The sequence below is a fragment of the Microbacterium sp. NPDC089987 genome (assembly GCF_044748505.1).
Lineage (GTDB): Bacteria > Actinomycetota > Actinomycetes > Actinomycetales > Microbacteriaceae > Microbacterium.
In genome coordinates, this window is sequence record NZ_JBIVGE010000002.1 from 57,672 (window position 1) to 113,025 (window position 55,354).

Below are 55,354 nucleotides of genomic sequence, written 5' to 3' on the forward strand. Positions count from 1 at the left end.
GCGATGATCGCGATGACCGCGTAAGCACCCTCGATGCGCGCATGGGTGCGCTCGACGGCGTCGAAGATGCGATCGGCGTCGAGGTCGACCGACGACGTCGTCGCCTGCAGCTCCCCCGCCAGCACGTTCAGCAGCAGCTCGGTGTCGCTCGACGAGTTCAGGTGACGGCGGTAGCGATCCGCCATCTCCGCCGTGAGCTCGCGCGTGTTCGTGAGGTTGCCGTTGTGGATCAGCACGATGCCGTACGGCGCGTTCACGTAGAAGGGCTGCATCTCCTCTTCGCTCGACGCGGTGCCCTTGGTGGCGTAGCGCACGTGGCCGAGGCCGATGCTGCCCAGCAGAGAACGCATGTCGCGGGTGCGGAACGCCTCGCGTACCATGCCCTCGGCCTTCGTCATGTGCATGACGCCGTTCGGCTCTGCGGTCGCGATGCCCGTAGCATCCTGCCCGCGATGCTGCAGCAGCAGCAGGGCGTCGTAGATGTCCTGGTTGACCGGTCCGTTGCCGACCATTCCGACGATGCCGCACATGGGTGTTACTTCGCTCCGTCCGCGTATGCGCCCACCAGGCGCACTGCTCCGCCGTCGACGCCCTTGGCGCCCTCTTCGAAATGGCCCTCTGGGCGCGAGCCCGTGTGCACGGTCGCGACCTGCCAGGCGGCGATGCCCTGCGCGCCGATGGCGGCGACCGCGGCATCCTTCTGCTCCGCGGCGACCACCGCGAGGAATCCGATGCCGAGGTTCCAGGTGCCCTCGGTGTCGACGATCGGCGTGCCGGCGATGTCGGCCAGCACCCGGAACACCGGGCTCGGGGTCCACGTCGAGCGGTCGACCTCTGCCCAGCTGCCCTGCGGCAGAACACGCGCGAGGTTGGCGGCGATGCCGCCGCCGGTCACATGGCTCAGCGAGTGCACCGCGCCGGGGAGGGTCTCGATGAGCTTGAGCAGCGGCGTCGTGTACAGCCGCGTCGGCTCGAGCAGGGCCTCGCCCCACGTGCTGCCGAGGTCAGCGGCGTTGTCTCCGTATCCGATGCCCGCGTTCGCCACGATGTGCCGCACGAGCGAGTAGCCGTTCGAGTGCAGTCCGCTCGATCCGAGCGCGATCACGGCGTCGCCGTCCTGCACCAGGTGCGCGCCGAGCAGGGCATCCGCCTCGACGACTCCGGTCGCCGCGCCTGCGACGTCGTAGTCGCGCGGGCCGAGGAGCCCCGGGTGCTCAGCGGTCTCGCCGCCGACCAGGGCGGTGCCGGTCGCCGAGCACGCCTCTGCGATGCCGCGCACGATGGCCGCGATGCGCTCGGGGACGACCTTGCCGCAGGCGATGTAGTCGGTCATGAACAGCGGCTTGGCGCCGACCACGACGATGTCGTCGACGACCATGCCGACGAGGTCCTGCCCGATCGTGTCGTGCTTGTCGATGGCCTGCGCGATGGCGACCTTCGTGCCCACGCCATCGGTGCTGCTGGCCAGCAGCGGACGCCGGTAGCCGAGCAGCGCGCTGGCGTCGAACATGCCCGCGAAGCCGCCGACACCCCCGAGCACCTCGGGCCCGTGCGTCGCGCGCACGGAGGCCTTCATGAGTTCGACGGCGAGATCACCGGCGGCGGTGTCGACACCGGCCTGAGCATAGGGATTGGTGGGGGAGTCTGCCACCTGTACAGCGTACCGGCCCGCAGGGACACCCGTCCCCTCGTGACCGGCCATCACGGCATCCGGCGCCACTGTCTGCTACTATGAGTAGTTGCGCGAAGTTCCGCCGTATCTCACCGGCGCAGCGCACACATCCAGACCGGGCACGAGTGGCCGATCCGCACCGATGCGGATCCTGGCGCCCCGGCCGACTCACAGGCGGCAGCATGCCGCCCGCCAGACAGACCAGAGATCATGAGCAGTACCGATACTTCCGCGCGCTCCAGCGCGCCCATCCCCGACCACGACCCCGCACCCGACGCCGCGCCCGCAGAGCTGGCCTGGCGTCAGGCCGATGCCGACGTCTTCGTCGCGACGAGCCGCGGCGAGTTCGCCGGCTTCGTGACCGTCGACGACACCGCCCACGTGGTGCACGACAGGCACAGCCGCCGGATCGGCAGCTACCCCAGCCTCGCCGCAGCCAGGCAGGCGCTGGTGGATGCCACCCGTCCGCCTTCGCGCAGCCGTGAGCGTCTGCATCGCCGCATCCTCTCCCGACGCCGCTGACGCACCGCCTCCGGCCAGCCGCCTTCGGCGCCAGCCGCGACGGCGAGGGCAGCAGCGGCGCCTGCCGCAAGGGCTGCGCACAGGATCTCGAAGGACCCTACGATGGGGCCATGGTCGACAAGCCGCAGTGGCTGATCCGCGAAGACGCCGGCACTTCGGTGCTCGTCGCGCTTGCGCTGCGACAGCTGCTCGGCATTCGGGCGCCGGAGGATCTGCCGGCGCTGCGCGGACTCGAGGTGCGTCCTCCCGACGCCGCCGAAGTGGACGATGCTCTCGAGAAGCAGTGGCGCGAGTACTGGGACATGACCGTCGAGCCCCGTGCGCACCGCTCCGAGGTGCCGCTCGACCTCGTGGAGGGCTTCGACACCCTCATCGCCCTGCCCACGACCGGCGCAGAGGATCTGCGCGCCGCGATCATCCCGCATGCGCAGACGGTGCTGCACTACGCGCAGCGTGCGCACAACAGATACGTCGACTCGGTCAGCTCCTCCGGCGGCGCCTACCGCGCCTACGCCAGTGCGATCGCCGAGTTCGAGCGCGATATCGGTCGCCGTGCGCATTCGTTCGAGCTGAACGTGCAGGTGCTGCCGTTCACGCAGCGCGGCATCTGGTGGATCGGCTCGCTGAGCGTCGCCGTCACCGATGGACTGCGTCGTGACGTCGTGGCGTTCGACGCCGCGATGCGACCGGTGATCGCCGAGCTCGCCTAGGCCTGCTCGTCGTCCTCTGCTCGGCTCAGGCCTGCTCGTCGTCCTCGACGACTCGCTCGTGTGCGACGGTCACGACGCGCGCGTGCTTGCGACCAGCACGGTCGAGGCCGACCGCGACGATGCCGCCGAGCGCGACGCCGATCGGCACGGTCCACAGCAGCGCGAAGCCGAACACCTGTCCGGGCGGGTAGACCACGCCGAGCACGTCAGACGGCTCGTACGACCCGAGCAGCGTCAGGATGCCGGCGACGATGATCCCCAGCACGGCGCCCGTCACCATGAACACGCCGTAGCGCGGCACGGGGCGGATCGTCGCTTCGACCGTGGAGTGGCTGGCTGTTCCGGACATGCTCCTATTGTCCCACGCGCAGGCTGTGCGGTGGCGGGATCAGCGGAAGCTCGCCGCCCACGCTCCGAAGCCGTCGGCATTGACCCCGTTGATCGTGACGGCGCTCACCGGAGCATCCTGGGTGTCGATCGTCTCCGGGCCGGCGTCGCAGCGCACCTTGTGCACGCTCGCCTCGGCGGAGGATGAGCTCTCGACCGACACTCGGGCATCCATCGTCTCGGCGCCGAAGCAGGTGAATTCGATCGTGGAGATCCTCTCGGACTCGTCCATCTCGATGCGCACGCCCTCCTGCCGGCCCTCCTTCGTGGCGGCGTCGGCGGTCTCGCTCGTCGAGGCGAGGCCGGACATGAACGCCCCGGAACCGGCGCTCGCCCGGTCCTGCTCGTCGAGCCACTGCTGGACGGCCGCAGAACCCGGCGGCTCGGCGGCCGTGCAGCCGGTGAGTGCAAGCGCGGCGAGCGCGGCGAGCGAAGCCGCGAGGATGTGCTTCATGGCTCAGACCCTATCCGCCGGTCGTCAGGGGCGCAGCGGCAGCAGGTCGGAGAGATCTGCGCGGGTGCCGGATGCCGTCACGCGGCAGGCGGCCACGGCATCCGTCCAGTGCTCCGCCCCGGTCGCCAGCGCGATCCACGTCGCGGCATCCATCTCGACCACGTTCGGCGGGGTTCCTCTGGTGTGACGCGGTCCCTGCACGACCTGCACCGCGCCGAACGGCGGCACCCGCACCTCGACGCTGTTGCCCGGCGCCTTCTCGTCGAGCAGCTGCAGCAGATAACGCACCGCCAGCGCCGTGACCGTTCGGGCAGCCCCACCCGCGGCGACTGCGGAGAGCGCGTCGCGTCCAGCGGCCGTGTCGATCCTCCGGGCGGGCATGCCCCCAGGCTACTTCCTCTTCCGCCGAGAGCACGGGACCTCGCCGAGCGCACTGCTTCTTCGCGTGAACGAGGCGCTCACTCGTCGAGGTCCCGTGCTGTCGACGTGAGGTGCACGCGACGGCCGGCAGACGACGCACGTAGGCTCGACAGCGATGACTGGTTCTGCTGAGGAGATGCGCGGCGCACGCGCCGAGCTGCTCGCGGCCGCCGAGCGCGCGCGCGAGTGGACGCCACGCTTCCCGATGTCAGGCGACGACGCGTGGCCGGCATCCGTGCTCATCCTGTTCGGCCGGCTCGACAGCATCCCGGCCGGCACCGATGACGAGACGGTGTCCGCCGATCTCGACGTGCTGCTGCAGCGTCGCGCAGCGACGCTGTCTTCGCATCCGGGGCAGGTGTCATTCCCGGGCGGCGGATATGAGAAGCAGGATGCCGATGCTGTCGCCACGGCACTGCGCGAGGCGCAGGAGGAGACCGGCCTCGATCCGCAGGGCGTCGAGGTGCTCGCGGCGCTCCCCGAGATCCCGCTCGCGGTGAGCAGCTTCCTCGTCACGCCGGTGCTCGCCTGGTGGCGAGAGCCGTCACGCGTCGCTGCCGTCGATCACGCCGAGACGGTCGAGGTCTTCCGCGTGCCGGTCGCGCAGCTCGTCGATCCGGCCAATCGCTTCACCTCGGTACTGCGCCGCGACGGCTACACGTACAAGGGCCCGGCGTTCGACGTAGATGGCACGATCGTGTGGGGTTTCACCGCCGGCATCCTCGATGCGCTGTTCGAAGCGACCGGCTGGGCACAGCCCTGGGATCGCGCCGTCGAGCGGCCGGTCATCGTCTGATCGGTTCCGTTTCCCGCCGGTAGGCTGGCGGCATGAAGATCCTCGTCCTCGGCTCGGGCGCGCGCGAGCACGCGATCATCCTCTCCCTGCGGTCCGAAGAGGCCGACCACGAGATCTTCGCCGCCCCCGGCAACGCCGGAATCGCCCAGGACGCCACCCTCGTCGACCTCGATCAGCTCGACGGTGCCGCGGTCGCCACCTTCGCGAACGAGCGGGGCATCGACCTCGTCGTCGTGGGCCCCGAGGCGCCTCTCGTCGCCGGGGTCGCGGATGTGCTGCGTGAGCGCGGCATCCCGGTGTTCGGCCCTGGTCGCGCTGCGGCGCAGCTGGAGGGTTCGAAGGCGTTCGCCAAGCGGATCATGGATGCCGCGGGCGTGCCCACCGGGCGCGCCGTGCGCGCATCGAAGACCGCTGAGGTCGAAGCCGCCTTCGACGAGCTCGGCGCCCCGCACGTGGTCAAGGCTGACGGTCTGGCCGCGGGCAAGGGCGTCATCGTGACCGCCGACCGCGCAGAGGCGCTCGCCCACGCCGAGCACTACCTGCCCGCAGGGCCCGTGCTGATCGAGGAGTTCCTCACCGGGCCCGAGGTGTCGCTCTTCTTCCTGAGTGACGGCGACACCGTGCGCGCGCTCAGCCCCGCGCAGGACTTCAAGCGCGCGCTCGACGGCGACGGCGGACCCAACACCGGCGGCATGGGCGCGTACTCGCCGCTGCCCTGGCTGGCCGATGACTTCGGCAGCGTCGAGGCGTTCGTCGCCGAGGTGACCGAGACCGTCGCCATGCCCGTGGTGCGTCAGCTCGACGCCGAGGGCACACCGTTCATCGGCCTGCTGTACGCGGGTCTCATCCTCACGCCCGCGGGCGTGCGCGTGATCGAGTTCAATGCGCGCTTCGGCGACCCCGAGACGCAGGTCGTACTGCCCCGTCTGCGCACCCCCCTGTCGCGGCTGCTTCTCTCGGCGGCATCCGGAACCCTCGAGGACGAGCCGCAGCCCGAGTTCTCGTCCGACGTCGCGATCACCGTCGTGCTGGCCAGCGAGGGCTACCCCGAGGCGCCGCAGACGGGCCGCATGATCGAGGGGCTGGCCGATGCGGCATCCGTCGACGGCGTCTCGATCGTGCACGCCGCGACCGGCGCCTCCGACGCCCCCGGCGGGTCGCTCATCGCGACCGGCGGGCGGGTGCTGAACGTCGTCGCGACCGGTTCCGACTTCGCGGATGCCCGCGCCAGGGCCTACGAGGCGATCGGCCGCATCTCGCTCGACGGCGCGCACTACCGTCACGACATCGCGGCGCGCGTCGCGGAGTAGCCGACGCGCCCTCGCGCAGTTCACCGGCGCTCCGGCATCCGCTCTCTCCGCCGTGGTGACTGTCAGCCGTTCAGAGCGAAGCTCTGCGGCAGGATCGCCGGCGACAGCGCGTGCTCGACCGCGAGCATGCTCGCTCCGATCACGGCCGCACGACCGGCCGTGGCTGCGGGGGCGATCGTGAGGTGCTCGGTCGCCAGCGGCGTCGAGCGTGTGTAGACGACCTCGCGCACCCCGGCGATGAGGTGCTCCCCAACGCGGGCCATGGCTCCGCCGATGGAGATCACCGACGGATTCAGCAGGCTCACCGACGCGGTGAGCACCTCGCCGATATCGCGTCCCGCCTGGCGCACGGCCTGGATCGCCTCGAGGTTGCCGGCCTTGACGAGCTCGACGACATCGGCTCCCGAGCGGGCGGGTACCCCGAGCGCCGTCAGCGCTCGCGCGATCGCCGGGCCGGAGGCGAGCGCCTCGAGGCAGCCGCGGTTGCCGCACTGGCAGGGCACGTCTGATCCGCGAGCCACGCGCACGTGGCCGATGTCGCCGGCGATGCCCTGGGCGCCGCGCAGCAACCGGCCGTCGGAGACGATGCCGGCTCCGATTCCGGTGGCGACCTTCACGAAGATGAGGTGGTCGGCCTTGGGCCAGGCCACTGATCGCTCGCCGAGCGCCGAGATGTTCACGTCGTTGTCGACGAGCACGGGCACCTGCAGATGCTGCTGCACCCACCCCGGCACATCGAACCGATCCCACCCGGGCATGATGGGCGGGTTGGTGGGGCGCCCGGCCGGATACTCGACCGGGCCCGGCACGCCCATGCCCACTGCGGCGATGCGATCCTTCCGGAGGCCCGATTCGCTCATCAGCGCGAGCGCCGTCTCGGACACCCAGGTGAGCACCGCCTCGGGCCCCTGCGCCACCTCGATCTGACCGGTGCGCTCAGAGAGGATGCCCCCGGCGAGGTCGGAGACCGCCACCGTGGTGTGCGAAGCGCCGATGTCGACGGCCAGCACGACCTTGGCCGCGGGGTTGAGTGCGAACTGCGACGGCGGACGTCCGCCGGTGGAGGTTGCGTCGGCGACGGCAGTGATCAGACCGGCCTGCATGAGCTCATCGACGCGGGCAGCGACGGTCGTACGCGCCAGCCCGGTGGCCTTCGCCAGCTGAGCGCGCGTCCGAGGCATCCCGTCGCGCAGCAGCTGGAACAGCTCGCCGACGCCGACTGAACTCACATTCGAACCCATTCATCTCCCTGTGCATCTCCGTCGGCGCTTCGCGTCACGACGGCTGTCGATGGCCGACCCTAGAAGGCGAAGTCTACGCGGCGAGCGCGCCGCAACCCGAGCCACTGGACGTCAGGTGGAGCGGCCGACACGCTTGACGGCGAACCGCTGCTGCAGCAGCACGGCGATGACGATGATCACGCCCTTGGTCACGGACTGCATCGACGAGCTGAGGTTGTTCTGCACGAACACGTTGGTGAGGGTGGCGAAGATCAGCACGCCCAGAACGGTGCCCACGATGGTGCCTCGGCCCCCGATCAGCAGGGTGCCGCCGACGACCACGGCGGCGATCACGTCCAGCTCGAGCAGAGTGCCGTGAGTCGAGGTGCCCGCGGTGGTGCGCCCCATGATCATCACCGCGCCGATGCCGACGGTGAGACCAGCCAGCGCGTACAGCCACACCGTGTGGCGCTTGACCTTGATCCCGGCCAGCCGCGCGGCTTCGGCGTTGCCGCCGATCGCGACCGTGCGCCGCCCGAAAGTCGTGCGGTTCAGCAGCAGCCAGCCGAGCACGGCCACCACCGCGAAGATCCAGATCAGCATGTCGATGCCGAGGATGTCGGCGTTGAGCGCTTTCACGAAGTTGCGGTCGGAGATGACGAGGGTGCGGTTGTTGGCGAGGATCTCCGCCAGTCCGCGTGCGCCGACCAGCATGGCGAGCGTGGCCATGAAGGCGATGACCTTGCCATACGCGATCACGACGCCGTTGATGATGCCCGCCGCCAGCGCCACCACGACGGCGACGAGCACCGTGACGATCCAGTGGCTGCCCTTGGCAGCCGTCTGCACGGCGGCCAGCGAGGCGACGACCGACGACAGCGCCATGACCGCGCCCACCGAGAGGTCGATGCCGCCGGCGATGATGACGAAGGTGGCCCCGACGCTCACGACGCCGACGATCGACGCCTGCCGCAGGATCACCAGGGCGTTGTCGAAGTTGGCGAAGTTCGGCGAGGTGAGAGCGCCGACGACGACGAGCAGGATGAGGGCGAGCACCAGACCGAGGTTGCGTCCCGCCGAACTCGCCATCAGGCGGCTAAGCGGCGACGTGCGCGGGTCGGTGTTCGGTCGGGCCGTCTCCGCGGCCGAAGGCTGGGCGCTCACGCGGCTGCCCCTTTCATGACGAGGTCGAGCACGCCGTGCTCATCGATCTGGGATGCGGGAAGGGCGTCCAGCACATGGCCGTCGCCGACGACGAGCACGGTGTCGGCCAGGCCGAGCACCTCCTCGATCTCGCTGGACACGACGACGATCGCGTCGCCTGCGGCGGCGAGTCGGCGGATGAGGGCGTAGATCTCGGCCCGTGCGCCGACATCCACACCGCGGGTGGGCTCGTCGAGCAGCAGGACACGGCTGCCGTGCACGAGCCAACGGGCGAGCAGGATCTTCTGCTGGTTCCCACCGGACAGCGTCGCGGCAGGACGCTCGGGATCGGCGGGCCGGAGGTCGAGCGCGGCGATCTGCTCGTCCGCGATGCTGATCTCGCGCCTTTCGTCCAGCCAGCCCGCTTTCGCGAGGCGCGCGAACGACGAGAGGGTGATGTTCTTGAAGATCGGCTCCCCGAGCACGAGTCCCTGCGACTTGCGCTCTTCCGGGCTCAGCCCGAGTCCCGCCGAGACGGCGGCTGCGACCGAGCCGCGCGGGATCCGCGTGCCGTCGACGGTCACCGTGCCCGCCGTCGCGCGGCGCGCTCCGTACACCGTCTCCAGGATCTCGCTCCGCCCGGACCCCACGAGGCCGGCGAGACCCACGATCTCGCCAGCGCGCACCGAGAACGAGACGTCGTCGAACACTCCCTCGAGCCCGAGACCGTCGACCGACAGCAGCACGGGAGCGTCGTCGGCGACAGGTATCGCGGGCGGGAACACGTTCTCCACGGTGCGACCCGTCATATGGCGGATCAGCTCGACGGTGCTCGTGTCCTTGGCCGGGAGGTCGTTGGCCACCGTGGCACCGTCTTTGAGAACCGTGATGCGGTCGCCGATCGCGCGGATCTCCTCGAGGCGGTGGGTGATGTAGACCACGGCGATGCCCTGCGAGGTGAGCTCGGCGATGACGGCGAAGAGGTTGCGCACCTCTTCGCTGTCGAGCACAGCCGAGGGCTCGTCCATGACGATCAGCTTCGTGTCATGCGAGAGCGCTCGTGCCATGCTGACGATCTGCTTCTCGGCGGCGCTGAGCGACCCGACCTCGGCGTGCGGAGACATGCGGCCATGGCCCAGCCGCTGGAGCAGGCGCTGGGTCTCGCGTGTCAGCTCGCGTCGACGAGTGATTCCGAAGCGATCGAACTCGTGCCCGAGGAAGACGTTCTCGGCGACGGTGAGGCCGTCGACCACGTCGAGCTCCTGATACATCGTCGCGATGCCCAGGGAGATCGCCGTCTGAGGGTCGGAGACGTCGACCGTCTCGCCCATCCACTCGATCCGCCCCGCGTCGGGTTGGTGCACGCCCGCGAGCGTCTTGATCAGGGTGGACTTGCCCGCACCGTTCTGGCCGAGCAGGCAATGCACCTCCCCTGCGCGCACGTCAAGATCGACGCCCTTCAAAGCATGGACGCCGACGAAGCTCTTCTGCACACCGTGCATCCTGAGTAATGCCGGTGAATGGTCATCTTCGATCACATCAGGAACATAACATGTCCACCCAGGGCACACCAGCACGACGACCGGCACGGACCGATCCACGCCACCCGACGCCGTCGGGAGCTCGGATCCCGCGTCTTTCCGGTGATCCCGGAGCGCGATCAGACTTTTGACGTTTGTTATTCAAAAGTCACACACTGAGAGTGCACTTCTGTTACGTTGAGGTCTGGCAGTGCACGAGCCAACCCTGAGAACGTCATCCGGGCCGCCCGCGCACCGCACCACTGCATCGCATTTCAAGGAGGAAAGACATGCACAGCATGCGCACACGTCGGCTGCGGCCGTTCATGACGGGAGCGGCCGCTCTGCTCGCTGTCGGCCTGCTCGCGGGCTGCACCAGCGACGGCTCGGAAAGCGAGAGCACCGACCGTCAGGGCACCACGAGCGACGAGAACGCCGCCAAGGGCGACAACGTCGTGATCGGCTGGTCGGGTCCCGAGGCGGATCACGGCTGGTTGGGCGCCATCAACTCGGGTGCCATCGCCGCGGCCGAGGGCTTCGAAGATGTCGAACTGCGCCAGGCGGAGGGCACCAACGACGCCAGCCAGCAAATCGCCGCGGTCGAGCAGTTCATCAACGAGAAGGTCGACGCGATCGTGCTGCTGCCGACCGACGGCGCAGCCCTGACCGAGGTCGCGATGAAGGCGATGGAGGCGGGCATCCCCGTCATCAACGTCGACCGCGAGTTCTCGAGCACGTTCGCCTCACGCGCCACGATCCTGGGCGACAACTACGGCATGGGCGTCAGCGCCGGCACCTACATCTGCGAGCAGCTCGACGGGCAGTCGGACGCCGTGGTCGCCGAGATCGCCGGGATCGACTCGCTGCCGCTGACGCAGGATCGCTCGCAGGGCTTCAAGGACGCCCTCGAGGACTGCGGACTCGACGTGACGGCTCGCGTGGCGGCTGACTTCACCGTCGCCGGCGGCGAGAGCGCGGCGTCGCAGCTGCTCTCGGCGAACCCGAAGATCGACGCGATCTGGAACCACGACGACGACCAGGGCGTCGGCGTGATGGCGGCGATCGACGCCGCCGGCCGTGATGACTTCTTCCTCGTCGGCGGTGCCGGCAGCGTCAACATGATGGAGCGCATCAAGGAGGACGACAGCGTCATGAAGGCCACGGTGATCTACCCGTCAACGCAGGCGGCGGACGGCATCGCCCTCGCGCGGCTCGTCGCCCAGAACAAGACCATGAGCGATCTGATCACGCCCAGCGTGCCGTACCGCATCGTGCTGGACGCTCCGGTGGTGACCAAGGACAACGTCGACGCGTTCATCGAACTCGCCTTCGAGTCCTGACCATCTCGGTGGGGCGTCGCAGGTCGCCGCCCCACCACCTCACCCCGGAGGAGTGCACATGTCTGCACCGCTGCGCGTGGCCATGATCGGTCACGGCTTCATGGGCGCCGCCCACTCTGTCGGCTGGCGCCAGGCGCCCGCCGCGTTCCCGCTCCCGGCCCAGCCGGTGATGTCCACGCTCGTCGGACGCAACGCCGACGCCGCAGGCGAGGCCGCCGCTCGCTGGGGGTGGGAGGAGACATCGACCGACTGGCGCGATGTGATCACTCGCGACGACATCGACATCGTCGACATCGTCACGCCAGGCGACTCGCACGCAGAGATCGCCATCGCGGCCCTGGCCGCAGGCAAGCATGTGCTGTGCGAGAAGCCGCTGGCGAACACCGTCGCCGAGGCGGAGCAGATGGCGGAGGCCGCTGCGCGAGCCGCGGCCTCGGGCATCCGGTCGATGGTGGGGTTCACCTACCGACGCGTTCCCGCCACCACGCTCATGCGCGACATGATCGCGCAGGAACGCATCGGCGCCGTGCGCCAGGTGCGAGCGAGCTACCGTCAGGACTGGCTCGCCGACGCCGACGCGCCGATGACCTGGCGCCTCGACAAGGACCGCGCGGGGTCAGGCGCGCTCGGCGACATCGGCGCGCACGCGATCGACCTGTGCCAGTTCGTCACCGGACAGTCGCTGCGCAGCGTGTCGGGCATCATCGAGACACTGGTCTTAGAGCGCCCGCTGATGGGGGAGTCGGTCGGTCTCAGCGGCACGGCGGCGAACGGCCGCGGCCGCGTGACCGTCGACGATGTGGCGCTGTTCACTGCACGGCTGGAATCGGGCGCGCTCGCATCGTTCGAGGCGACGCGTTTTGCAACGGGGCGCAAGAACGCCCTCGAGATCGAGGTCTCCGGCGAGCGCGGTGCCCTGCACTGGAATCTCGAGGACATGAACGCCCTCGGTTTCTTCGACGCGACGAGGGATGCCGGAGAGCAGGGCTTCACGCGCATCCTGGTGACCGAGCCCCAGCATCCGTACCTGTCCGGCTGGTGGCCCGCCGGGCACATGCTGGGATATGAGCACGGCTTCTCGCACCAGGTGAAGGACCTCGTCGAGGCGATCAGCGCCGGCGCCCAGCCGGAGCCGAGCTTCGACGACGGTCTGCGGGTGCAGCGCGTGCTCGACGCCGTCGAGCGCAGCGCAGCCGGCGGATCGAGCTGGACCGAGGTCTGAGCCGGACCATGCCGGCAGACGGATCAGAGCAGCCGGCGGAAGCCGGAAGAAGGAGGACGACGATGTCACGACGAGTAACGCTGTTCACCGGCCAGTGGGCCGATCTGCCCTTCGAGGAGGTGTGCCGGCTCGCGGGCGAGTGGGGCTACGACGGTCTCGAGATCGCCTGCTGGGGCGATCACCTCGACCCCTGGCGCTGGGACGACGAGGACTACATCGCCGCCCGCAAGGCGATCCTCGAGCGCCACGGCCTCCAGGTCTGGACGATCTCCAACCACTTGAAGGGGCAGGCGGTCTGCGACGACCCGATCGACGAGCGGCACCGCAACATCCTCTCCGATCGCGTGTGGGGCGATGGCGACCCCGAGGGCGTGCGTCAGCGCGCCGCCGAGGAGATGAAGAACACGGCGCGTCTGGCCGCCAGGCTCGGGGTGAAGACCGTGACCGGCTTCACGGGCTCGTCGATCTGGAAGTACGTCGCCATGTTCCCGCCTGCGACCGACGAGATGATCGAGGCGGGCTACTGCGACTTCGCCGACCGCTGGAACCCCATCCTGGATGTGTTCGACGAGGTGGGCGTGCGCTTCGCACACGAAGTGCACCCGTCTGAGATCGCGTATGACTACTGGACGACGCAGCGCACGCTCGAGGCGATCGGTCACCGCGAGGCCTTCGGGCTCAACTGGGATCCGTCGCACATGGTGTGGCAGGATCTCGATCCCGTGGCGTTCCTGTGGGACTTCAAGGACCGGATCTACCACGTGCACTGCAAGGACACGAAGAAGCGACTCGGCAACGGTCGCAACGGCCGCCTTGGCTCTCACCTGCCATGGGCCGACCCGCGCCGCGGGTGGGACTTCATCTCCACCGGCCACGGGGACGTCCCCTGGGAGGATGCCTTCCGGATGCTCAACGCCATCGGCTACGCCGGTCCGGTGTCAGTCGAGTGGGAGGACGCCGGCATGGACCGCCTGGTCGGGGCGCCGGAGGCACTGTCGTTCGTGCGGAAGCTGGCGTCGTACGAGCCCTCGGCAGCGGCGTTCGACGCGGCGTTCTCGACGCGCTGACGGCACGGCGCCGGGACGCGTGAGGGGAGGGTCCGGACGCCGGGCCCTCCCCTCCGCGTCCGATGGGGGCATGCCTGGCCGCGCCCTCACGGCGCGGCCGGGATCCGGCGCGCCCGGCACGCCGAGGGCGTCTGGCACGCCCGGGATTCGGCATCCCGCCCCAGATCCGGATGCCAGGGCGGCAGACGTCCGGTTGTCGGGCCGCCTGCCGGATCTCGGAGCGGCGGCCGCGGTCACATTGGGGTCAGAGGGTGATCCAGTACTGCCGCATCCGCTCCATATCGGCGGCCGACCCGTCGACCACAGCCTCGAGCTCGCCACCAGCACCTTCGATCGTGCGGTACGAGCCGATGTTCGTGTCGTCGCAGGTGAGCATGACGCGGTCGTATCCCTGGGCGCGGGCGCGATCGAGCACGAGGTCGAGAGCTCTGCGGGCGATGCCCTGCCGACGCCGAGACGGACGCACCGAGTAGCCGACGTGCCCGCCGTAGCTGCGCAGCCAGTCGTTCAGCTCGCGGCGGAAGGCGATGAAGCCGACGACCTCTCCGTCGTCGGTGATCCAGAAGTAGTCGCACGCGACGTGCCCGTCAGGCAGCGTCGCCTTCGGGTCGGCGTACCGCTCCGCCTTCGCGATGAACGCCTCGCACGCGGCGCGATCGGCGGCCTGCCCGCGGTCGAGACCCGCGCCGTCGATATGCACGTCCCCGAACTCGCTCACGGTCTGCGACCAGGAGTCGAACATCGACAGGGCGGGGGATGCGAGTGCGATGACCATCCCTCCATCACACCACGCCTCCGGGGTGGATCCACCCGGCATCCGGATAAGCTCAGCCGCGGCGCACGAAGTACCAGTTCGCGGCGAACCAGCTGATGACCAGGGCGAAGTACAGCGCGATCGCCATCCAGCGCGACAGCGGGTCGGTGTCGACGACGGCATGCACGACGAGCTGCACTGCGCTCAGCACCAGCGCGATGACGCCGACGGCGGCGAGACCCTTCGTTCCCGCCGTGCGGTCGCGCTCATCGGCGTACTCCAGCGCGTTCACGCGCTCGAGGTCGCCCGAGCTGCCGCGGCGGGCGAAGACGGCACCCACCGCTCCCCCGATCGCGCCCACCAGGAGCGCAACGGCCGCGATGGTCTGGCCGAGCACGAAGCAGAGCAGCGCACCCACGGCGCACACTGCCACGAGCGCGGTGTTCATACGCGACATGGGCCACGAGCGGGGCGCGGGTTCGGCGGCGCCATGGTCATGCGTCCACATCGAAGACCTCCTCAACGGTCGAGCCGAAGTGCCGTGCCAGGTGCACAGCCAGCGCGAGCGAGGGATCGTAGCGGCCGGTCTCGATCGCATTGATCGTCTGCCGGGAGACGCCGACCGCAGTCGCGAGCGCCTGCTGCGACAGACCGCGCTCGGTTCTCAGCTCTCTGACCCTGCTCTGCACGCCTTCAAACGTAGGCCAGGCCTGCTGACATGTAAAGCGAACTTGACAGCATCGAGGGTGTCAAGCATGCTTGTCATGTCAAACACGCTTTACACCCTTCGGAGGCAATCATGCAGGACGCACTCGTCGACTTCACCCAGTCCCTTCCCCTCTGGCTGCAGTGGGCCGGGGTGATGATCGCTGCGGCGATCCCCTTCATCGAGTCGTACTTCGGCACGCTCATCGGCGCGATCGCCGGAGTTCCGCTGCCGATCGCCGTGCTCGCCGCCGTCGTCGGCAACGTGATCTCGATGCTGATCTTCGTGTTCCTCGCCGACGCGGCACGTCGGAAGGTGCTGGCCCGTCGCGGAGCGGATGCAGACGCGGCCTCCCCCTCGCCGCGTCGCCAGAAGGTGAAGCGCATGTTCGACCGCTTCGGCGTTCCCGGCGTGAGCCTGCTCGGTCAGACCGTGCTGCCCAGCCAGATCACCTCGGGGATGATGGTGTCGTTCGGCGCCAACCGCAACGCCGTGATCCTCTGGCAGGTCATCTCGATCATCATCTGGGCCATCATCTTCGCCCTCATCGGTCAGGCCGGCATCGCCCTGTTCCGCTGAGCCGGCGGCCGGGCGGCATCCCCAGCTCGGAGCGACCGGAGTCCGGCATCCCGCCCCGGATCCGGATGCTGGATCCTCGTACTTCCGGAACTCGGACGAATCTCCGGATCCCGGAGGCGCGGCGCGGAGATCAGTCGGCCTGCTGCGGGCGGTGCCTGCGGATGAACAGCGCCGCGATGAGGGCGATCACCATGATCCCGGCGGGCAGCAGCATCGACTGCGCCATGCCGGCCGAGAAGCCCTCGGCCACGGCATCCGGCATCGCTCCCCCACCGCCGAGACCGGCCGGCGCCTCATCGAGACCCGGCAGGTTGGCCTCGAGGCGGGCCTGCATGAACGCGGCGATCGCCGACGAGCCGACCACCGAGCCGATGGTGCGCGTGGTGTTGTAGATGCCCGCGCCGGCGCCGGCCTGGCGCGGAGGCAGGTTGCGGGTGGCCTCGGTGGCGAGCGGGCCCCACATGCCGGCGTTGCCGATGCCCAGCAGAGCGGAGGGCAGCAGGAACATCCAGGTCGGGGTGTCGATGTTCATCAGCGAGGCGTTCCACAGCACACCGCCGGCGACGCACACCAGGCCGGGGATGAGGATGAATCGCGGGTCGATCCGATCCAGCAGCGAACCGGCGAAGGGGGCGAGCACTCCGGAGATGACCGCCATCGGGATCATCAGCAGCGCAGCCTCGGTGGGGGTGAGTCCGCGCGCCAGCTGCAGGAAGAACATGAACGGCAGCGACATGCTGGTCACGGTGAAGCCGACGGCGGCGATGCCGAGGTTGGAGGCCGAGAAGTTGCGGTCGCGGAACAGCTCGAGCGGCACGAGCGCCTCGCTGCGGGTCTTCCACTGCTGCAGCACGAACAGCACCAGCAGCACGATGCCGGTGCCGATCAGACCCCACACCGAGATGGGCCCGGTGATGGTGCCCCAGTCGTACTTCTCGCCCTCCTGCAGGCCGAACACGATGAGGAACAGCGAGGCTGCGCTGAGCACGACTCCGACATAGTCGAAGCGGTGCGGATGCGTGGGCAGCTTCGGCACGAGGATCGCCGCGGCGATGAAGCCGATGACGCCGACCGGCACGTTGATGAAGAAGATCCACTCCCAGCCGAGGCCGTCGACGAGCAGGCCGCCGAGCAGCGGGCCGACGAGCGTCGCGACGCCCGCGGTCGCGCCCCACAGGCCCATCGCCGCACCGCGGCGCTGAGGCGGGAACGTGCGGGTGATCACGGCCATCGTCTGCGGCGTCATGAAGGCGGCACCGAGGCCCTGCACGGCGCGGGCGGCGATGAGGCCCTCGAGGCTGGAGGACAGTCCGCACCACAGCGAGGACGCCGTGAAGATCACGAGTCCGATCAGGTAGATGTTCTTCGGTCCGAATCGGTCACCCAGACGCCCGGTGATCAGCAGCGGCACGGCGTACGCGAGCAGGTAGGCGCTGGTCACCCACACCACGTTGTCGAGATTGTTCGTGTCGGGGTCGAGCGCCGCCTTGATCGCCGGATTCGCCACCGACACGATCGTCGTGTCGACGAGGATCATGAAGAAGCCGATCACCAGCGCCCAGAGGGCGGGCCAGGGGCTGCGGGTCTCGGTGGGAGCCGTTTCAGTCGAAGTCACCCGGCAACGTTACTCCTCCGCGCCGACATCGACGCACGCCCGACATCGACGCACGCCCGACATCGGGATCGGCGTGATGGGAAGATGGGTGCGTGAGCGAACCACAGAGCATCCCCGGCTGGCGGCACCTCTACTCCGGCAAGGTCCGAGACCTGTACGCCTCGGAGGATCCGGCCGATACGCGCATCCTCGTCGTGGCATCCGACCGGGTGAGCGCATTCGACTTCGTGCTGTCGCCGGGCATCCCGCAGAAGGGCGAGCTGCTCACCCAGTTGAGCGACTGGTGGTTCGAGCAGCTGTCCGACGTGCCGAATCACCTCGCCGAGGGCGAGATCCCGGATGCCGTGGCCGGCCGCGCCATGCTCGCGATGGCGCTCGAGATCCTGCCGATCGAGTGCGTGGTGCGTGGCTACATCACCGGCACCGGGTGGGCGGAGTACGCCGCGCACGGCACCGTGTGCGGCATCCCGCTGCCCGCAGGCCTGCAGAACGGCGACCGCCTGCCCGAGCCGCTCTTCACCCCGGCGTACAAGGCGCCGCTGGGCGAGCACGACGAGAACATCACCTTCGAGCGCGTCGTCGAGCTGGTCGGCGCGGACCGCGCCGCGCAGCTGCGCGACGCTTCGCTGTCGCTCTACCGCCGGGCCGCCGAGATCGCGGAGGCGAAGGGCCTGATCCTCGCCGACACCAAGTTCGAGTTCGGCGTGGATGCCGACGGCACCCTGCGTCTGGCCGACGAAGTGCTCACCAGCGACTCCTCGCGATACTGGGACGCCGCCGCCTGGGCGTCCGGCACCGCGCCCGAGGAGCGCATGGCGAGCTTCGACAAGCAGATCGTGCGCGACTGGCTCGCGTCCCACTGGGACCGGCAGGGCGAGCCGCCCGCGCTTCCGGCCGAGATCGTCGAGCAGACCGCCGACCGCTACCGCGCGCTCATCGGGCGCCTTCAGGGCTGAACCCGCCCAGGCTCGCCCCTGATCCGTAGCACGCCGGATGCCGGGCATCCGGGGCGGTAGTGTTTCCTCGGCCCTGATCCCGACTCCCGAGGAGCCCCCATGCCGCTGTGGAAGATCCATGGCAACGGTCGCACTGTCGCGCCCGGCGCCGTCGTCCGCCCCGATGAGCGCCTGAACTGGCCGGCGACGATCGCGATCGGCGTGCAGCACGTCGTCGCCATGTTCGGGGCGACGTTCCTCGTGCCGATCATCACCGGCTTCCCCGTCCCGACCACGCTGCTGTTCAGCGGCATCGGGACGATCCTCTTCCTGCTGGTCACGCGCAACAAGCTGCCCAGCTACCTGGGCTCCTCGTTCGCGTTCATCGCCCCTGTCACGGCAGCCACGGCATCGGCGGGCATGGGCTCGGCGCTGGCGGGCATCGTCGCGGTCGGCGTGCTGCTCGCCATCATCGGCGCCGTCGTGCACACGGTGGGGGTGCACTGGGTCGACCGGTTCCTGCCGCCGGTGCTGGCCGGCACGATCGTCGCGCTCATCGGGTTCAACCTCGCGGGCGCTGCGCGCGGCAACTACGAGCTGGCGCCGATCACGGCGACGTTCACGCTCGCGGTCACCATCCTGTTCGCGGTGGTGTTCCGCGGATTCCTCGGCCGCATCTCCATCTTCCTCGGTGTGATCGCGGGGTACATCTTCGCCGGCATCCGGGGCGAGCTCGACTTCAGCAAGGTCGAGGCGGCCGACTGGATCGGCTTCCCGACCTTCCACCTGCCCGACTTCGCGACCCCCGGCACCTGGTCGGCGATGGCCATGTTCCTCCCCGTCGTGCTCGTGCTGATCGCCGAGAACGTCGGACACGTGCGCGGTGTCGCCACGATGGTCGAAGACCCGGCGGTCAACAAGCAGACCGGTAAGGCGCTCATCGCCGACGGCATCTCGACCTCGCTCGCCGGGTTCTTCGGCGGCTCGGGAACCACGACGTACGGCGAGAACATCGGCGTCATGGCATCCACCCGCGTCTACTCGACCGCCGCGTACTGGGTCGCCGGCATCACCGCGATCCTGCTGAGCATGTCGCCCAAGTTCGGCGCGGTCATCAACTCGGTGCCCGCCGGTGTGCTCGGCGGCATCACCACCGCCCTGTACGGCCTGATCGGCGTCATCGGCATCAAGATCTGGGTCGACAACCGCGTCGACTTCTCGCGGCCGGTCAACCAGTACACCGCCGCGGTCGGCCTGATCGTCGCGGTCGGCGGCTTCATGATCAAGGATCCGGAGTCGGGCTTCGAGCTCGGCGGCATCGTGCTCGCGACGGTGGGTGCGATCCTCATCTACCACCTCGGCAACCTCATCGCGCGGCTGCGCGGCTCGGGTGCCGACGACCCGAAGCCGCTCGCCGGCGTGGGCGCGCCCGGGGGCGACCCGGCCTGAAGCCGTCGCGTGCGCGCACATCGCAGACGCTGTCAAGGCCCGGTCGAGGCATCCGGTGGGGCGGTAGCGTCGGCGCATGCTCGATGTCACACCTCTCGCTGATCTCGCCCGAAGCCGCAACCTGCGCGTAGCGGTCGCCGAGTCGCTGACCTCCGGTGGGCTGGCCAGCACGGTCGGCGCCGGCGCGGAAGCGAGCACCTGGTTCGGCGGCGGCATTGTCGCCTATCTGTCCGAGGTCAAGGAGGCGGTCCTCGGCTTCCCGGCCGATCAGGACCCGACTTCAGCCGAATGCGCCGAGCAGCTGGCCCGAGGCGCCCTCGAGCTGTTCGATGCGGATCTGTGCGTCTCGACGACGGGAGTCGGCGGACCGGATGCCGAAGACGGCCATCCCGCCGGCACGGTGTTCCTGGGGTGGGCGACGCGCGACGAGGTCGGGCATCGCGAGCTGACTCTCGACGGCGAGCCCGAGGACGTGCTCAGTTCGACGATCGAGGCGGCCGTCGAGCTGCTGACCCTTCACGCCGGGCGGGTGGAAGGTGCGGGAAGTCGCTGACCAAACGGCACGGGCACGGCGAGTCGCAGGTCGACCCGCCCTGCGCGACACGAATCGTCAGTGATTCACGACACCACGCGAAACAGGATGCGGGCACCCGGTCGCAGCTGACCAGCCGCATCCCTCGCGGCGTCGGTCAGTGACCCGATGATCGGGTATCCGCCTGTCGTCGGGTGATCGGGACCGAACAGCACGGGCTGACCATCGGCCGGCACCTGAATGGCACCGTCGACCGCACCCTCGCTGGGCAGCTCGTCGCGGATCGCACGCTCGAGCGATCGCTCGCCGTGCAGCCGGATGCCGACCCTGTCGGACCGTGGCGTCACCGTCCATTCCTGCTCGCTGAGCAGCCGCACCGCCGCCGGCGTGAACCAGTCGTCCCGGGGGCCGAGCGTGATGTCGAGCTCGACGACATCCCCCGGCAGGTCGCGCGGCAGAGCGTCGGGTTCGACCGCGCGCGGCGCATGAGTCCCGACCGGCAGCACGTCGCCGGCGCGCAGCGCCGCGGGGCCGATGCCCGAGAGCGTGTCGGTGGATCGGCTGCCCAGCTGTTCCGGCATCCGGATGCCTCCGCGCACCCCGATCGTGAACCGCAGTCCCCGCGTCGGCGGGCCGATCTCGAGTTCGTCGCCGTCGGCGACGGCGAAGGGAGCGCTGTGCGGGACGCAGCGCATCCGACCGTCCACGCCGATCACCCCGAGCTCGCACTCCGCGCCGGTGGCGACCGCGACGGTGCTGCCATGGAAGCGGACGGCCGCGGGGCCCACGCCCTCGAGCACCGCGGCCTCGAGGGCGTTGCCGACGGCGCGGTTCGCGTCGCGCAGGGCGATGCGGTCGGCTGCTCCGGATGCCGGCACGCCGAGCTCGGCGAGACCTGAGCGGCCGAGATCCTGCACGAGCAGCTGCAGACCCGGGTTCACCACCTCGAGCGCGGGCGTCGGAACCTGCAGACCATCGGCCCCGCCATCGGCGCGTCGCCGTCCGACATGCCGGTGCGCGGCCGAAGCATCCGAGAATCCCGACACCGCACTCGGCACAAGCGACTGCTCGGCCACGACGAAACGCACGCGGGCGCCCGGCTTCAGCAGGGCCGGAGGGTCGCGGTGCACGTCCCACATCACGGCATCCGTCGTGCCGATGAGCTGCCACCCTCCCGGGCTCGCTCGCGGATACACGCCGCTGAACTGACCCGCCAGAGCCACCGCCCCCGCGGGCACGCGGGTGCGCGGCGACCCACGGCGCGGAACGTCGAACAGCGGATCGTCGCCGATGAGGTACCCGAAGCCGGGCGCGAAGCCCGAGAAGGCGACCGTCCAGCGTGCGGCGCCGTGCCGGCGGACCACCTCATCCACCGAGACGTCGAGCAGGTCAGCGACCTCGGCGAGGTCTTCGCCGTCGTATCGGACCGGCACAATCACTTCGGGCCCCGACTCGAGCGCACCTTCGTCCGCTGAGGTTGCGACCAGCACCTCGGCCAGCTCAGCCGCGGACGTCACCAGCGGATCGAAGCGCACGAGCACCGTGCGTGCGCCCGGCACCAGCTCCATCACCCCGGGCACATGGGCCCAGGCGCCGTGCATGCGCATCGCCTCATCGAGGTCGGCGCACTCGACGAGCACCGCCCGATCAGAAGCAGTCAGCACCCGCATGCTCACCCGCTCAGATCGCGAGCGGCGTCACGAACGGGACGATCTCGATGCCGGCATCCTGCAGCATCCGCTTCGTCTCGGCTGCCATCGCCACCGCTCCTGGGCTGTCGCCGTGCACGCAGATCGACTGCGCGTCGATGCGCACGTCGGTGCCGTCGACCGCTCGTATGACACCCGACTCGGCGAAGCGCACCATCCGCCTCGCCACAGCCGAGGCGTCGTGCAGCACCGCTCCCGGCTGCGAGCGCGGCACGAGGCTGCCGTCGGGCAGGTAGCCCCGATCGGCGAAGGCCTCGGAGGCCACCGGCACTCCGGCCCGAGCCGCGATGTCGAGCACCACCCCACCCGCGAGCCCCAGCACGACCAGGTTCGCGTCGACGGAGCGCACGCCCGCGACCACGGCTCGAGCCTGCCGTTCATCGCGCGCGATCGTGTTGTACAGCGCGCCGTGCGGCTTGACGTAGGCGACCCGGCCGCCGACGGCCCCAGCCAGCGCGATGAGCGCACCCAGCTGATACTCGACCTCGGCCTGCAGCGTGCGCGAATCCGGCTCGAGCGGGCTGCGGCCGAAGTTCTCGCGGTCGCGGTACGACGGGTGCGCGCCGATCACGACTCCGTTCGCCACGGCGGCGGCGAGAGTGTCGCGGATGCCCTCGGCGCTGCCCGCATGAAAGCCGCACGACACGTTCGCGCTGGTCACGATCTCGAGCATCGCCGCGTCATCGCTCACCGTGTGCTCGGCGGAGTTCTCGCCGAGGTCGGAGTTGAGATCGATGGATGCCATGCCTCGGATGCTACCGAGGATCGACCTGTGTCAGACCGCGGGCGCCGACCCGCGCACGACCAGTTCGGTCGGCAGGATGGTCAGCGCGTCGGGCCGCCTTCCTGCGAGCAGATCCACCACCATGCCCGCCAGCATCTCCCCCTGCGCGAACATCGGTTGGCGCACGCTGGTGAGGTCCGACGTCTGGGCGACCCGCGAGTCGTCGAAGGCGACGATCGCCACGTCCTCGGGCACCCGCAGGCCGGCGGAGCGCAGCACGCCGATCGCGCCGCGGGCCATCAGGTCGCTCGCGACGAAGATCGCGTCGGGTCGCTCATCGCGCTGCAGCAGCACACGTGCTGCCTCGGCCCCGCCGTGCTCGCTGAAGTCGCCGTCGATCTCTCCGGCGGACCGCAGCCCGGCATCCGCCAGCGCCGCCAGGAATCCGTCACGGCGATCCACGCTCACCGACATCGACATCGTGCCCGTGATCGTCGCGATCCGCCGGCATCCGAGCGCGATGAGATGCTCAGCCGCCGCCCGGGCCGCGGCCACGTTGTCGACGTCGACGATGATGTCGCTGTCGCGCACCGTCGCCGGCCGTCCGCCGAAGACGACGGGCACGGCCTCGGCGATGCGCTCCACGAACGAGTCGCTCGCGTGGTGAGACACGATGATCGCCGCGTCCACCCCGCCGTTGCGCACGAAGCGCGTCATCTTGCCGTCGGGGTCGTCACTCGCGATGAGCAGGTTGAGGATGTACTCCGACTCGGCCAGACGCGAGCTGATCCCCGCGACGACGGATGCCAGGAACGGGTCTCCGAAGAACCGGGTGGTGTCCTCGGGCACGACCAGTCCGATCGCATGGGTCTGGCGGCTGGCGAGCGAGCGAGCGGCGCGATTCGGCGCGTAGCCGAGCTGCGCGATCGCGTCCTGCACCGCGGCGAGCGCCTCGGGGCTGACCGAAGTCGACCCGTTGACCACGCGGGACACCGTCGAGCGGGACACGCCGGCCAGTGCGGCGACCTCTTCGATCGTGGCTCGGGGCATGCTGTCCGTGCTTTCGGTGATGCGTTTCGACTCGGTCGCTTCGCTCCCGCTCAACGACCGGACCGCTCAGCGACCGGTATGGGCGGCGATGATCCGAGCGTACTCCGCGCCGCTCTGCTTGATCGTGCGCTGCTGCGTCTCGTAGTCGACGCGCACGATGCCGAAGCGCTTCTCGTACCCCCAGGCCCACTCGTAGTTGTCCATCAGCGACCAGTAGAAGTAGCCGCGCACGTCGACGCCCTGCTCGATGGCATCCAGCGTGGCCGCGACGTGCGCACGGAGGAACTCGGTGCGCTCGACGTCGTTCACCTCGCCGTCGGCGCCCACCTCATCGTCGTAGGCGGCGCCGTTCTCGGTCACGTACAGCGGCACATCGCCGGCGTAGTCCTCGGCGACGCGCACGAGCAGGCGGGTGAGTCCTTCGGGCTGCACCTCCCAGTCCATCCCGGTGCGCGGCAGGCCGCGCTCGACCCAGTGGATGCCCTCGCTCGAGGGGAACGGCGAGCGCGTCTCGCGCTGCTGACCCTCGGTCTGGTGCGGGTCGCCTGCGCCGGGCTGCGGATGCCCGGACAGCAGCTCACCGTGGTAGTAGTTGACGCCCAGCGCGTCGAGCGGCGTCGAGATGACGTCGAGGTCTCCGGGCTGCACGGCAGCCTGCCACTCCGCGACCGCGGCCGGGTCGACCTCGCGGAAGTCGCGGACGACGTCGGCGGGGTACTCGCCGTGGAAGATCGGGCCGAGGAACCATCCGTTGAACTGCCCGTCGATGCGGCGCGCGGCGTCGACGTCGACCGGATCGTCGGCGTCAGCCGGGTCGGCGACCGTGAGGTTCAGGGTGATGCCGAGGTCGAGCGAGGCGTCGCGCTCGCGCAGCGCCTGCACGGCGCGACCGTGCGAGAGCAGCAGGTGGTGCGAGGCGAGCAGGCCGTCGCGGATGCTCGTGCGCCCGGGCGCGTGCACGCCGGCGGTGTACGAGAGGAACGACGAGCACCACGGCTCGTTCATGGTGGTCCAGTGCTGCACCCGGTCGCCGAGGGCGTCGTGCATGCTGAGCGCGTAGTCGGTGAAGCGATCGGCGATGTCGCGGTTCGTCCATCCGCCCCGCTCTTCGAGCGCCTGCGGCATGTCCCAGTGATGCAGAGTGAGCCACGGCACGATGTCGGCCTCCAGCAGCTCGTCGACCAGACGACTGTAGAAGTCGACCCCCGCGGCGTTGACCGGCCCGCCATCGGGACGCACCCGCGACCAGGAGGTCGAGAACCGGTACGTCTGCAGCCCCAGCCGCTTCATCAGCGCGACGTCGTCGGCGTAGCGGTGGTAGTGATCGCACGCGACGTCGCCGTTCTCGGCACCGACGACAGCTCCGGGCACGCGCGCGAAGGCATCCCAGATCGATGCGGTGCGGCCGTCTTCGAAGGCCGCGCCCTCGATCTGGTAGGCCGCGGTGGCAGCGCCGAAGAGGAAGCCGTCAGGAAAGGTTCGGGACATGGAACCATGATGCCATGAGATTCTGGGAGCGCTCCCACGGGGTGCCACCCGACCGGTTCGGTAATCTTGGCAGGTGAGTCCCGAACTGGCGAGAGCCGAGTCCCTGATCGCTTCGATCCCCGACTACCCGCAGCCAGGCATCCTGTTCCGCGACATCATGCCTCTGCTGGCGGATGCCCGGGCGCTACGCGCCACGACCGAGGCGCTGCTCGAGCCCTTCACCGGCTCCTTCGACGTCGTCGCGGGCATCGAGGCGCGCGGGTTCATCCTCGCCGGAGCTGCGGCGATCGCCGCCGGGGTCGGGTTCGCCCCGATCCGCAAGGCGGGCAAGCTGCCGCGCCCCGCGGCGTCCGTCGACTACGCGCTCGAGTACGGCACGGCCACCGTCGAGATGCACGACGACCTGCCGCCGGGCACGCGCATCCTGCTCATCGACGACGTGCTCGCCACCGGCGGCACGCTCGCCGCCGGACGCGAGATCGTGAAGAGCCTCGGCTACACCGTCGCCGGCATCAGCGTGCTGTTCGAGATCGACGGCCTGGGCGGACGCGACGTGATCGGCGACCTGCACACCGTCTTCCGCTCCGCCTGACCTCCGGCGCGCTTCTCACTGGTTGCGCTCGGACTGGTGCTCCCGACGTCCGCCCACCTCTTCGGGCAGCACGTCGATCGGCACGATCACGATGTCCTGCACCTTCCAGTCCAGGTCGAGGCACGCGTCGCGAGCCGAGATGAGCTCGTCGAGCTTCGGGGTGCGGCCTCTGCGCGGCACGACGAACGACTCCACGTGCAGCACGTGCCCCTGGTCGCGGACGCGTGATCCGACTTCCGCCGCCCACGGCAGCGCACGCAGCAGCTCGTCGATCTTGCCGGTCAGCGGGTGCACCTTGCCGTCGTCGAACGTCGTCGCGGCGGTGTCCATCAGGTCGGTGATCGCCGCCCGCATGTTGCGGATGCCGTCCCAGAGGATGCTGCCGGCGATGAGCAGCGCCGCGGCGGCGTCCGTCCACCACCACCCGATGCCGATGCCGAGCACGCCGACGATCGAGCCGACGGCCGTCTGCCAGTCGGCCTTGTTCATGTCGGCGTCGGCGTAGAGCACCTTGTCGTGCAGCTCTTTGGCCAGCCGCATCTTCACCCGCCCGAAGTAGATCGGAAGCGGGATGGTGAGCGCCATCACGATCACCATCAGCCAGCCCAGCCAGATCGGCTGTCCGAACAGCACGACCGTGCCGATGGGCGGATGCTCGCCGCCGATCAGCCCAGTGACCGAGTCGATGATGAGGAACGCACCCATGGCCAGCAGCGCCACCGACGCCACCAGGTGCGCGACGCCGACCGCACGGTGGTAGCCGTACGGATAGCGGCCGCTGGGCTTGCGGTTGACGATGCGCACCGCGACGAGGAAGGCGATCGGCGGCGCGAGCGAGAGCAGGTCCTCGAGCCAGGCGGCCTTCATCGCCTGCGAGTTGCCCATCACCAGGTACACCATGGTGATCGCGACCGCGAGGAAGATCAGCGTGTACCACTCGAAGCGGATCGCCTTGCGCAGCGCCTTCTCCTGCTGCTCGGGAAGCTCGGCCCGGCCGAATCGCGTCGTCATGAGCCGGCCTCCTCGTGCAGGAACGTCTCGAGCTCGGTGAGCAGAGCGTTCTCGCCCATGCGCACGATCATCACGTGCTTCTGCGTCCCGTGCTTCGTGCTGCGCTCGGTGTACGGCCGCGTCACCGCGCCTCGGTCCGTCCAGGGGGTGTCGTCGAGGAACCCGCCGACGACGAGGTCGAGCTCGCCGCGCTCCAGGGCCGCGAGCAGGTCGGCTTCGCTGCCGGTGGTCCACTCCACCCGGGCGTCCATCTGCGCGGCGAACTCCTCGATCAGCTCCGGCTCGGAGCCGGTCGGCTCCCCCGCGTCGTGAACGTCGACCCACGGCGGCTGCTCGGTCGCTCCGGCGCGCAGCGTGCCGCCCTCGATCCGGTCGATGCTGCCGTGCGGATCCGCGGGCATCTGGATCCCGCAGCCGGTCAGCGCGACCAGCAGCAGGAGGGCTCCCGCACCTGCCATCCGACGTCTTCTCATGGCGCTGACTTTAGCGAGGCGCCTGAGCGGCGACCACCTTCGATCGCACCCTTGACAACCACCCGCGTGATGACCATGACCCCGGCCGAGAGGCCGCCCGACATCGCCTAGAATCAGGGGTATGCCCACCATCGTCGTCGACGTCATGCCCAAGGCCGAACTGCTCGACCCGCAGGGGAAGGCCGTCTCCGGCGCCTTCGCCCGCCTGGGTGTCGAGAGCTTCAGCCAGGTCCGCATCGGAAAGCGCTTCGAGCTCACGGTCGACGGCGAGGTCACCGACGACGTGCTGGCCGAGGCGCGGCGCCTGGCTGAGGACGTGCTGTCGAACTCCGTCATCGAGGATGTCGTGGGAGTCGAGGTCGCGCAGTGAGCGTGCGCATCGGCGTCATCACCTTCCCAGGCTCGCTCGACGACCGCGACGCGCAGCGCGCGGTGCGCATCGCCGGCGCTGAGCCCGTCGCGCTGTGGCACGGCTCGCACGACCTCGAGGGCGTCGACGCCCTCGTGCTGCCCGGCGGCTTCAGCTACGGCGACTACCTGCGCTCAGGTGCGATCGCGGCCCTGTCGCCGATCATGGCCGAGGTCAAGGCCGCGGCGGAGAAGGGGATGCCCGTCCTCGGCATCTGCAACGGATTCCAGATGCTCGTCGAGGCGCACCTGCTGCCGGGCGGCCTCATCCGCAACGACCACCAGCACTTCGTGCGCCGGGACCAGCGCCTGACCGTCGAGAACAACGACACCGCCTGGACCAGCGCGTTCGCGAAGGGGCAGGAGATCGTCATCCCGCTCAAGAACGGCGAGGGCGGCTACATCGCCGCCGACGACACCCTCGACCGCCTCGAGGGCGAGGGGCTCGTCGCCTTCCGCTACGCCGGGGTCAACCCGAACGGATCGCTGCGCGACATCGCCGGCATCACCAACGAGCGCGGCAACGTGGTCGGTCTCATGCCGCACCCGGAGCACGCCACCGAGGCAGGCTTCGGCCCCGACACCGGCGCCGCGATGCGCTCGGGTGTCGACGGTCTGGGCTTCTTCGAGAGCGCCATCGCCGCCGTCGCGCGCGTCGCGGCCTAGCATCCGCCGCGCGGGCGTCGCCGCGCCCGAAACGGGGCGACGGATCAGAGCCCGGCGGGCGGCCAGACGCCGACGATCAGCGCCATCACGAGCACCGTCACCAGCTCGTGCCCGATGTTGAGGGTCGTGAGACGCGTCGAGCGCCCCTCGAATGCATCGTGCGTGATGAGGCGCGCCGCGGTGAAGCCGGCCCACAGCGTCACTGAGGTGACGACGGATGCCCAGAAGTACGAGCCCGCGTAGAAGTGCCACGCGATCGTCGCGGCGCCGGCGAGCACCCACGTCGTGATGAGGCTCATCAGCACCGTGGTGACCATCGGCCACAGCGGCCTGCGGGACGGATGCTCGAGATCGATGCCCGCGAGGCGCGCCCAGCGCCCACCCATCACACCCCTGGAGTACCACACCGCGCCGACCACCATGCTCGCCGCGGTCGCGACCAGGACCGCCCAGTAGTTGATCTCGGGAACCGTCATGACGCCTCCTTCATCGGATGCGCTCAGACTACCCCCGGGTGTCGCAGCGTTCGAGGTCGTCAGCCGCGCATGGCGACGCCGTGGCGCCAGTAGCCCATGAAGGCGACCTGCGCGCGGTCGACGCCGAGATCCTTGACCAGGTGTCGGCGCAGCGTCGTCACCACGCCGCTCTCGCCGGCGATCCAGAAGTACCGGTCGGCGGGCGCGTGCGTCGCAGCGATCTCCTCGCCGAGGCTGGAGTACACCGGGGTCTCCCAGAGCAGATCCTCGCCCTCGACATCGCGCACGTCGACGTGCGTGTGCGCGTCACCGAGATGGGCGAGCACTGCCGGGATGAGAGACGCTCCGTGTGCGACGCCGTCGGCGCGCGGCAGCCAGGTCACCTCCACGCCGGCGGGTGCCGCGATCTCGAGCACATCGGCCCGCTCCGGCACCTCGATGAATGCGGTGCCGCGCAGGTCACGCGGGGCGTCCTCGAGGATGCGGGCGATCGCAGGCGCGGCGGTCTCATCACCGGCCAGCAGCACCGAGCCCGCCTCGCCGGGCGCGAACTCCGCGCCACCGTGCTCGCGGGCGGATACGCCGCGACGCGGGCCGATGAGGAACATCTGCTGCCCCACCCGTGCGTCGGCGGCCCAGCGGGATGCCGGACCGGTGAGTCCCGGGCGCAGGTGCAGCACGAAGTCGATGACGATCTCGGTGCCCGCATCCGTCACGGTCAGCTCGCGCACCGAGTAGGTGCGCATCGAGCCGCGCTCGTGCTCGGGAACGGCCAGGTACGATCCCCACCAGTCGTCGCCGTCACGGTCGATCGGCGGCACGGCATCCGGTCGGGGCGGGAAGATCAGCTTGACGCGCGAGTCGAACGTGTCGCCCGGAGTGCAGAGCTCGTCGAGCTCGTCTCCGCCGAAGGTGATCCGCACGAAGCTGGGCGACACCCGCTCGACGGCGCGAACCTCGGCGAGCGCCAGCAGGTAGGTGGGCCGGGTCTTCGTCGTGGTGTCAGCGGACATGGTGTCTCCCGATGGGCGTGACCATCGGCTTGCCCGAGACGGGGTCGACGGTGATCTGATTGGCGAGGCCGAAGACCTCCTGAACGAGTTCTGCGGTGACGATCTCACCCGGGGCGCCGACGGCGTGCACCCGGCCGTCCTTCATGGCGACCAGCTCGTCGCTGTACCGGGCGGCGAGGTTGAGGTCGTGCAGCACCATCACGATGGTGGTGCCGCGCGAGGCGCTCAGGTCGGTGAGCAGGTCGAGCACCTCGACCTGGTGGGCGACGTCGAGGAACGTGGTGGGCTCGTCGAGCAGCAGGATGTCGGTCTGCTGCGCGAGCGCCATCGCGATCCACACCCGCTGGCGCTGGCCGCCTGACAGCTCATCCACGCTGCGATCGGCGAGATCGCTGATGCCGGTGGCGTCGAGCGCATCGGCGACCACCGCGTAGTCCTGCGCGCTCCAGCGCGCGAGCATCCGCTGGTGCGGGTGCCGGCCCCGGCCAACGAGGTCGGCGACGGCGATCCCCTCGGGCGCGACGGGCGACTGCGGCAGCAGGCCGAGAAGGCGCGCGACCTCCTTCGACGGGCGAGCGTGCACGGAGGCGCCGTCGAGCACGATCTGACCGCCGGCCGGGGTGAGCAGGCGCGCCAGCGCACGGAGGAGCGTGGATTTGCCGCATCCGTTCGCTCCGACGATCGAGGTGATCCGGCCGGGCGCGATCGACAGATCGAGCCCTTCGATCACCGTGCGGTCGCCGTACGCGAGCGTGACGGACTCGGCCGCGAGAGTGTGCGCCACGGTCACAGGGAGCCTCCCGAGCGGTTGGTTCGGACGAGCAGGTAGATGAGGAAGGGCGCGCCGAGCACGCCGGTCACGACCCCGACCGGATAGCGGGCGCCGAGGGCGAACTGCCCGAGCAGGTCGCTGCCGAGCACGAGTGCCGCGCCGACGAAGGCGCTGGGCAGCAGCAGATCGGCTCCGGGTCCGGTGATGCGCGCGGCGATCGGCCCGGCCATGAACGCGACGAAGGCGATCGGCCCGGCGGCGGCGGTGGCGAAGGCGAGCAGGGCGACCGCTCCGAGGATGAACAGCATGCGCGTCGCGTTCACCCTCACCCCGAGGCCGGCGGCGGAGTCGTCGCCCAGCTGCATCGCACCGAGCGCGCGCCCCTGCGACAGCATCAGCGGCATCACGACCGCCGCGGCGATGGCCATCGGGACCACGCGCTCCCATGAGGCGTTGTTGAGGCTGCCGCTGAGCCACTGCATCGCGGTCTGGATGTCCCAGCTCGCCGCCCGTGAGAGAAGGTACGAGATCACGCTCTGCAGCACCGCCGCGACCCCGATGCCGATGAGGATCAGCCGGGTGCCGGCGAAGCCGCCCCGCAGCGAGAGCGCATAGATCAGCCCGGCCGTGGCGATCGCACCGCCGAGCGCGAGCAGCGACACCGCCGGTCCGTCGAGCGAGAGCACGATGATGCCGACCACCGCGGCAGCACCGGCACCGTGCGAGATGCCGATGATGTCGGGCGAGGCGAGCGGATTGCGCAGCAGGGTCTGGAAGGTCACGCCGGCCATCCCGAAGCCCAGCCCGGTGAGTACGGCGAGCACCGCCCGCGGCAGACGCAGCTCGCCGACGGTGAACGAGGCCCCGGGCACGCTCTCGCCGAGCATGACCCGCACGATCTGCTCGGGGCTGTAGAACCGGTCGCCGACCATGAGCGCGACGGCGAAGAGCAGGCACACCAGCGCACCCAGCGTGATCGTGGCGAGCAGGTGGCGGCGGTGACGGGATCGACGCCCGGCGATGATGCGCTGCACCCGGTGCGCACCGGTGTCGGCCGGCCGTTCGAGCGTGTGCGCGGCCGGGATGCTGCTCTCTGCCGTCGCTGCGTGCGCGTCTGCGGTGTGCTCGCGTGTGCTCACAGCTCACGCACCTTCTGCCTGCGCACGATCCAGATGAAGAACGGGGCCCCGATGATCGCCGTGATGATGCCCACCTGGATCTCCTCCCCCGACGGGGCGATCACGCGGCCGACGACATCGCTCGCGGTCAGCAGCACCGCGCCGGCCATGGCCGAGAACGGCATCAGCCAGCGATGATCGGTGCCGACGAGCATCCGGCACACGTGCGGCACGACCAGGCCGACGAAGCCGATCGGACCGGCGATGGCGGTGGCGGCGCCGGCCAGGATCACCGCGCCGAGCGCTGCGAGCATGCGCGTGCGCGCGACGTTCTCGCCCAGGCCCCTCGCCATGTCGTCGCCGAGCGCGAGCGAGTTCATCCCGCGCGCGCACAGCAGGCAGAGGAGGGCGCCGAGCGCGAGCACGGGCGCGGTGACCGCGATGCGCGGCCACTCCGCACCGCCGACGCCGCCCACCTGCCACGACTGGAACGTCTGCAGCAGGTCGACGCGCGGCAGCATGATGGCGCTGATCAGCGAGGCGAAGGCCGCGGACGTGGCCGCGCCTGCGAGCGCGAGCTTGAGCGGAGTGGCGCCGCCGCGGCCCAGCGAGCCGACCGCGTACACGAAGACCGCCGCCGCTGCTGCTCCGGAGATGGCGAAGGCCATCTGCCCGAACGGGTCGCTCAGGCCGAACGAGGCGATGCCGACGACCACGGCGAGCGAGGCGCCGTTGGAGACGCCGAGGATGCCCGGCTCGGCGATCGGGTTGCGGGTGACCGCCTGCATGGCCGCACCCGCCATGGCCAGCGCCGCGCCGACGAGCAGGGCGAGCACGGTGCGCGGCATCCGCTTGATGATCGCGGCCTGCTCGATGGTCTCGTTCTGCCCCGCCAGCGCGGCCAGCAGGTCGTCGATCGTCACCGCGCGCACGCCGAACGAGATCGACAGGATGCTGAGCACGACCAGAGCCGCGACGCCGGCCAGCAGCCACGACGCGCGCGCCAGCACCGGCCGGCGCAGATGCGCGACGGCCGGCGCGGGCGTTGCGGTGGAGGTCACGAGCGGGAGTCCCCGGAAGCGGCAGGAGTCTTACTGGGCCAGCGGCGCGGCGAGGATGCCGAAGTAGTCGTTCAGACCCCACGGGATCGACAGCGGCGACGGGTTCGCGGATGCAGCGATCGGCGTCGCATCGGGCAGGATCGCGATGCGGCCCTCGGCGATCGCGGGGATCTTCGACAGCAGCGGGTCGGCCTGCAGGGTCGCCACAGTGGAGTCGTCGCCGTAGGTGACGAACAGGTCGACGTCATCGAACTTCTGCGCGTCCTCGGCCGAGAGCTCGAGGTAGAACTGGTCGCTGTCGGCGCTGTCCTCGACGATGCTCGGCAGCGGCAGGCCGAGCTCGTGCAGGTATCCGGGGCGTGTGTCGGCGGCGGTGTAGTAGCCGATCTTCGACAGGTCGCTCATGTCGAAGTATCCGAACAGCACCTTCGCGTCCTTCAGCGCCGGATGCTGCGCGAGCGCAGCGTCCGCGTCGGCCTCGAGCTGCTCGATGAGGGCCTCGCCCTCCTTCTCGAGACCGAGCGCCTCGGAGTTCATCTCGATCATGTCCTCGACCGATGTGCCCCACGCGACGTCGGGGTAGGCGACGACGGGAGCGATCTTCGACAGGGTGTCGTACTCCTCCTGCGTGAGGCCGGAGTACGCGGCGAGGATCACGTCGGGGGCGGTGTCGGCGACGGCCTCGTAGTCGATGCCGTCGGTCTCGTCGAACAGCACGGGCGTCTCGCCGCCGAGCTCGTCGAGCTTCTCCTCGACCCAGGGCAGGATGCCGTCGTTGTCGTCGTCTCCCCAGGTGGCCTTGCTCATGCCGACCGGGACGATGCCGAGCGCGAGCGGCACCTCGTGGTTCGCCCACGCGACGGTCGCGACCCGCTCGGGCTTGGCGTCGATGACGGTCTCGCCGAAGGCATGCTCGATGGTGACGGGGAACGCCCCGCCCGACGATCCGGGAGAGGTGGCATTCGAGTCATCGCGGCTGTCGTCCGCGGTGGAGGCGCAGCCGGCGAGGCCGATGGCGAGGGCTGCGGCGGCGGCGAGAGCGAGAAGGCGGGAAGATCGCACAGGCGTTCCTTCGGGTGAGCGGCTGCGCCACCGAGATCCGATGCGCAGTTTGGTAAGGCTTGCCTAAGGTAGCACGCGGATACCGGAGGACGCACGCGGGTAGGGTCATAGCGTGACCCTGTTCGTGACCGTGCCGACCGAACGCCTCGCCGAGAACATCGGCCCCCTGCCCGACGGGGTCGACCTGCGGGTATGGGACTTCCGATCCCCCGCGCCCGCCGACCGCATCGACATCGTCGTGCCGCCGTACATGGGCACCGCCGGGTCGCTCGCCGCCCTCGAGGGCGTCGAGGTCGGGCTCGTGCAGGGCCAGTCGATCGGCTATGACGGAGTCGCCGACACGCTGCCGCCGGGCCTGCGCTTCGCGAACGCCGCGAGCGTGCATGAGGCGTCGACCGCCGAGCTCGCGGTCGGAATGATGATCGCCGCGCAGCGGCAGCTGCCCCGGTTCGTGCAGGCGCAGGAGCGCGGCGAGTGGGCGCCGGTGTTCGCCGAGAGCCTCGCTGATCGGCGGGTGCTGCTCGTGGGCTTCGGCGGCGTGGGCACGGCGGTCGCCCGGCGCCTGGCACCGTTCGAGGTCGAGATGACGGCCGTCGCGCGCAGCGCGCGCACCGAGCAGCTCGAGGGGGTCGGCGAGATCGCCGTGCACAGCATGGACGAGCTCGACGCGCTGCTGCCCGATGCGGAGATCGTCGTGCTGAGCCTGCCGTCGAGCGACGCCACGCACCATCTCTTCGATGGCGAGCGCATCGCCCGTATGGCGAAGGGCGCTCTGCTGGTGAACGTCGGGCGCGGGCCGCTGATCGACACCGATGCCCTGGTCGCAGCCCTGAGCGCCGACGCGATTCGCGCAGCATCCGACGTCTTCGAAGAGGAGCCCCTGCCCGCCGGGCATCCGCTCTGGTCGGCGCCGAACCTGCTGATCACCCCGCATGGCGGCGGAGCATCGACGGCGATGAACCCGCGGATGGCGCGGCTCGTCCGGCGTCAGATCGAGCGGATGCTGGCCGGAGAGCCTCCGCTGAACGTCGTCATCCCGGCGTCCTGACCGAGCGGCGCCGGAAGGCGGTGTAAGCGCTTGCACTAGCCTGGTTGCATGGCACAGCGTGAACAGCAGCGTGAGCAGATGGCAGCCCCCGGTTCGGAGTGGTGGCGCACTGCCGTCATCTACCAGATCTACCCCCGGTCGTTCGCCGACGCATCCGGCGACGGCATCGGCGACCTGCCGGGTGTCACCAGCCGGCTCGACGACCTGAAGAGCCTGGGCATCGACGCCATCTGGCTGAGCCCGTTCATGACCAGCCCGCAGAAGGATGCCGGCTACGACGTCGCCGACTACCGCGACGTCGACCCGCTGTTCGGGACGCTCGCCGATTTCGACGTCATGCTGAACGAGGCGCACGCCCGCGGCATCCGGGTCATCGTCGATCTCGTCCCCAACCACTCCTCCGACCAGCATGTGTGGTTCCAGGAGGCGCTGAAGGCGGCTCCCGGCAGCCCGGAGCGCGCCCGCTACGTGTTCCGCGACGGCCGCGGCGAGAACGGCGAGCTGCCCCCGAACAACTGGGAGAGCGTGTTCGGCGGCGGCATGTGGCAGCGCGTGACCGAGCCCGACGGCACGCCCGGCCAGTGGTATCTGCACATCTTCGACGCGTCGCAGCCCGACTTCGACTGGACGAACGAAGAGGTGCGCGAGGAGTTCCGCAGCATCCTGCGCTTCTGGCTCGACCGCGGCGTCGACGGATTCCGCGTCGATGTGGCGCACGGCATGATGAAGGAGGCCGGGCTTCCCGACTACGCGCCGGTGGCCGACGCCGACTCGATGGGCGGCGGCGAGGAGAACGTGCCGTACTGGGGCCGGGACGAGGTGCACGACATCTACCGCGACTGGCACCGGGTGCTCGCCGAGTACGACGGCGACCGGGCGCTGTGCGGCGAGGCATGGCTGCCGACGCTGCCGAAGACCGCCCTCTGGGTGCGGCCAGACGAGATGCATCAGACCTTCAACTTCCCCTACCTGATGACGCCGTGGGATGCCCAGGAGCTGCGCCTCGTGATCCGCGAGTCGCTCGAGGAGTTCGGCAAGGTCGGGGCCCCGAGCACCTGGGTGCTCTCCAACCACGACGTCGTCCGTCACGCCTCGCGCCTTGCGCTCACCGCCGACAACCCGCAGGGCGAGGGCATCGGGCCGAAGTCCGAGGGCAAGCCCGACCCCGTGGTCGGCCTGTCGCGCGGTCGGGCAGCCACCACCCTCATGCTCGCCCTGCCCGGCTCGGCCTACATCTACCAGGGCGAGGAGCTGGGCCTTCCCGAGGCGATGGAGATTCCCGACGAGTTCCGTCAGGATCCGACCTGGTTCCGCACGAACGGCGAGCGCTACGGTCGCGACGGCTGCCGCGTGCCGCTGCCGTGGACAGCATCCGGGCCCTCGTTCGGATTCAACGACACCGGCGCCTCGTGGCTGCCGCAGCCGGCGGAGTGGGCGACTTTCGCCCGCGACGCCGAGGAGGGCGACGCCGACTCGACGCTCAACCTCTACCGGCGACTGCTGACCGAGCGGCGCGAGCGCGCGCTCGGTTCGGGTTCGCTGATCTGGGACGACGTGGATGACTCGGCCGTGGCCTTCCGCCGCGGCGAGCTGCACGTGGTCGCGAACCTCGGCGAGAAGCCCATCGAGCTCGGCGACGACGTGACCTTCGTCGTGCAGAGTGAGCCGTTCGCCGGCACCGCGCTGCCCCCGAACACCGCCGCCTGGTTCACGCGGGCCTGAGCGCGCTCCCTCGACCGACCTCGACCGACCCGGCACCCCCGACCGACCCGGCACCCCCGTGAGAAACCACTTCCTGCCTGAGAAACCACGTTTTCCGTGGTTTCTCATGCCGGATGTGGTTTCTCGCGTCGGCGGGCGCGAAAGGCCGACGACATGGTGAGCATCGACGAGGTCGCCCGGCTCGCCGGGGTGTCGACGGCGACGGTGTCGCGCGCGCTCAGCGGGCGCGGGCACGTGTCCGACGCCGCCCGCGAGCGGGTGCGCTCGGCTGCGGACTCACTCGGATACGTCGTGTCGTCGCGCGCGTCGAGCCTGGCATCCGGACGCACGCAGAACGTCGGGGTGATCGTGCCGTTCCTCGACCGCTGGTTCTTCGGCGCCGTGCTGTCGGGCGTGACCAGCGCCCTGATGCGGGCGGGCTACGACGTCACGCTGTACAACATCACGGCCGACGCCGCCGTGCGCCAGCAGGTGTTCTCGACATTCCTGCGCCGGCAGCGGGTGGATGCCGTGATCGCCGTCGCCATCGAGCTCGACGATGCCGAGACCGCTCAGCTGCTCGATCTCGGCCTGCCGGTGATCGGCGTCGGCGGCCCGAATCCGCGACTTCGGACCCTGACCTTCGACGACACCGCAGTCGCGCGCCTGGCCACCGAGCATCTGATCGCTCTCGGGCACCGCGATATCGCGCACATCGGCGCGGGTCCCGAGTTCGAGGCCGACTTCCGTGTGCCGTCGCGCCGGCGCCTGGGCTTCGAGCAGGCGCTGGCGGATGCGGGAATCCCCGCGAACCCCGCACTGCTGGAGCCGGCGGACTTCACCGTCGACGGCGGGTACCGCGCCGCCACGCGGCTGCTCAGCGGCTCCGGGCCGCGGCCGTCGGCGATCTTCGCCGCCTCGGACGAGATGGCCATCGGAGCGCTGCTGGCCGCCCGCGACCTCGGCATCCGAGTGCCGGAGGACGTCTCGATCGTCGGCATCGACGGCTACGAGCTCGGCGAGTTCTTCGAGCTCACCACCGTCGACCAGTTCCCGCTCGCACAGGGCGAGCGGGCGGCGGCGGCGATCCTCGCGCAGCTGGAGGGGATTCCGGATGCCGGGGCCGTCGCCGACCTGCCCTACGAGCTCATCGTGCGCAGCACGACCGCGCCGCCGCGGTCATAGCATCCAGCGCCCCGCGGCTCAGGCGACGGGAACGCGCTGCGCGGCGCGCGAGACGAGCAGGTGCAGCCCCATCGTCACCGCGAGCACGACGGCCGAGGCCGGCACGAGCCCGTCGGCGGGAACCCCGGATGCCAGCAGCAGTCCGCCCAGGATGCCGCCGAGCGCTGACCCGAGCTGCATGCCGCTGCCGTTGAGGGCCAGCACGAGCGACATCGAGTCGGGGGCGATGTCTCCCAGGCGCGACTGCAGCGCGACACCCGACCCGCCGTTGAAGAACGCGCACCCGAAGAACCAGGCGAATGCCGCGACCGCACCGCCGACGCCGGGAAGCAGCAGTCCCGCGGTGCCGAGCAGCGCCACGACGATGAGGATGCCGATGATCAGCGCGATCACGGTCTTCGGGTCGATGCGGTCGGTGATGCGACCGGAGAGGATGTTGCCGCCGAGGCTGACGATGCCGTACCCGAACATCGCCGCGATGATCGGCGCCCCCTCCCCGACCCGCGGCCCGAAGATGAGCGTCGCGTAGGTGAAGCACAGGTAGCTCGCGCACATGATGCCCGTCGCGACGAAGATCGAGCCGATCACGGCGGGGCGCCCGAGAGGGCTGAGCGTCTGGCGCAGGGTGAGGGCGGGCAGGTGCAGACGGGGGACGTTGATCAGGATGCCGATGAGCGCGACCGCGCCCACGCCCGTGACCAGGAACAGCGGCAGCCGCCAGTCGTCCTGCCCGATGACGAGACCGACCGGAACGCCGAGGGCGGTCGCGGCGAGGAACCCGCCCAGCACGAACGAGAGAGCGCGGCCCCGACGCTCGGGCGCCGTCTTCGCCAGCACGTACGCGCTGACGACGGCGCTGAGCAGCGAGCCGCCGAGGGCGGAGACGATGCGGCCGGTCATCGCCATGGCGTAGTTGACCGACACGGCGATGAGCAGGTTGCCCAGCACGAACACGGCCAGCGACAGCGAGATGACGAGCTTGCGCTCCCAGCGGCCGGTGACCGACGACAGCACGGGCCCGGCGATGGCCGCTGTGAGGGCGAACACCGCAACCAGCTGACCCGCAGCGGCCTCGGCGACATCCAGATCGCCGGCGATCTGCGGCAGCAGGCCGGCGAGCACGTACCCGTCGATCCCCATCGAGAAGGTCGCGAGGGCGAGCCACAGCAGGGCTCCGAACCCGGCGGGACGAGTTTCGTCAGTCGTCTTCACAAACTCATCAAAGCAGAAGCAGGTGCACCTGCGGCCATGTGACGGCAGGTTTCTCAGCACCTCTTCACCGCGTGAGCGCGTCAGCCGATTCGGCTCATTCCGCCCGGCGCTGTTCTCGTCGGACGCCTCGTCCCTGAATACTGGTCGCATGGACGCACTCAACGACTTCGTGCTCTTCTTCGGCGACAAGCTCTGGACCTGGGCGGTGCTGCCCATCCTGCTGCTGCTCGGTCTCTACTTCACCTTCCGCTCGGGTGTCGTGCAGTTCCGGCTCATCCCCGAGATGTTCCGCACGCTCACCGACCGCACCCCGACCGACGCTGAGGGCCGGCCGCAGTCCGTGTCCGCGTTCCAGGCCTTCACGATCTCGGCGGCGTCCCGCGTCGGCGTCGGCAACATCGCCGGCGTCGGCACCGCCATCGCGATCGGCGGCCCCGGCGCCGTGTTCTGGATGTGGACCATGGCCTTCATCGGGGGCGCCTCGAGCTTCATCGAGTCGACCCTCGGGCAGACCTTCAAGGTGCGCGACAAGGACGGCTTCCGCGGCGGCCCCGCCTACTACATGCAGCACGGACTGAAGGCCCGGTGGATGGGCATCGTCTTCGCGGTCATCCTCATCCTGTGCTTCCCGTTCTCGTTCAACTCGCTGCAGGCCAACACGATCAGCGCCACCGTCTCCGGAAGCTTCGGCGGCGACGTCGCGTGGATCCCCTGGGTCGTCGGGGCCGTCCTTGCCGCGCTCACCGCGCTCGTCATCTTCGGCGGCGTGCGTCGCATCGCGACGGTCTCGTCGGCGGTCGTGCCGCTGATGGCGCTGCTGTACCTGCTGCTGGGTCTCGTGATCGTCGCGATCCACATCGACCGCCTGCCGGAGGTGTTCGCCTCGATCTACACGCAGGCGTGGGGCACGAAGGAGGTCGCCGGCGGCGCGCTGGGCACCATCATCATGATCGGCGCGAAGCGCGGCATGTTCTCGAACGAGGCCGGTCTCGGCTCCGCACCCAACGCCGGCGCGACCGCTGCTGTCACCCACCCGGTCAAGCAGGGCCTGGTGCAGACGCTCGGCGTGTACTTCGACACGTTCCTGGTGTGCTCGATCACCGCGTTCATCGTGCTGGTCGCAACCCCCGATCTCCGAGACGCCGAGCAGGGCATCGTGCTCACCCAGAACGCCCTGGTCAGCTCGCTCGGCTCATGGTCGAACATCGTGCTGAGCGTGATCATCTTCCTGCTGGCGTTCAGCTCGATCCTCGGCAACTACTACTACGGCGAGTCGAACATCGAGTTCATCCGCGCCCACCGCGGCGTGCTGCAGGGCTACCGCGCCCTCGTCGTGCTCGTGGTCTTCCTCGGCTCGATCGCCTCGGCCGACCTGATCTGGAACACCGCCGACAGCATCATGGGCATCATGGCGATCGTGAACCTCATCGCCATCGCGCTTCTGTCTGGCGTCGCGTTCAAGCTGCTGCGCGACTACCTCGACCAGCGTCGAGCCGGGCTCGACCCGGTCTTCACGAGAGAGCGGATGCCCGAGGTCACGGGCATCCAGTGCTGGGAGGACGAGCTGAGCGTCACCGGGCCGATCCCGGTCACCGGCCGCAAGCGCTGAACCATCCCGGGGAGGGCGGATGCCGGGCATCCGCCCTCCCGGACGAAAAGAACCGGCCGGGACCACGAGGGTCCCGGCCGGTTCTGTCGGTGCTCAGATCAGAGCGCGCGGATCTTCGCCGCCTGCATGCCCTTGGGGCCACGCTCGGGCTCGAACTCCACCTTCTGGTTCTCGGTGAGCTCCTTGTAGCCGTTGCCCTCGATCGCCGAGAAGTGCGCGAACAGGTCGTCGGAGCCGTCATCGGGAGCGATGAAGCCGAAGCCCTTTTCGGAGTTGAACCATTTCACAGTGCCAGTGGCCATGTGCTTCTGCTTTCTGTTTATCTGGCCGCTGACGCGACCGGGATGCGACGCTGAACTGTCCGGCGTGCATGGTGTACTGATGCCGACCGACTGGCGCGGGGCGCATGACTCGACGGGATCGGGGAGATCCTGGTCCGCGGCACTCACACGCGGGTCGGGATCAGGGTGATGGCTGCAGCGAGATTCGCGCAGCTGTTGAGAGTGAAGCCTCCGGCGGAGGGTCACTCCACGCTATCACGGCGTGCGGCTTCGGAGGCGAAAGCGGATGCGACGTGCGCTGCGTCTCTTCCCGCCCCGCCGATGAGAGTGGAGGTCAGCCCGTATTGGAAAGGCAACCCGAGGAACGCGAGGCCAGGGGCTTCGCTGAGGAGTCCCCTCTCGTGCGCGGGCAGTCCGCGATCATCGAGGGCGAGTCCGTCGATCCAGCCCAGCTCGGGTCGGTAGCCGGTCACCCACAGGACGGCATCGCATTCGATGACCCGTCCGTCCTCCAGCTGTGGCATTCCGTCGACCACCCCGGTCAGCCGAGGTCCCCGCGCGGCCCCGGCCGCGTCGAGGTCTGCCGGGCCGATGCCGATGAGGGGAGCACCGACGTAGGGGGCGCGCTGCGCGGCCTTGCGACCCACGGGCGTGGCGAGGGTGAGCACGTGATGCAGCACCGCGAACCACGCGCCGCCGGCGACGGCGAGCAGTCGGCGGGGAACATGCACCGTGGGCCTGCCGGCGACCGTCACATGACGACCGGATCGAGCGAGCTCGATCCCGAGCTGCACCCCTGAGGTGCCGCATCCGACGACGAGCACGCGAGCACCGGCAAGGTCAGTGGGACGTCGGTACTGCCCGGTGTGCAGCTGCGCGATGCCGGGATCGAGTCGGCTGCTCAGCTCGGGGATGTGCGCACGAGTATCACCACCGGTCGCGACGATCACCCTGGCAGCTCGCCAGACCCCCTTGTCCGAATGAATGGCGAATCCGCCGGCGGCGGCCCGACTGACTCGGGAGACCGTCACCCCGGTATGCAGGGGCGCGTGGATGCGCTCGGCATAGACCTCGAGATAGTCGGCGAACTCACCGCCGCTCGGCGCGTATCGAGGCGACGCGGGAAAACGCATCCCCGGAAGCGCGTCGAATCGAGCGGGCGTGAACAGCCGAAGGGTCTCCCAGCGGCGGCGCCATGCGTCGCCCGGCGCGTCGTCGGCGGTGAGGATCTCGTGCGCCACCCCGCGCTCTCGCAGCTCCCGGCTCGCGGCCAGCCCGCATTGCCCGGACCCGATGATGAGGACGTCCGTGTCCATGTCGCACCTGCTCACACTCTTGGAATGCAGTTCCAGTGAATGGAATGCGATTCTTCGGACGTGTCCAGCACAAGAGCATCGCGGCGTTCGCGGCAGCAGTCCGACACTCGCGAGTCGATCATCGCCTCCGCCGACGCACTCTTCCTCGACCGAGGCTATGCGGGCACGACCATCAGCATGATCGCGCGCGAGGCCGATGCCGCGGTGCAGACCGTCTACAACGCGGTCGGCGGCAAGGCTGCCATCCTGTCGGCTGTGCTCGATCGCAGGGCATCCGGCACGGATGGCAGACCCGTGGTCGAGTTCCTCGCAGAGCGGCTGGATGCCGCGAGCGACGCCGACGACGTCGTGCGGGTGCTCGCCGACTGGCTCTCCGAGGTCAATGTCCGCACCTACCCCGTCCACCGCGTGATCGCGCAGGGCGCGGCAGTCGATGCCGACCTCGCCGCACTGCAGACGCGCCGAGCGCAGCAGCGATTGGAGCGCTACGGCCGCACAGGGCAGCTGCTGCGCGCCCGTGGCGGACTGCGCAGCGGGCTCAGCGACCACGACGTCGCGGCGACGATATGGTCCATCGGCTCACCCGCTGCCTACGAAGCGCTGGTGATCGATGGCGGGTGGGCCATCGACGCGCACCGGCAGTGGATCGAGCGCGCCCTGCGCGCAGCGCTTCTCGGATGATCCGGCAGCGCTGGAGCAGCGAGTACCGCCGGCGGCCCCGGGGTTAGGCTCATCGCATGACCGTCGACCTCGAAGCCCTCTACATCGACCTGCACAAGCATCCCGAGCTGTCGTTCCAGGAGACGCGCACGGCCGGCATCGCCGCGGCTCACCTGCGCGAGCTGGGCCTCGAGGTGACCGAGGGCGTCGGCATCACCGGCGTGGTGGGCGTGCTGACGAACCCTTCGACGAGCTCAGGACAGGCCGGCCCGGTGGTGTGGCTGCGCGCGGACATGGATGCGCTGCCGGTCGTCGAGGAGACCGGGCTCCCGTATGCGTCCACCGCGACCGGGGTCGACCCCGACGGCAACACCGTCGGCGTGATGCACGCCTGCGGTCACGACATGCACGTCACCGCCATGATCGGCGCCGTCGAGCGTCTGGTCGCCGAGCGCGAGCAGTGGAGCGGGACGGTCGTCGTGGTCATCCAGCCCGCCGAGGAGTACGGCGCCGGCGCCCGCGCGATGCTCGACGACGGCGCGCTCGATCGCTTCCCGCGCCCTGACGTCGTGCTCGGCCAGCACGTCACTCCCCTGCCCGCCGGCACGATCGGCGTGCGGCCGGGCCCGCAGATGTCGGCATCCGACGGCATCCAGGTGGTGCTGCACGGCCGTGGCGGCCACGGCTCGCGTCCGCACTCGACGATCGACCCGATCGTCATGGCCGCGGCGACGATCATGCGGCTGCAGACCGTCGTCTCACGTGAGGTCGACCCGCGCGACCTCACCGTGGTGACGGTGGGCGCGATCCACGCCGGCACCAAGAACAACATCATCCCGGCGGATGCCACGCTGCAGCTCAGCCTGCGCTACCCCGACGAGCAGCTGCGCGAGAAGGTGCTCGAGCGGGTCGAGCGGGTCGTCCGCGCCGAGGCCATGGCATCCGGCGCCGAACGCGAGCCGGAGATCTCGACCCTGCACCGCCTGCCGGCCACCATCAACGACGCGGATGCCACGGAGCGGGTGGTCTCGGCCTTCCGCGGTGTCTTCGGCGAGCAGTCGGTGATCGACCCCGGCCTCTTCACCGGCAGCGAGGACGTGTCGTGGTTCGCCCGCGACGCGGGGGTTCCGCTCGTGTTCTGGTTCTGGGGCGGAGTCGACCCGAAGGCGTATGCCGATGCCGTGGCGAACGGCACCGTCGACAAGGATGTCCCCACCAACCACTCGCCGTTCTACGCCCCGGTGATGCACCCCACGATCGAGGTCGGCGTCAGCGCGATGGCGACGGCTGCCCGGGAGTTCCTCGGCTGAGGCGGTTTCCGGGCGCCGGGGCTCACGCCTCGATGACGCGCTGATTGCTCTCGTGAGCCTCGCGGTGCAGGCGCTGCATGCGCAGGTCGAGCTCGTCGGCCACCTCGGCCGCGTCGGTGAGGCTCTGCACGAGGTGCGTGGGCACGCGGCCGGAGAACTTGTAGTGGATCTTGTGCTCGAGGCTGGCCCAGAAGTCCATCGCGATGGTGCGGAACTGCACCTCCACGGGGATCGCGACCGGCCCCGTGGAGAGGAACACCGGTACCTCGACGATCGCGTGCAGGCTGCGATATCCGTTGGGCTTGGGCTCGGCAATGTAGTCCTTGACCGCGCGCACGGTCACGTCGTCCTGCTGGGTGAGCAGATCGAACAGCTGATACACGTCGCTGACGAAGCTGCAGGTGACGCGCACCCCGGCGATGTCGGTGATCTCGCGACGGATCACGTCGAAGTCGGCGTCGATGCCCTTCCGGGCGACCTTCTCGACGATGCTGTCGGGCGTCTTGACGCGACTCTTGACGTGCTCGATGGGGTTGTACGCGTGCATGTGCGTGAACTCGTCGCGCAGGATCGAGATCTTCGTCTCGACCTCGCGCATCCCGAACTCGTACTCGCGCAGGAAGCGCTGGAACGCATCACGCAGCTGCTTCGCCTCGGCGATCGCGGCTTCGTCGACCGGGAGCATCGTCATGCTTGCGACGCTACGCGCCCGCCTTCAGAATCGCCTGGGATCGGTGACATCGAGCGCCTGACGACGAACCGGTCGGCGCGTCTGTTGCGGGCGCACCGCCGCAGGCGTAGTGTCGCCGCTCGTGGCAGACGAAATGCGCGAGAACGCGGACGCCCCGCAGCTCGCGAAGCGCATCCTCCTCGGTGAACCGCTCACCACCCAGCAGGTCGACGATCAGCTGCTTCCCAAGCGCATGGCGCTGCCGATCTTCGCATCCGACGCACTGAGCTCGGTGGCCTATGGGCCGCAGGAGATGCTGATGATCATGCTCCTCGGCGGGGTGTCGTTCCTTACCCTCAGCCCATGGGTCGCGGCGGCCGTGGTGCTGCTGCTGATCGTGGTGGTGCTCAGCTACCGGCAGCTGATCAAGGCGTACCCCTCCGGCGGCGGGGACTACGAGGTCGCATCGACCAACCTCGGGGAGGTGCCCGGGGTCGTCGTCGCGGCGGCGCTGCTCGTCGACTACGTGCTCACCGTCGCGGTGTCGATCGCATCCGGCGTCGACAACATCATCTCCGCCGTGCCCTCCCTCGACCCGTGGCGCGTCGAGCTGGCGGTCGGCTTCGTCATCCTCATCGTGATCGTAAACCTGCGCGGCGTGCGCGAAGCGTCGACCGTGTTCGCCATCCCGACCTACGTCTTCATCGGCTCGGTCGTGCTGATGATCGGCACCGGCCTCATCCGCACCTTCCTGGGTGATGCGCCCGTCGCGGCGAGCGCCGGCTACACCGTGCAGGCCGAGAGCATCTCGCAGGCGGCGATCGTGCTGCTCGTGCTGCGCGCGTTCTCGAGCGGATGCTCGGCGCTGACCGGCGTCGAGGCGGTGTCGAACGGCGTGCAGGCGTTCCGCAGCCCGAAGATCCGCAACGCGCAGCTGACCCTGACGATGATGGGCGGGGTCTCGGCGCTGCTGTTCACCGGCCTCACGGCCATGGCGCTGATCACCGGCGTGCGCTACGCCGAGAACCCGTGCGACCTGCAGGGCTTCGACTGCTCGGGCCCGCAGCCGAGCCTCATGGCGCAGATCGCGGCGGCGACTTTCGGCGGGGGCAGCATCCTGTTCTTCGTCATCCAGGCGGCGACCGCGTGCGTGCTGCTGCTGGCCGCCAACACCGCGTTCAACGGCTTCCCCCTGCTGGGCGCCGTGCTCGCCCGCGACGGCTACGCGCCGAAGGCACTGAACACCCGCGGCGACAGGCTGGTCTTCTCGAACGGGATGATCCTGCTCGGCATCGGCGCGGTCACCGTGCTCGTCGCCTTCCAGGCGAACCTCACCGCTCTGATCCAGCTGTACATCATCGGCGTCTTCGTCTCGTTCTCGCTCGGCCAGATCGGCATGGTGCGCCACTGGCGTCGGATGCTGCGCGAGACGACTCACCGGCCGCTGTCGGAGGTCGCGGCTGAGCGGCGCTCGGCGCACGTGGGACTGGTGATCAACTCGCTGGGCGCGGTGATGACGGTCGCCGTGCTCGTGATCGTCACGATCACGAAGTTCACCCACGGCGCCTACATGGTGTTCTTCGCCATCCCGGTGCTGGCCGTGCTGATGCTGGGAGTGAAGCGGTACTACCGCGACGTCGAGCACGAGATCAGCATCGACGACACGACGCACTTCGGCTCGCAGGGCGACGTCGCCATCGTGCTCGTCAGCCGCCTGCAGAAGCCGGTGATCAAGGCTCTCGACTACGCGATCGCCGCGCAGCACGACAAGACCATCGCCGTGCACATCGCCCTGACGCCGGAGGACGGGAAGGTGCTGCAGCGCGAGTGGGCGCAGCACCGCATCCCGGTGCCGCTGGTGATCGTCGATTCGCCATACCGCACCTACGCGCAGCCCATCGAGCACTTCATCCGCGAGTACCGCGAGAAGCACGGACCGTCGGTGGTCACGGTCTACCTGCCGCAGTACATCGTCGGGCACTGGTGGGAGAGCGTGCTGCACAACCGACGCGCGCGCCGGATCGCCTCGCAGCTGATGCTCGTGCACGGCGTGACGATCACGCTCGTGCCGTGGCTGCTCGACTCGTCGGAGCTGATCTACGGCCGCCGCTCGCGTCCGCTGCCCGGTCAGGAGCGTGCGGGTCGCCCGGTGGCGCTGTACGGGACGCCGCCTCGTGGTCGGCGCGCGCAGCGTCCGGCCGGGCCTCCCGACCAAGGCGAGGCGCAGGACTGAGGCGCAGGGCTGAGGCGCGGGGCGAGCGCGGGCACAACCCCCGTTGTCGCACTTCGCTCGAGCGAGTAGACCTGAGTGATCCCAGAAGATCGGAGAACGACATGGTCCACCGCATCGGCTACATCGTCGGCAGTCTCGCGAGCGACTCGATCAACCGCGTGCTGGCGAGCGCACTCGTGCGCCTGGCCCCCGAGAGCCTCGAGCTCACCGAGATCCCCATTCGCGATCTGCCGCTGTACAACCGCGACGACGAGAACTCGCCCGTGGGTGCGGTCACCGAGTTCAAGCGGGCGATCGAGCGCTCGGACGGGCTGCTGATCGTGTCGCCCGAGTACAACCGCTCGATCCCCGGCGCACTGAAGAACGCGATCGACTGGGGCTCACGCCCGTGGGGGCAGAACTCGTTCGCTCGCAAGCCCACCGGCATCATCGGCGCCTCCACCGGTGCGATCGGCACCGCCGTGATGCAGGCGTCGATGCGCAGCGTGCTGAGCTTCCTCGACGCGCCGCAGCTGAATGCCCCGGAGGCGTACATCACGTTCGCACCGGAGGCGTACGGACCGGACGGCGAGGTGAAGGACGAGTCCACGGCGAAGTTCCTCGGGCACTACATGGACGAGTACGCCGCCTTCGTCGAACGCGTGCTCTCGAGCATCCTGCCGGGCCACGTAGGCGACTCCGACCCCGACACCATGCACTGAGTTCGGAGGAGTTCCCACGAAACGGAGGAGCTTCCGCGCCAAATGCTCCTCCGTTTCGTGTGATCTCCTGTGTTCCAGGTGCGAGGGCCCGGCGCGCGGGGCGCAGGTCAGGAGACGCGGTCGGGGCGCAGGTCGAGCCGGCGCAGCGCCTGGGCGTTGAGCGCCACGACGATCGTCGACAGGCTCATCAGCACGGCACCCACTGACATCGGCAGCACGAACCCGACCGGGGCGAGCACGCCCGCGGCGAGCGGCACCGAGATGAGGTTGTATCCGGCCGCCCACCACAGGTTCTGCGTCATCTTGCGGTAGCTCGCCTGCGAGAGCTCGATCACCGAGACGACGGAGCGCGGATCGTCGGATGCCAGGATCACTCCCGCCGAGGCGATGGCCACATCCGTGCCGGCGCCGATCGCGATGCCGACCTCCGCCTGCGCGAGAGCGGGAGCGTCGTTCACGCCGTCGCCGACCATCGCGACCTTCTTGCCCTCGCCCTGCAGCTCGGCGACCTTCGCGGACTTGTCCTCCGGACGCACGCCGGCGAAGACGCGCTGGATGCCCAGCTCCCCAGCCACCGCCTGCGCCACGGCCTCGGCATCTCCGGTGATCATCACGACCTCCACGCCGCGCTTCTGCAGGGCGTCGACTGCTGCGCGCGACTCGGCACGGACCTCATCGGCGAGCTTCAGCCCGCCGATGACCTGCCCGTCACGCACGACGTGCAGGATGATCGCTCCCTCGGAGCGCCAGTCGGCGGCATTCGGGATCTCGTCTGCAGCGATCTCGTCGAGCAGCCGAGGCCCGCCTACTCGGATCTCGTGTCCGTCGACCGTCGCCGTGACGCCGACCGCCGGCGACGAGCTGAACCCGGTCGCCCGGGGGAACGCCCGGGCCGCGCGCACGATCGCCTTCGCAAGCGGATGCTCGCTGTCGGCCTCGGCGGATGCGGCGAGCGCCAGTACGTCGTCCTCGCTCCAGCCGTCCGCGGAAGCGACGCCCGTCACGGTGGGCTCACCCCTGGTGAGCGTGCCGGTCTTGTCGAAGAGCACGGCGTCGATGCCCCGCATGCTCTCGAGCGCCAGGCGATCCTTGACGAGCACGCCGGCTCGCGCCGCGCGCTCGGTCGCGATCGAGACCACCAGGGGGATCGCCAGGCCCAGCGCGTGCGGGCAGGCGATCACGAGCACGGTGATCGTGCGGATGACGGCGTCATCGGGCATCCCGAACAGCGTCCAGACGAGGGCGGTGATCACGGCTGCACCCAGCGCGAACCAGAACAGCCACGCGGCTGCGCGGTCCGCGAGGCGCTGTGCGCGCGAACTCGACGCCTGCGCGTCGGTGACCAGCTTGCGGATGCCGGCCAGCGCGGTGTCGTCGCCGGTCGCGGTGACCTCGACGCGCAGCCCGGAGTCGGTGGCGACGGTGCCGGCCGTGACCTGATCGCCCTGACCGCGGCTGACCGCCCGGGATTCGCCGGTGAGCATCGACTCGTCGATGTCGGCGCGGCCGTCGATGATCCTGCCGTCGGCCGGGATGCTGGCCCCGGGCCGCACGATGACGATGTCGCCCTTGTGCAGATCGGCCGGGCTGACCTTCGTGATCTCGTCGCCGTCGATGCGCTCGGCCTCATCGGGGAGCAGCGCTGCGAGCGAGTCGAGGGCGGAGGTGGTCTGGGCGAGCGAGCGCATCTCGAGCCAGTGGCCGAGCAGCATGATCACGATCAGCAGCGCGAGCTCCCACCAGAATTCGAGTTCATGGTGCAGGATGCCCAGGCTCGCGCCCCACGATGCGAGGAACGCGACTGTGATGGCGAGGCCGATCAGCAGCATCATGCCCGGCGTGCGGCTCTTGAGCTCGGACACCGCGCCGGTGAGGAACGGACGGCCACCCCACACGTACATGACCGTGCCGAGAAGCGGTGCGATCCAGCGCGCCCAGCCGGGGACCTCGTAGCCGATGATCATGGCGAACATCCCGCTCGTCGCGACCACGGGGAGGGCGATCAGCAGGTTGACCCAGAACAGGCGTCGGAACTGTGCGACATGGTCGCCGTGGCCGCCGTGCCATTCGTGGCCGTGGTGACCGTGGTCACCCGGTTCGGAGGAGTTCTCGCGGATCGCAGGAGCTTCTGCCCCAGATGCTCCTGCGTTTCGTCCGATCTCCTGCGTTCCGTGTGCGTGCTGCTCGTGATGCCCACCGTGCTGATCGTGCGAGTTCATGATCGAACCTCCTGACTGCACCGACTCGGTCGCCCGAGGAGTATGTGGACCGCTCGCGAACTGCGTCAGCGGAACGAGCGCAGCCACGGGCTGCGAGTACCCCCTAGGGGTATCACCACGGTACTACAACGTACCCCCCAGAGGTATTCCCTCGGGCGGAGAGCATGAAGAGGGCGCATCAGTGGCTGCGCTTGTTGCGGTACATCTCGGCATCCGCTCGTCGCAGAGCATCATCGGGAGTCTCGTTCGAGCGCACCTCCGCGACTCCCCACGACCACGGGTGCGGGGTCAGCTGGCGCATGCGCTCCACCATCGCTGCAGCTCCCGCCTGGGGCGTCTCGGGCAGCAGGATCACGAACTCGTCCCCGCCGAGACGGGCGACCCGATCCCCCACACGGGAGAGCGCGGTCCACTGAGCCACGAGCGTCTTCAGCACGGCGTCGCCGGCCTGGTGACCTTCTCCGTCGTTCACCGCCTTGAAGTCGTCGAGGTCGATCAGGGCGATCGACACCGGCTGCCTCGTGCGCGACGAGCGGCGCAGCGCCTCAGTCATCGCGTACACGAGGCCGCGGCGGTTGAGAGCCCCGGTCAACGGATCGGTCTGCGATTCGACGCGCACCCTGTGACGCACGAAGAACCCGATCTCGAGGCAGATCCAGCTCATGACGACGAGGCCGAAGACGTTCGCCGGGCCGAACAGCCCTGGGGCTGCCACACCGGGAATCGCCTCACCGCCGAACGGGCCGAGCACCATCGCAGCACCCACCGAGAGGAGGATGGCGGTCTCGACCCACCGACCGATCCGTGCTCCATTGAACGAGGCGAGGTACATCGCCATCACCGGAAGCTCCTGGATGTTGGCGACCGCGTTCTGCCGCTCGTCGGAGAACCCGACGTAGTACACGGACACCGCCGCGTGCAGGAGCACGAGGATCAGCCCGCCGTAGCGCGGGATGCGCAGTCGGAACACAAGCACCGCCGCAGCGGCCGCGAAGCCGACGACCATCAACCCCACCGACAGCAGCCTCTCCAGGAAAGAGATGTCGTCTTCGAACAGCTCGATCAGCAGCAGGAACGCGAAGAAGGCGCACATGATCGCCGTCACGAGCGAGTAGGTGGACGTGCGACTGCGCACCCTTCGCAGCCAGGACGCGTTCAGCCAGCCGAGCTCGGCCGCGTCGGCCTCGCGGATGCCCTTCGGAATCACGATCCGCCCCCTTTCACCATCGAGGCCATCGCCCCTCCCCTGCTTCAGGCTAGCGCGCGATATACCAGGAGAGGCCTATGCTTCAGCGAGGAATAGACTGAAGTTCCTCACGGACCGGAGCCGTATGTCTGAAACAGCGAGCGCGCGAGCGTTCTTCCAGCCCATCGTCGGCGTGCAGACGATGAGCGTTGTCGGCTTCGAGGCCCTTGCGCGCTTCGACGATGGCGTATCGCCGCTCGATCACCTGAGTGCGGCGGAAGAGCGCGGCCAGCGTGCGCAGCTCGAACTGCAGCTGATCGAGATCGCCGTCGACGCCGCGGCTGCGCTGCCCGCAGCGGGGTTCATCACGTTGAACGTGTCCCCGCGAACGATGGCGTTTCCCCAGTTGGCTGAGACGCTGCGCCGCTGCGACCGCTCGTGGGGGCTCGAGCTGTTCGAGGACGCCGAGCCGGAGGAGTGCCTGGCGATTCGCGAGCAGGTCGACGAGCTCGGCGGGTTCCTGCTCATCGATGATGCCGGAACCGGCTTCGCCGATGAGAAGCGCATCCGCCAGCTGCGTCCCGACATCGTGAAGATCGACCGGGTGGTGTTCTGGCGCTCACTGTCCGATGCCGACGGCCGGCACCGCATCGAGAGCATTCTCGACGCTGCCGAGGAGGTCGGGGCGCACGCACTGGTCGAGGGCGTCGAAGATGAGGCACAGCTCGACGCCGTGCGGGAGCTCGAGGTCGGCCTCGCGCAGGGCTATCACGTGGGGCGGCCGACCCCGGTGGACGGGATCGTCGAGATGCTCGCCGACCTGCAGCGCCGCGTCGGAGTGAGCGCTTCCCTCGTCTGACCCGGGACGTGCCCTGGCGCCGGTGACGACCGCGCCCCTCCCTCGCGTCGACCGCGCTCTTCGGGCGCGCAGCTGCCTTCAGCGCGCGTGTCCAGCTGCCTTCAGTGCGCGCGTCTAGCTGCTCGCGTCCGGTGGTAGCGCTACCTGCACCGTCGACGCACTCGATGCATCCATTGGCCCTCCTGGGTTGTGAGCGCAAACATCCTGCGCTTTAATGGCTCCGAGGCCTCATTCACGAGCGCCTCTGCCCACTCAACTGACCTCAACGGGGAGCACAGCATGGCATCCACGTCCCGCACCATCCGCACCGCCGCCGTCATCGCCGTCGGCGCTGTCTCGGCCTTCGGCCTGGCCGCCTGCGGCAGCACCGACTCCACATCGAACGGCAACGCCTCGAACGGCGACGCCGTCACGATCGACTACATGCACCGGCTGCCCGACGGCAAGGACATGACCGCCGTCAAGGACATCGTGCAGCGGTGGAACGACGAGAACCCGGACATCCAGGTCAAGGCGACGAAGTTCGATGGCGCCTCGAGCGACATGATCCTCAAGCTCGAGACCGACGTGAAGGCCGGCAACGCGCCGTGCCTCGCGCAGACCGCCTACTCCGAGGTGCCTCAGCTCTTCGTGAAGGGCATGCTGCAGGACGTCGCCGACGAAGCGAAGAAGTACGAGGACGACTTCTCGGCCGGCGCCTTCAGCGGCATGAAGGTCGGCGACGCCATCGTCGGCCTTCCCCAGGACACCGGCCCCCTGGTGTACTTCTACAACGAGGCGGCCTTCACCGAGCTCGGCCTCGACGTGCCGGCGACGCTCGACGACCTCACCGCCGACAGCGCGACCGCCGGCGCAGCGGGCAAGTTCGTCACCGCGTTCACTCCCGACGAGGCATCGAACTGGCTCTCGGCGCAGGCGGCCGCCGCGGGCGACACCTGGTTCTCGAGCACCGGCGACAAGTGGAAGGTCGACACCGAGGGCGACGGCGCGCAGCGCGTGGCCGCCTTCTGGCAGAACCTCATCGACAGCAAGCAGACGCTGACCACCGAGCGCTGGGGCGAAGGCTTCACCGCCGCACTCAACGACGGCAGCCTGATCGGCCACGTGGGCGCCGCGTGGGAGGCGGGCTTCCTGCTCGACTCGCTCGACGGGACACCCGCGGAGGGCCAGTGGCGCGTCGCGCAGCTGCCCGACTTCGGCGCGGGCGAGATGAGCGGCCCTGACGGCGGCTCGGGTGTCTCGGTGCTCAAGGGCTGCGAGCACCCGGCCGAGGCGATGAAGTTCAACGCCTGGTTCAACACGCAGGTCGACGACCTGGCATCCCAGGGTCTCGTCGTCGCCGCTGACGGCGCGGTGAAGACCCCCGAGAAGATGGAGCGCCAGTTCGGCGGCCAGGATGTGCTCGCCGAGCTCGCGACGGCGACGAAGAACCTGAACCCGGACTTCCCCTACGCTCCCGGCTTCTCGACGCTGTCGAAGATGAACGAGGTCGCCGCAGGCGCCGGCAGCGGCTCCGCGTCGGTCGCCGACGTCTTCGCCACCGCGCAGAAGACCGCGGTCGCGTCGCTGAAGGATCTCGGCCTGCCGGTCGCCGAGTGACCGGCGAGCACGACAGCGTATGAAGCCGACGGCGGAGAGCACTCTGGTGCTCTCCGCCGTCGTCCTGAATCAGGAGAAGAGAGAGCCGTGACCGACACAGCCATCAGAGCGCGCACCGCCGGACCCGCCCGCTCCGCACCCGAGCGCCCGGCGACTCGAAGACGTGGCCGCATCCGCCGCGAGGGTCTGACGGGATGGATGTTCCTGGCGCCGTTCGCGATCCTCTTCCTGATGGTGTTCGTCGTGCCGATCATCGTCTCGATCCGGGCATCCTTCTTCGCGCAGCTGCCGTCGGGCGGTGGCCTCTACGGCGGCGGCGAGCTGGTCGACACCTTCGTCGGGTTCGACAACTTCGCGCTCGCCATCGGCAACAGCGCGTTCTGGGCCGGCATGGGTCGCGTCGTGCTCTACGCGGCCATCCAGATCCCCGTGATGATCGTCGCCGCTCTCGCCCTCGCCCTGCTGCTGGACTCGTTCATCGTCCGCCGGCCGGGTCTCTTCCGGCTCTCCTTCTTCCTCCCCTACGCGGTGCCCGGGGTCATCGCGGCGATGATGTGGCTCTACCTCTACACGCCGCAGGTCTCGCCGTTCCTGGAGTTCCTTCCCGAGGGCACGAACTTCCTCGCACCGGGGTCGATCCTGCTGTCGATGGCGAACATGACCACATGGACGTACACCGGCTACAACATGCTGATCTTCCTGTCGGCGCTGCAGGCCGTGCCGCGTGATCTGTACGAGGCCGCCCGCATCGACGGGGCCAGCGGATGGCAGGTCGCGACGCGCATCAAGGTGCCGATGATGCGGGGAGCCGCGTTGCTCGCCGTGCTGCTGTCGATCATCGGCACGATCCAGCTGTTCAACGAGCCGGTGGTGCTCGAGAGCCAGAACCAGTGGATGGGCAAGGACTTCACGCCGATGATGCTCACCTACAACTCGATGATGGGCGAGATCTCGCCGTCGGGCAGCGGCCCGGCATCCGCCTACTCACTGCTCATGGCCGTGATCGCCGGCGTGCTCGCGATCGTCTACGCGCTGCTGCAGCGCCGCAAGGGGGACGCATGACCGCCACGACCACTCTGCTCGCCGCCGAGGTGGCGGCGACCCGGCGCCCCCGTCGGCGTCCCGCCCCTGCGGACGACCTGCCGCCGCGGTCGATCGCCCCGGGACCGATGGCCCGCACCTTCGGCGTCATCGCGCTGGTCATCGCCACGCTGTACTTCCTCGTGCCGGTGTTCTGGCTGCTCGTCGCATCGACGAAGAACAACGCCGATCTCACCTCCACCTTCGGCTTCTGGTTCGCCGAGTGGAACCTCGGCGCGAACTACGACAGCCTCATGGGCTGGACACAGGGACTGTTCTGGCGCTGGGTCGCGAACTCGATCCTGTACTCCGTCAGCTCGGGGGTCATCGGCACGCTCGTCGCGGTCATGGCGGGCTACGCGATCGCGAAGTTCGTCTTCCCCGGCCGACGCATCGCCGTGGGTGTGATCATGGGCGGCCTGCTGCTTCCGGTGGCGCTGCTGACCGTGCCGCTGTACATCGAGTTCCACGCGCTGGGCCTGACCAACACCATCTGGGCGATCATCATC

General features: G+C 69.5%; 56 protein-coding genes (2 of these 56 only partly in view). 26 read left to right on the top strand and 30 right to left on the bottom strand.

Annotated features, from left to right (window positions below; genetic code table 11):
• Both purF and purM read right to left on the bottom strand, forming a co-directional pair.
• Positions 1-530 carry the start of an amidophosphoribosyltransferase gene (purF, locus tag ACIPV2_RS07945; protein WP_400840069.1) on the bottom strand. The gene continues 952 nt to the left of window position 1, outside the view, so 530 of the gene's 1,482 nt are visible here — the first part of the coding sequence; its start codon is at positions 528-530; its stop codon lies beyond the left edge, outside the window.
• A 5-nt stretch (positions 531-535) separates the two neighbouring features.
• Positions 536-1,651, bottom strand: a complete 1,116-nt coding sequence (gene purM, locus ACIPV2_RS07950) for a phosphoribosylformylglycinamidine cyclo-ligase (protein ID WP_400840071.1) — start codon at positions 1,649-1,651, stop codon at positions 536-538.
• 231 nt (positions 1,652-1,882) lie between these two features.
• Between purM and ACIPV2_RS07955 the strand changes: the two genes are divergently transcribed.
• Positions 1,883-2,194, top strand: coding sequence for a hypothetical protein (locus tag ACIPV2_RS07955; RefSeq protein WP_400840073.1), 312 nt, complete (start codon positions 1,883-1,885; stop codon positions 2,192-2,194).
• 110 nt (positions 2,195-2,304) lie between these two features.
• A complete protein-coding gene (locus ACIPV2_RS07960; protein ID WP_400840075.1) occupies positions 2,305-2,904 on the top strand; it encodes a zinc-binding alcohol dehydrogenase in 600 nt (199 codons plus the stop codon).
• Between the two features lie 25 nt (positions 2,905-2,929).
• On the opposite strand, the gene ACIPV2_RS07965 is transcribed toward ACIPV2_RS07960, so the two are convergent.
• The 3 genes from ACIPV2_RS07965 to ACIPV2_RS07975 are packed head-to-tail and all read right to left on the bottom strand — an operon-like array spanning position 2,930 to position 4,126.
• Entirely contained in the window at positions 2,930-3,253 is a 324-nt protein-coding gene (locus ACIPV2_RS07965) for a potassium transporter Trk (protein WP_400840077.1), read from the bottom strand.
• 39 nt (positions 3,254-3,292) lie between these two features.
• Entirely contained in the window at positions 3,293-3,745 is a 453-nt protein-coding gene (locus ACIPV2_RS07970; protein WP_400840079.1) for a hypothetical protein, read from the bottom strand.
• A gap of 24 nt (positions 3,746-3,769) precedes the next feature.
• Complete coding sequence (locus ACIPV2_RS07975) at positions 3,770-4,126, bottom strand: sterol carrier family protein (RefSeq protein WP_400840081.1); 357 nt, start codon at positions 4,124-4,126, stop codon at positions 3,770-3,772.
• Between the two features lie 154 nt (positions 4,127-4,280).
• Here ACIPV2_RS07975 and ACIPV2_RS07980 point away from each other — a divergent pair, with 154 nt between their 5' ends.
• Positions 4,281-4,961: an NUDIX hydrolase gene (locus ACIPV2_RS07980; RefSeq protein WP_400840082.1), complete on the top strand. Its 681-nt coding sequence runs from the start codon at positions 4,281-4,283 to the stop codon at positions 4,959-4,961.
• Between the two features lie 32 nt (positions 4,962-4,993).
• Positions 4,994-6,271, top strand: coding sequence for a phosphoribosylamine--glycine ligase (gene purD, locus ACIPV2_RS07985; protein WP_400840084.1), 1,278 nt, complete (start codon positions 4,994-4,996; stop codon positions 6,269-6,271).
• A gap of 62 nt (positions 6,272-6,333) precedes the next feature.
• Here purD and ACIPV2_RS07990 read toward each other — a convergent pair whose 3' ends face one another.
• The 3 genes from ACIPV2_RS07990 to ACIPV2_RS08000 all read right to left on the bottom strand — a co-directional run bounded on the left by ACIPV2_RS07990 (position 6,334) and on the right by ACIPV2_RS08000 (position 10,136).
• Positions 6,334-7,512, bottom strand: coding sequence for an ROK family protein (locus tag ACIPV2_RS07990; protein ID WP_400840086.1), 1,179 nt, complete (start codon positions 7,510-7,512; stop codon positions 6,334-6,336).
• 111 nt (positions 7,513-7,623) lie between these two features.
• On the bottom strand, positions 7,624-8,655 hold the full coding sequence (locus ACIPV2_RS07995) for an ABC transporter permease (protein WP_400840088.1): 1,032 nt from the start codon (positions 8,653-8,655) through the stop codon (positions 7,624-7,626).
• The gene (locus ACIPV2_RS08000; RefSeq protein ID WP_400840090.1) at positions 8,652-10,136 is read right to left on the bottom strand and encodes a sugar ABC transporter ATP-binding protein; all 1,485 of its coding nucleotides are present in this window, start codon (positions 10,134-10,136) and stop codon (positions 8,652-8,654) included. Before ACIPV2_RS08000 ends, ACIPV2_RS07995 begins: the two co-directional genes overlap by 4 nt.
• A gap of 308 nt (positions 10,137-10,444) precedes the next feature.
• On the opposite strand from ACIPV2_RS08000, the gene ACIPV2_RS08005 reads away from it, so the two are divergent.
• The 3 genes from ACIPV2_RS08005 to ACIPV2_RS08015 all read left to right on the top strand — a co-directional run bounded on the left by ACIPV2_RS08005 (position 10,445) and on the right by ACIPV2_RS08015 (position 13,783).
• On the top strand, positions 10,445-11,494 hold the full coding sequence (locus ACIPV2_RS08005; RefSeq protein ID WP_400840092.1) for a substrate-binding domain-containing protein: 1,050 nt from the start codon (positions 10,445-10,447) through the stop codon (positions 11,492-11,494).
• A gap of 58 nt (positions 11,495-11,552) precedes the next feature.
• Positions 11,553-12,716, top strand: a complete 1,164-nt coding sequence (locus ACIPV2_RS08010; protein WP_400840094.1) for a Gfo/Idh/MocA family protein — start codon at positions 11,553-11,555, stop codon at positions 12,714-12,716.
• Positions 12,717-12,778: 62 nt separating this feature from the next.
• Positions 12,779-13,783 (top strand): sugar phosphate isomerase/epimerase family protein, encoded by a 1,005-nt coding sequence (locus ACIPV2_RS08015; RefSeq protein ID WP_400840096.1) that lies wholly within the window; start codon positions 12,779-12,781, stop codon positions 13,781-13,783.
• A 244-nt stretch (positions 13,784-14,027) separates the two neighbouring features.
• Here the strand turns inward: ACIPV2_RS08015 and ACIPV2_RS08020 are convergent, their stop codons facing one another.
• The 3 genes from ACIPV2_RS08020 to ACIPV2_RS08030 are packed head-to-tail and all read right to left on the bottom strand — an operon-like array spanning position 14,028 to position 15,226.
• On the bottom strand, positions 14,028-14,558 hold the full coding sequence (locus ACIPV2_RS08020; RefSeq protein WP_400840098.1) for a GNAT family N-acetyltransferase: 531 nt from the start codon (positions 14,556-14,558) through the stop codon (positions 14,028-14,030).
• 52 nt (positions 14,559-14,610) lie between these two features.
• The gene (locus ACIPV2_RS08025; RefSeq protein WP_400840099.1) at positions 14,611-15,045 is read right to left on the bottom strand and encodes a hypothetical protein; all 435 of its coding nucleotides are present in this window, start codon (positions 15,043-15,045) and stop codon (positions 14,611-14,613) included.
• Positions 15,032-15,226, bottom strand: coding sequence for a helix-turn-helix transcriptional regulator (locus ACIPV2_RS08030; protein ID WP_400840101.1), 195 nt, complete (start codon positions 15,224-15,226; stop codon positions 15,032-15,034). Before ACIPV2_RS08030 ends, ACIPV2_RS08025 begins: the two co-directional genes overlap by 14 nt.
• Before the next feature lie 110 nt (positions 15,227-15,336).
• Between ACIPV2_RS08030 and ACIPV2_RS08035 the strand changes: the two genes are divergently transcribed.
• Positions 15,337-15,822: a hypothetical protein gene (locus tag ACIPV2_RS08035; RefSeq protein ID WP_400840103.1), complete on the top strand. Its 486-nt coding sequence runs from the start codon at positions 15,337-15,339 to the stop codon at positions 15,820-15,822.
• Between the two features lie 130 nt (positions 15,823-15,952).
• On the opposite strand, the gene ACIPV2_RS08040 is transcribed toward ACIPV2_RS08035, so the two are convergent.
• Positions 15,953-17,359: a DHA2 family efflux MFS transporter permease subunit gene (locus ACIPV2_RS08040; RefSeq protein WP_400841778.1), complete on the bottom strand. Its 1,407-nt coding sequence runs from the start codon at positions 17,357-17,359 to the stop codon at positions 15,953-15,955.
• 170 nt (positions 17,360-17,529) lie between these two features.
• Between ACIPV2_RS08040 and ACIPV2_RS08045 the strand changes: the two genes are divergently transcribed.
• From ACIPV2_RS08045 to ACIPV2_RS08055, 3 genes are all read left to right on the top strand, one after another.
• Positions 17,530-18,393, top strand: coding sequence for a phosphoribosylaminoimidazolesuccinocarboxamide synthase (locus tag ACIPV2_RS08045; protein WP_400840105.1), 864 nt, complete (start codon positions 17,530-17,532; stop codon positions 18,391-18,393).
• A 99-nt stretch (positions 18,394-18,492) separates the two neighbouring features.
• Positions 18,493-19,821 (top strand): uracil-xanthine permease family protein, encoded by a 1,329-nt coding sequence (locus tag ACIPV2_RS08050; protein ID WP_400840107.1) that lies wholly within the window; start codon positions 18,493-18,495, stop codon positions 19,819-19,821.
• A gap of 76 nt (positions 19,822-19,897) precedes the next feature.
• Positions 19,898-20,374, top strand: a complete 477-nt coding sequence (locus ACIPV2_RS08055) for a CinA family protein (protein ID WP_400840109.1) — start codon at positions 19,898-19,900, stop codon at positions 20,372-20,374.
• A 65-nt stretch (positions 20,375-20,439) separates the two neighbouring features.
• On the opposite strand, the gene ACIPV2_RS08060 is transcribed toward ACIPV2_RS08055, so the two are convergent.
• From ACIPV2_RS08060 to ACIPV2_RS08075, 4 genes are all read right to left on the bottom strand, one after another.
• The gene (locus ACIPV2_RS08060; RefSeq protein ID WP_400840111.1) at positions 20,440-22,023 is read right to left on the bottom strand and encodes a 5-oxoprolinase/urea amidolyase family protein; all 1,584 of its coding nucleotides are present in this window, start codon (positions 22,021-22,023) and stop codon (positions 20,440-20,442) included.
• Positions 22,024-22,033: 10 nt separating this feature from the next.
• Complete coding sequence (locus tag ACIPV2_RS08065) at positions 22,034-22,807, bottom strand: LamB/YcsF family protein (RefSeq protein WP_400840113.1); 774 nt, start codon at positions 22,805-22,807, stop codon at positions 22,034-22,036.
• Between the two features lie 30 nt (positions 22,808-22,837).
• A complete protein-coding gene (locus ACIPV2_RS08070; RefSeq protein WP_400840115.1) occupies positions 22,838-23,836 on the bottom strand; it encodes a LacI family DNA-binding transcriptional regulator in 999 nt (332 codons plus the stop codon).
• A gap of 66 nt (positions 23,837-23,902) precedes the next feature.
• Positions 23,903-25,324 carry a GH1 family beta-glucosidase gene (locus ACIPV2_RS08075; RefSeq protein WP_400840117.1) on the bottom strand — a complete coding sequence of 474 codons (1,422 nt, stop codon included), beginning with the start codon at positions 25,322-25,324 and terminating at the stop codon, positions 23,903-23,905.
• A 73-nt stretch (positions 25,325-25,397) separates the two neighbouring features.
• Between ACIPV2_RS08075 and ACIPV2_RS08080 the strand changes: the two genes are divergently transcribed.
• Positions 25,398-25,916, top strand: a complete 519-nt coding sequence (locus tag ACIPV2_RS08080; RefSeq protein ID WP_101187950.1) for an adenine phosphoribosyltransferase — start codon at positions 25,398-25,400, stop codon at positions 25,914-25,916.
• A 15-nt stretch (positions 25,917-25,931) separates the two neighbouring features.
• Here ACIPV2_RS08080 and ACIPV2_RS08085 read toward each other — a convergent pair whose 3' ends face one another.
• The gene (locus tag ACIPV2_RS08085) at positions 25,932-26,927 is read right to left on the bottom strand and encodes a cation diffusion facilitator family transporter (RefSeq protein ID WP_400840119.1); all 996 of its coding nucleotides are present in this window, start codon (positions 26,925-26,927) and stop codon (positions 25,932-25,934) included.
• Positions 26,924-27,400: a transporter substrate-binding domain-containing protein gene (locus ACIPV2_RS08090; protein ID WP_400840121.1), complete on the bottom strand. Its 477-nt coding sequence runs from the start codon at positions 27,398-27,400 to the stop codon at positions 26,924-26,926. Before ACIPV2_RS08090 ends, ACIPV2_RS08085 begins: the two co-directional genes overlap by 4 nt.
• Positions 27,401-27,521: 121 nt before the next feature.
• Between ACIPV2_RS08090 and purS the strand changes: the two genes are divergently transcribed.
• Together purS and purQ are read left to right on the top strand one after the other, a co-directional pair.
• Positions 27,522-27,770, top strand: coding sequence for a phosphoribosylformylglycinamidine synthase subunit PurS (purS, locus tag ACIPV2_RS08095; protein ID WP_363505294.1), 249 nt, complete (start codon positions 27,522-27,524; stop codon positions 27,768-27,770).
• Positions 27,767-28,474: a phosphoribosylformylglycinamidine synthase subunit PurQ gene (gene purQ / locus ACIPV2_RS08100; protein WP_400840123.1), complete on the top strand. Its 708-nt coding sequence runs from the start codon at positions 27,767-27,769 to the stop codon at positions 28,472-28,474. Before purS ends, purQ begins: the two co-directional genes overlap by 4 nt.
• A 44-nt stretch (positions 28,475-28,518) precedes the next feature.
• Here the strand turns inward: purQ and ACIPV2_RS08105 are convergent, their stop codons facing one another.
• From ACIPV2_RS08105 to ACIPV2_RS08130, 6 genes are read right to left on the bottom strand one after another with little or no spacing between them, the layout of a single operon-like run.
• Positions 28,519-28,950, bottom strand: a complete 432-nt coding sequence (locus tag ACIPV2_RS08105; protein ID WP_400840125.1) for a DUF1761 domain-containing protein — start codon at positions 28,948-28,950, stop codon at positions 28,519-28,521.
• Between the two features lie 59 nt (positions 28,951-29,009).
• A complete protein-coding gene (locus ACIPV2_RS08110; protein WP_400840127.1) occupies positions 29,010-29,963 on the bottom strand; it encodes a siderophore-interacting protein in 954 nt (317 codons plus the stop codon).
• The gene (locus ACIPV2_RS08115; protein ID WP_101187943.1) at positions 29,953-30,753 is read right to left on the bottom strand and encodes an ABC transporter ATP-binding protein; all 801 of its coding nucleotides are present in this window, start codon (positions 30,751-30,753) and stop codon (positions 29,953-29,955) included. Before ACIPV2_RS08115 ends, ACIPV2_RS08110 begins: the two co-directional genes overlap by 11 nt.
• Complete coding sequence (locus ACIPV2_RS08120; protein WP_400840130.1) at positions 30,750-31,874, bottom strand: FecCD family ABC transporter permease; 1,125 nt, start codon at positions 31,872-31,874, stop codon at positions 30,750-30,752. Before ACIPV2_RS08120 ends, ACIPV2_RS08115 begins: the two co-directional genes overlap by 4 nt.
• A complete protein-coding gene (locus ACIPV2_RS08125) occupies positions 31,871-32,914 on the bottom strand; it encodes a FecCD family ABC transporter permease (RefSeq protein WP_400840132.1) in 1,044 nt (347 codons plus the stop codon). Before ACIPV2_RS08125 ends, ACIPV2_RS08120 begins: the two co-directional genes overlap by 4 nt.
• A gap of 30 nt (positions 32,915-32,944) precedes the next feature.
• A complete protein-coding gene (locus tag ACIPV2_RS08130; RefSeq protein WP_400840134.1) occupies positions 32,945-33,976 on the bottom strand; it encodes an iron-siderophore ABC transporter substrate-binding protein in 1,032 nt (343 codons plus the stop codon).
• 112 nt (positions 33,977-34,088) lie between these two features.
• Here ACIPV2_RS08130 and ACIPV2_RS08135 point away from each other — a divergent pair, with 112 nt between their 5' ends.
• The 3 genes from ACIPV2_RS08135 to ACIPV2_RS08145 all read left to right on the top strand — a co-directional run bounded on the left by ACIPV2_RS08135 (position 34,089) and on the right by ACIPV2_RS08145 (position 37,910).
• On the top strand, positions 34,089-35,024 hold the full coding sequence (locus ACIPV2_RS08135) for a 2-hydroxyacid dehydrogenase (RefSeq protein ID WP_400840136.1): 936 nt from the start codon (positions 34,089-34,091) through the stop codon (positions 35,022-35,024).
• 48 nt (positions 35,025-35,072) lie between these two features.
• The gene (locus ACIPV2_RS08140) at positions 35,073-36,746 is read left to right on the top strand and encodes a glycoside hydrolase family 13 protein (RefSeq protein WP_400840138.1); all 1,674 of its coding nucleotides are present in this window, start codon (positions 35,073-35,075) and stop codon (positions 36,744-36,746) included.
• A gap of 153 nt (positions 36,747-36,899) precedes the next feature.
• The gene (locus ACIPV2_RS08145) at positions 36,900-37,910 is read left to right on the top strand and encodes a LacI family DNA-binding transcriptional regulator (RefSeq protein ID WP_400840140.1); all 1,011 of its coding nucleotides are present in this window, start codon (positions 36,900-36,902) and stop codon (positions 37,908-37,910) included.
• Between the two features lie 18 nt (positions 37,911-37,928).
• On the opposite strand, the gene ACIPV2_RS08150 is transcribed toward ACIPV2_RS08145, so the two are convergent.
• Positions 37,929-39,122: an MFS transporter gene (locus tag ACIPV2_RS08150; protein ID WP_400840142.1), complete on the bottom strand. Its 1,194-nt coding sequence runs from the start codon at positions 39,120-39,122 to the stop codon at positions 37,929-37,931.
• 148 nt (positions 39,123-39,270) lie between these two features.
• Here ACIPV2_RS08150 and ACIPV2_RS08155 point away from each other — a divergent pair, with 148 nt between their 5' ends.
• On the top strand, positions 39,271-40,731 hold the full coding sequence (locus tag ACIPV2_RS08155; protein ID WP_400840144.1) for an alanine/glycine:cation symporter family protein: 1,461 nt from the start codon (positions 39,271-39,273) through the stop codon (positions 40,729-40,731).
• Between the two features lie 98 nt (positions 40,732-40,829).
• On the opposite strand, the gene ACIPV2_RS08160 is transcribed toward ACIPV2_RS08155, so the two are convergent.
• Positions 40,830-41,033 (bottom strand): cold-shock protein, encoded by a 204-nt coding sequence (locus ACIPV2_RS08160; RefSeq protein ID WP_071643350.1) that lies wholly within the window; start codon positions 41,031-41,033, stop codon positions 40,830-40,832.
• A gap of 221 nt (positions 41,034-41,254) precedes the next feature.
• Positions 41,255-42,328, bottom strand: coding sequence for a flavin-containing monooxygenase (locus tag ACIPV2_RS08165; protein WP_400840146.1), 1,074 nt, complete (start codon positions 42,326-42,328; stop codon positions 41,255-41,257).
• A 60-nt stretch (positions 42,329-42,388) separates the two neighbouring features.
• Between ACIPV2_RS08165 and ACIPV2_RS08170 the strand changes: the two genes are divergently transcribed.
• Positions 42,389-43,009, top strand: coding sequence for a TetR/AcrR family transcriptional regulator (locus ACIPV2_RS08170; RefSeq protein WP_400840148.1), 621 nt, complete (start codon positions 42,389-42,391; stop codon positions 43,007-43,009).
• 56 nt (positions 43,010-43,065) lie between these two features.
• Positions 43,066-44,298, top strand: a complete 1,233-nt coding sequence (locus ACIPV2_RS08175) for an amidohydrolase (protein WP_400840150.1) — start codon at positions 43,066-43,068, stop codon at positions 44,296-44,298.
• Between the two features lie 22 nt (positions 44,299-44,320).
• On the opposite strand, the gene ACIPV2_RS08180 is transcribed toward ACIPV2_RS08175, so the two are convergent.
• Positions 44,321-44,989 carry a GTP pyrophosphokinase family protein gene (locus ACIPV2_RS08180; RefSeq protein ID WP_400840152.1) on the bottom strand — a complete coding sequence of 223 codons (669 nt, stop codon included), beginning with the start codon at positions 44,987-44,989 and terminating at the stop codon, positions 44,321-44,323.
• A gap of 133 nt (positions 44,990-45,122) precedes the next feature.
• Here ACIPV2_RS08180 and ACIPV2_RS08185 point away from each other — a divergent pair, with 133 nt between their 5' ends.
• The gene (locus tag ACIPV2_RS08185) at positions 45,123-47,201 is read left to right on the top strand and encodes an APC family permease (protein ID WP_400841780.1); all 2,079 of its coding nucleotides are present in this window, start codon (positions 45,123-45,125) and stop codon (positions 47,199-47,201) included.
• A 101-nt stretch (positions 47,202-47,302) separates the two neighbouring features.
• Positions 47,303-47,902: an NADPH-dependent FMN reductase gene (locus ACIPV2_RS08190; protein WP_400840154.1), complete on the top strand. Its 600-nt coding sequence runs from the start codon at positions 47,303-47,305 to the stop codon at positions 47,900-47,902.
• Between the two features lie 107 nt (positions 47,903-48,009).
• On the opposite strand, the gene ACIPV2_RS08195 is transcribed toward ACIPV2_RS08190, so the two are convergent.
• Both ACIPV2_RS08195 and ACIPV2_RS08200 read right to left on the bottom strand, forming a co-directional pair.
• The gene (locus ACIPV2_RS08195; protein ID WP_400840156.1) at positions 48,010-50,121 is read right to left on the bottom strand and encodes a copper-translocating P-type ATPase; all 2,112 of its coding nucleotides are present in this window, start codon (positions 50,119-50,121) and stop codon (positions 48,010-48,012) included.
• Between the two features lie 178 nt (positions 50,122-50,299).
• Positions 50,300-51,328, bottom strand: a complete 1,029-nt coding sequence (locus ACIPV2_RS08200; RefSeq protein WP_400840158.1) for a diguanylate cyclase domain-containing protein — start codon at positions 51,326-51,328, stop codon at positions 50,300-50,302.
• A 124-nt stretch (positions 51,329-51,452) separates the two neighbouring features.
• Between ACIPV2_RS08200 and ACIPV2_RS08205 the strand changes: the two genes are divergently transcribed.
• From ACIPV2_RS08205 to ACIPV2_RS08220, 4 genes are all read left to right on the top strand, one after another.
• The gene (locus ACIPV2_RS08205; RefSeq protein ID WP_400840160.1) at positions 51,453-52,166 is read left to right on the top strand and encodes an EAL domain-containing protein; all 714 of its coding nucleotides are present in this window, start codon (positions 51,453-51,455) and stop codon (positions 52,164-52,166) included.
• Between the two features lie 279 nt (positions 52,167-52,445).
• Complete coding sequence (locus ACIPV2_RS08210; RefSeq protein WP_400840162.1) at positions 52,446-53,765, top strand: ABC transporter substrate-binding protein; 1,320 nt, start codon at positions 52,446-52,448, stop codon at positions 53,763-53,765.
• A gap of 87 nt (positions 53,766-53,852) precedes the next feature.
• A complete protein-coding gene (locus ACIPV2_RS08215) occupies positions 53,853-54,827 on the top strand; it encodes a carbohydrate ABC transporter permease (protein ID WP_400840164.1) in 975 nt (324 codons plus the stop codon).
• Positions 54,824-55,354 carry the 5' portion of a carbohydrate ABC transporter permease gene (locus ACIPV2_RS08220; RefSeq protein WP_400840167.1) on the top strand. 399 nt of this gene lie beyond the right edge of the window, so 531 of the gene's 930 nt are visible here — the first part of the coding sequence; its start codon is at positions 54,824-54,826; its stop codon lies off the right edge, out of view. The genes ACIPV2_RS08215 and ACIPV2_RS08220 overlap by 4 nt, the downstream gene beginning before the upstream one ends.

Excerpts from the sequence above, each read along its gene's own strand:
- ACIPV2_RS07955 (WP_400840073.1), top strand. The coding sequence starts at position 1,883 with ATGAGCAGTACCGATACTTCCGCGCGCTCCAGCGCGCCCATCCCCGAC.
- ACIPV2_RS07960 (WP_400840075.1), top strand. The coding sequence starts at position 2,305 with ATGGTCGACAAGCCGCAGTGGCTGATCCGCGAAGACGCCGGCACTTCG.
- ACIPV2_RS07965 (WP_400840077.1), bottom strand. The coding sequence starts at position 3,253 with ATGTCCGGAACAGCCAGCCACTCCACGGTCGAAGCGACGATCCGCCCC.
- ACIPV2_RS07970 (WP_400840079.1), bottom strand. The coding sequence starts at position 3,745 with ATGAAGCACATCCTCGCGGCTTCGCTCGCCGCGCTCGCCGCGCTTGCA.
- ACIPV2_RS07975 (WP_400840081.1), bottom strand. The coding sequence starts at position 4,126 with ATGCCCGCCCGGAGGATCGACACGGCCGCTGGACGCGACGCGCTCTCC.
- ACIPV2_RS07980 (WP_400840082.1), top strand. The coding sequence starts at position 4,281 with ATGACTGGTTCTGCTGAGGAGATGCGCGGCGCACGCGCCGAGCTGCTC.
- purD (WP_400840084.1), top strand. The coding sequence starts at position 4,994 with ATGAAGATCCTCGTCCTCGGCTCGGGCGCGCGCGAGCACGCGATCATC.
- ACIPV2_RS07990 (WP_400840086.1), bottom strand. The coding sequence starts at position 7,512 with ATGGGTTCGAATGTGAGTTCAGTCGGCGTCGGCGAGCTGTTCCAGCTG.
- ACIPV2_RS08000 (WP_400840090.1), bottom strand. The coding sequence starts at position 10,136 with ATGCACGGTGTGCAGAAGAGCTTCGTCGGCGTCCATGCTTTGAAGGGC.
- ACIPV2_RS08005 (WP_400840092.1), top strand. The coding sequence starts at position 10,445 with ATGCACAGCATGCGCACACGTCGGCTGCGGCCGTTCATGACGGGAGCG.
- ACIPV2_RS08010 (WP_400840094.1), top strand. The coding sequence starts at position 11,553 with ATGTCTGCACCGCTGCGCGTGGCCATGATCGGTCACGGCTTCATGGGC.
- ACIPV2_RS08015 (WP_400840096.1), top strand. The coding sequence starts at position 12,779 with ATGTCACGACGAGTAACGCTGTTCACCGGCCAGTGGGCCGATCTGCCC.
- ACIPV2_RS08020 (WP_400840098.1), bottom strand. The coding sequence starts at position 14,558 with ATGGTCATCGCACTCGCATCCCCCGCCCTGTCGATGTTCGACTCCTGG.
- ACIPV2_RS08025 (WP_400840099.1), bottom strand. The coding sequence starts at position 15,045 with ATGTGGACGCATGACCATGGCGCCGCCGAACCCGCGCCCCGCTCGTGG.
- ACIPV2_RS08035 (WP_400840103.1), top strand. The coding sequence starts at position 15,337 with ATGCAGGACGCACTCGTCGACTTCACCCAGTCCCTTCCCCTCTGGCTG.
- ACIPV2_RS08040 (WP_400841778.1), bottom strand. The coding sequence starts at position 17,359 with ATGATCCTCGTCGACACGACGATCGTGTCGGTGGCGAATCCGGCGATC.
- ACIPV2_RS08050 (WP_400840107.1), top strand. The coding sequence starts at position 18,493 with ATGCCGCTGTGGAAGATCCATGGCAACGGTCGCACTGTCGCGCCCGGC.
- ACIPV2_RS08055 (WP_400840109.1), top strand. The coding sequence starts at position 19,898 with ATGCTCGATGTCACACCTCTCGCTGATCTCGCCCGAAGCCGCAACCTG.
- ACIPV2_RS08060 (WP_400840111.1), bottom strand. The coding sequence starts at position 22,023 with ATGCGGGTGCTGACTGCTTCTGATCGGGCGGTGCTCGTCGAGTGCGCC.
- ACIPV2_RS08065 (WP_400840113.1), bottom strand. The coding sequence starts at position 22,807 with ATGGCATCCATCGATCTCAACTCCGACCTCGGCGAGAACTCCGCCGAG.
- ACIPV2_RS08070 (WP_400840115.1), bottom strand. The coding sequence starts at position 23,836 with ATGCCCCGAGCCACGATCGAAGAGGTCGCCGCACTGGCCGGCGTGTCC.
- ACIPV2_RS08075 (WP_400840117.1), bottom strand. The coding sequence starts at position 25,324 with ATGTCCCGAACCTTTCCTGACGGCTTCCTCTTCGGCGCTGCCACCGCG.
- ACIPV2_RS08085 (WP_400840119.1), bottom strand. The coding sequence starts at position 26,927 with ATGACGACGCGATTCGGCCGGGCCGAGCTTCCCGAGCAGCAGGAGAAG.
- ACIPV2_RS08090 (WP_400840121.1), bottom strand. The coding sequence starts at position 27,400 with ATGAGAAGACGTCGGATGGCAGGTGCGGGAGCCCTCCTGCTGCTGGTC.
- purS (WP_363505294.1), top strand. The coding sequence starts at position 27,522 with ATGCCCACCATCGTCGTCGACGTCATGCCCAAGGCCGAACTGCTCGAC.
- ACIPV2_RS08105 (WP_400840125.1), bottom strand. The coding sequence starts at position 28,950 with ATGACGGTTCCCGAGATCAACTACTGGGCGGTCCTGGTCGCGACCGCG.
- ACIPV2_RS08110 (WP_400840127.1), bottom strand. The coding sequence starts at position 29,963 with ATGTCCGCTGACACCACGACGAAGACCCGGCCCACCTACCTGCTGGCG.
- ACIPV2_RS08140 (WP_400840138.1), top strand. The coding sequence starts at position 35,073 with ATGGCACAGCGTGAACAGCAGCGTGAGCAGATGGCAGCCCCCGGTTCG.
- ACIPV2_RS08145 (WP_400840140.1), top strand. The coding sequence starts at position 36,900 with ATGGTGAGCATCGACGAGGTCGCCCGGCTCGCCGGGGTGTCGACGGCG.
- ACIPV2_RS08155 (WP_400840144.1), top strand. The coding sequence starts at position 39,271 with ATGGACGCACTCAACGACTTCGTGCTCTTCTTCGGCGACAAGCTCTGG.
- ACIPV2_RS08160 (WP_071643350.1), bottom strand. The coding sequence starts at position 41,033 with ATGGCCACTGGCACTGTGAAATGGTTCAACTCCGAAAAGGGCTTCGGC.
- ACIPV2_RS08165 (WP_400840146.1), bottom strand. The coding sequence starts at position 42,328 with ATGGACACGGACGTCCTCATCATCGGGTCCGGGCAATGCGGGCTGGCC.
- ACIPV2_RS08175 (WP_400840150.1), top strand. The coding sequence starts at position 43,066 with ATGACCGTCGACCTCGAAGCCCTCTACATCGACCTGCACAAGCATCCC.
- ACIPV2_RS08180 (WP_400840152.1), bottom strand. The coding sequence starts at position 44,989 with ATGACGATGCTCCCGGTCGACGAAGCCGCGATCGCCGAGGCGAAGCAG.
- ACIPV2_RS08185 (WP_400841780.1), top strand. The coding sequence starts at position 45,123 with ATGCGCGAGAACGCGGACGCCCCGCAGCTCGCGAAGCGCATCCTCCTC.
- ACIPV2_RS08190 (WP_400840154.1), top strand. The coding sequence starts at position 47,303 with ATGGTCCACCGCATCGGCTACATCGTCGGCAGTCTCGCGAGCGACTCG.
- ACIPV2_RS08195 (WP_400840156.1), bottom strand. The coding sequence starts at position 50,121 with ATGAACTCGCACGATCAGCACGGTGGGCATCACGAGCAGCACGCACAC.
- ACIPV2_RS08205 (WP_400840160.1), top strand. The coding sequence starts at position 51,453 with ATGTCTGAAACAGCGAGCGCGCGAGCGTTCTTCCAGCCCATCGTCGGC.
- ACIPV2_RS08210 (WP_400840162.1), top strand. The coding sequence starts at position 52,446 with ATGGCATCCACGTCCCGCACCATCCGCACCGCCGCCGTCATCGCCGTC.